This is a genomic window from Streptomyces sp. NPDC107581, from assembly GCF_055657175.1.
Map to the genome: position 1 here is coordinate 93,322 of NZ_JBVKBH010000019.1, position 55,794 is coordinate 149,115.

The window sequence follows — 55,794 nt, forward strand, 5'->3', positions numbered from 1 at the left end:
GGAGGGTTGAGTTTCCCCCCCCTCACCCCCACCACACTTTTCCCCTCTTTTTTTCCCCCCCCCCTCTTCCCTCTTGTCTCCCCCTTCTTTGTTTTTTTTTCTTCCCTTCTCCTCCCCCCCCCCCCCACGCCGGCACCGGAGCCGCGGTGCCACCCGCATGGGCTAACCCCCCGGCCGGATTGCCTTCGTTGGGCGGTATCCGGAGTGCGGTGCGCTCCGACCGGGAGTCAGATGGAGGGCGTGAGAAGCCAGATATCCCGCCGCTCGCGCTGGTCCGGCACCGGCGCCCTGACCGGCCTCCTGCTGCTCCTGTCGATCCCTCCGGCCATGCCCTCGACGGCCGACACCGCGCCCAAGCGCGGCAGCGCCTACATGGGCATGGGGGTACTCGCCCACGACGGCGCGGACGTCACCGAGAATCCCGCCGAGTCGGTCCCCCGTGTCACCCAGACCGAAGGCGTGGACGTCTCCAGCCACCAGCTCGACGTCACCTGGTCCAGTCTGTGGGGCAGCGGCGTCAAGTGGGCTTACACCAAGGCCACGGAGGGGACCTCCTACACGAACCCCTACTTCGCCCAGCAGTACAACGGCTCCTACGACATCGGCATGATCCGCGGCGCGTACCACTTCGCGACCCCGGACAGTTCGGGCGGCGTCGCCCAGGCCGACTACTTCGTCGACCACGGCGGCGGCTGGTCCAAGGACGGCAAGACGCTGCCCGGCGTGCTCGACATCGAATGGAACCCGTACGGCGACTCCTGCTACGGCAAGTCCAAGAGCGCGATGGTCACCTGGATCCGCGACTTCCTGAACCGCTACAAGACCCGCACCGGCCGTGACGCCGTCGTCTACACCGCCACCAGCTGGTGGACGGAGTGCACCGGCGACTACGCGGGCTTCGGCGCGACCAACCCCCTCTGGATCGCCCGGTACGCCTCGGCGGTGGGGACACTGCCGTCGGGCTGGCCCACGTACACGATGTGGCAGTACACCTCCTCCGGCCCGACCGTCGGGGACCATGACCGGTTCAACGGCGCCATGGACAGGCTGAAGGTGCTCGCCACCGGCTGACGTGCCGCCGGGATCGCTCACCCCCGCCCGGGTGCCGAGCACCTGGGCGGGCCGGTCACCGCGCTCCCGGGAGGGCGGTTGCGGATCGCCGTGCGGCCGATGCGCCGGTCACCGCGGACAACGGCCGTGCCGCCCCGGGGAGGCCGAGCGGAGAGGGCAGGATTCGAACCTGCGCAGGCCGTGAGGCCCGACCGTGAGGCGTGCTCAGTGGTCCCCGATAAACCACTCCGGGCACCTCTCCTCGCTCCCGGCCCGGTCTCCCGTGCCGTTCACGGGAACAACAGTGGCAGGGACCGCTGACGGCACGCTGACACGGCGGCCCGGCGGCTCGGCGGCTCGGCGGCCCGGCGGCCCGGTGGCCTGGTGGCCTGGTGGCCTGGTGGTCCGGCGGCCCGGTGGTCGGGCGGCCCGGTGGTCGGGCGGTCGCGCCTCAGCGCACGCCGCGGATGGGCCAGATGGCCAGTGCGCCGAGCAGCGACAGGGCGCCGCCGAACAGGAACAGCGGCGTGTAGCCGCCCAGCGCGGTGACCACGGCGGAGGCGACGAACGGGGCGACGATCTGCGGACCGGCGTTGGCGATGTTCAGCACGCCCATGTCGCGCGCGGCGTCCTCCGCGCGCGGCAGGACCAGCGTGACCACGGCGGTGTCCACGGCCATGAAGCAGCCGAACGCCAGCCCGTTGAGCGCGCTGAAGACGAGCATGCCCGGCCAGGTGGGCGCCACCACCGGCACCGCCATGACGAGGCCGGCGAGCGCGGCGGACACGAAGACGAACATCTTGCGCCGGTTCCAGCGGTCCGACAGCACTCCGCCGACCAGTGTGGAGACGGCCATCGCGGCCATCGAGACCGGAGTGAGGACGGCCATCGCCTCGGCCGGCCGCAGCCCCTCGGGCAGCGTGATGTGGTCGTCGAGGATGTAGAGCTGGTAGCCGACGACGGAGAAGTAGCCCAGCACCATCAGGGCCCGGCCGACGAAGGCCCAGCGGAAGTCTCTGTTGCCCAGCGCGGACAGGAAGAGTGCCGTGCGACGGCGCCAGGGCACCGAGGGCGCGGGCGCGGCGCTCGGCTCGCGCGGAACGTCCCGGCACAGCGCGGTCAGCAGCACGGCGGCCGCGGCGGCGACGAGCCCCAACGTGAGGTAGCCCGCCGGGAGATGGTCCGCGGTCTGCGAGGCGATCAGCACGCCGAGGGTGCCGCCCACGGGCAGGGCCAGCCCCACCAGCGCGGAGGCGGTGCCCCGGCGCTCGGGCGCAATGCGGTCGGGCACGATCGCCGTGACGGCGGCCTGGTAGACGTTCATGGTCGCCTGGACGAGGCACCAGGCGATCCCGACCAGCAGGGCCGTGCGCACGCTGCCCAGGAGGGCGAGGCCGGCGAGCGAGGCCAGGGCGCCGCCGAGCACCCACGGATTGCGCCGCCCGGAGCGGTCCGACAGAGCCCCGGCGATCGGGTTGCACGCGGTGGCGAACACCGCGCTGACCCCGCCGATCAGTCCGAGCAGTGCCACCTTGTGGTCCGGGTCGATCGCCTCGACCTGGGTGGGCAGCAGGACGGATCCGACGCCCATGTAGACGGCGTACATGGAGGCGTTGGCGACCAGGAGCAGCGGCATCAGCCCACGCCGCCGGGAACCGGGGGCATCGGCGGCACTGGCCGGCCGGATTTCGTCTGTCGCGGAGAACGGGGGCATGTCGACTCCTGGGGAGGAAGGATTCAGGAACGGGCCGAGCCGCGAGGCGGGTGGGGGCGGCTCTGCGAGGGGCATCCGCGGGTGTCGGACCGCTGATCGCACGCGTCGGTCACCCACATTGATTACACGAGTAACTGCGGCGATGGGTTCTTGTGTAGCACTCCGGATGCCTGGCTGAATAGAGGCTTGCATCGACGAGGCTTCGTCGTTGCTTACTCGTGTTGCAGAGCGCGCCTGTACCCTTGGGGCCCGCGGGACACCGGGTCCCGCGAGCGGAAGGGAAGCATGGCGAGGAAACCGGTCGCTGCCGTCACCAGCGCCGATGTGGCGCGGCTGGCGGGCGTCTCACGGGCCACCGTTTCCTTCGTGCTGAACAACACCCAGGCCCACCGCGTCAGCCAGGCGACCCGCGCGAAGGTCCTCGCCGCGGCGGACACCCTCGGGTACGTACCGCACGCGGCGGCCCGCTCGCTGCGGGCGGGCCGCAACAACCTGGTGCTGATCCCGACCGCCGTCTCCGCCATCGGACGCCTGGTGAGCGGCTGGATCGACGAGCTCCACACGGAACTCGAACAGTACGGCTGCACCACGGTCCTGCACGCGGGACGGTTCGCCGACCCCGTCGCCGCGGCCCGCTCCTGGGCCGAGCTGCGCCCCGGCGCGGTGCTGGCGCTGGACGGCTCCAGCCTCACCGCAGGCAGCGCCGACGTCCTGCGCCGAGCCGGGGTCCGGGCCCTGATGGCGTTCGCGCCGCAGCCCGTCGACGGCGTGCACACAGTCGCCTTCGACGACCAGCACGTGGGCGTGCTCGCCACCGAGCATCTGCTGGCGAACGGCCGCCGGCGCGTCGCGGTCCTCATGCCCCGGGAGCGCGGCCTGTCCGCGTTCGCCGCACCGCGGCTGGCCGGTGCGCGCAGTGTGGCCGCCCGGACGGTGGCGACCGTGACCCCGATGGAGATGGCCTACACGCGTGAGTCCGCCGTCGAACTGGCGCGCAGCCGGGCGTGGCGGGATCTGGACGGCGTCTTCGCCTACAACGACGAGTACGCCGCGCTGCTGCTGCGCGCCCTGCTGGACGAGGGCGTCGAGGTTCCCGGGGACGTCGCCGTGGTCGGCTGCGACGACCTGGTGACGGCGGCCCTGCAGCGGCCGTCCCTGACGACGATCCGGCTGGACCTGCCCTCGGCCGCGCAGGTCGCCGCGGCGGTGCACGAACTGATGGAGAACGGCACCGCCGCGCCCCTGCCCGGCGTCGAACCCGCCCTGGTACGCCGCCGGTCCGCCTGACCGCGCGCGGTGCCGCGCGCGCCGCCGGCGGAGCGGACGGCGCCGGATCGGACGGTCAGACGGCCAGGTGGCGCCGCAGGAAGTCGACGCTCTCCGCGACGACGGCGGCCACCTCCGCGGATCCGAGGAAGATGTGGTCGGCTCCCTCGACGGGACGCAGCGTCACGGCTCCGCCGGCACCGGTGAGCGCCCGCTCCAGCGCCTCGCTCTGGTCGAACGGCACAACCCGGTCCTCCCGGCCGTGAACCAGCAGGAACGGGGGCGGAGTCGTGGCTCCCGCGTACGTCACCGGACTCGCGGCGCGGGCCCGCTCCCGCCGGTTCTCCTCCGTGCCGCCGAGCAGTGACGTGATGGGGTCCGGATACGGCGGCAGGCCCGGAAGGGACGGCAAGGGGGACTGTCCGAGCAGCGGCTCGATCTCCGAGACGCCGTACCAGTCGACCACCGCCCGCACGCTGCTGTCCTCGTCCTGTACGCCCTCCCGGCCCTCGAGCGGCGCTCCGTCGGCGTCCGGGCGGACGAGTCCGGCGAGCGCGGCCAGGTGGCCCCCCGCCGATTCGCCCCAGGCGCCGATGCGTTCCGCGTCGATGCCGAGGTGGCCGGCGTGCCGCCGTACGTAACGGATGGCCGCCTTGACGTCGTGCAGCTGGGCGGGGAAGGGCGCTTCGAGACTGTGCCGGTAGTCGACGCAGACCAGTGCGAGGCCCGCGCCGAGCACCGCGCCGTGCAGCAGCTCGGCGGGCACGGTCGGCGGCGGATAGCGGCGGTCGCCCTCCAGCCAGCCGCCCCCGTGGATCCAGACGACCGCCGGTACGGCTTCCTGCCCGGCCGGTACGTGGACGTCCAGCAGGCAGGGGCGGTAGCCCGGCGTCCGGGCATAGCTCAGCCCGTGGAAGCGCCGCACGCCGTCGGAACCGACGAGGGGCGGAGCGGGGGCCAGGAAGCGAGGAGGGGGCCAGCCCGTGTCGAGCGGGGCGGGCGCGGTCGAGGTCATGTCCGGGGCCTTCCGTCATCAGCCTGAGCGACTGTCCGGGTCTCGTGCCGGGACGATGTTACACGTGTAACAAGGGCCTGACGAGAGGGCGCGCGCAGGCTGCGCAGCACGGGCGGTTCCCGGTCCGCCGGCGTCCTGTGGATTCCTGACCCGTGAGCGTCCCGCTGGATTCCGGTCCGTCAGCGTCCTCCGGCGCGGCGGAACCAGCCGCGCTTGGGCGGGGCAGGGGCAGGGGTGGCGGCAGGCGGCGCCGCAGGATGCTGCGGGGGCGGGACGGGGCCCGCGAACGGGGGCAGCTGCCGGAACCGCTCGTCGAGCGTGACGGTCGGCGTGATGCGCCGCAGCGCTGCCCGGACCAGGGTGAGCGGGTGGTCGGGGAACTGTGCGTCCCACTGCTCGTCGTCGGCCACGTGGCACGGCAACCCGCCGAACTGGCCGCCGTCGGAGTACGGGTGGGGCCGGAAGTAGGCGTCGAATCCCACCTGGTCGGCCACCATGGCCTCCCGCAGGCCGGTCATCGCGCCCTCCGCGGCCTGCACCTTCAGGACCGTGCTGCATCCGGCCTTGGGTATGGTCCACGAGCCGAGGAACGCCTGGCCGTGCGCCGCGCCGGGCAGGCGCACCTTGATCAGCTGACGGAGTGCCGGGACCCCGTGCACCTCGCCGGGCACCGCCTCGATGAGCCCGCCCCCCTGCTGGCCCACACCGGCCGCCCGCGCCGTCCGCAACCGCTCGAACTCGTCCAGCGGGGCGGGCAGATCGGGTACGAGGGGAAAGAAGTGGACCGACAGGACGAGCCCCGCCGCGTCCGTCCACACGCCGGGTTCGCGCTCGCTGAAGCCGGTCAGATCCATGCCGGTTATCGGAGTCATGGCGATCACCATGCCGGGAGCGGACGGTTCGGCGAAGCATGGGGTTCGCGCGCCCCCGGCCATCGCCGGCGACACCCCTCCGGGCGCTCCGTCCGGACCACCCCGGGCCCCTGCCGCGCCCCGCGCACGGTACGGTCGGCCCCATGGCTGAACCCCGGCTGACCACCTCCTCGTACCTGGTGCTCGGTGTCATCGACAAGCTCGGCGAGGCGAGCGCGTACGACGTGAAGGTGGAGGCCGGCCGCACCGTCGCGCCCTTCTGGTCGGTGCCGCACGCGCAGGTCTACGCACAGTGCGACCGGCTGCTCGCGGCCGGGCTGCTGACCGAGGTGCGCCAGGAGGGCCGCCGCAACCGCCGCGTACTGCAGCTGACCGACCCGGGTCGGCGAGCCCTTGGGCGGTGGCTCGCCGACTCCGAGTTCGTCCCGGTCGAGGCGCGGGAACGGGGGATTCTGAAACTGTGGTTCGGGGCCCGTCCGGAACTGCTCGCCCCCGTCCAACTCGGCGAACACGAACGCACCTTGGGCGAGTACGAGGAACTGGCGCGGGACGTCGGTGAGTTGCTCACCCCCGGTCAGCGGGAGGCGCTGGAGTTCGGCATCCGCTACGAGCGGATGATGGCCGAATTCTGGGACTGGGTCCGGCACCGGGACGAACGCGTCCGCGACCGCTGACCCGGCCCGGGCGCCCGTATCGACCGCTGCCCGGCCCGGACGCCCGTATCGCCCGCGATCGCTGCCCGGCCCGGGACGACCGTCTCGCCCGCGACCGTTGACCTCTGCGGCGAGCCCCTCTACCGTCGGTAACCCTTCGATAGTCCAGAAAAGACTATGGCGGGTCGGACCGGGGCCGCCCGAGAGCAGGAGTCTTCGTGCGTCCTTGGACGAGCAGCACCTGGCGCCGTGTCGCCATGGTGACCCTGACGGTCGTGTGCGTCGGGTACGCACCCATCGCGATGACCGAGCTGTGGCCGTACGCCCGCCCCGGCGCCCCCGCGTTCGGGCAGTGGCTCCTCGGGCACTCGGTCTCGCCCCGCTACGTCGCCGACGCCCTCGCCACCCGGGTCGCCCCGTACCGGCACAGCCTGCTCCCGATGATCGTGCACTCCGTCCTGGGCGGAGTGCTCATGCTGCTCGGCCCCGCGCAGCTGCTGACCGCCACCCGCCGACGGGCACGCCTGCACCGCGCGCTCGGAGTCCTGTTCGCGCTCACCGTGTACGCCTCGATGGCCGGCGCCGGCCTCTACCTCGCCCGCACCGCGCCCCGGGACGCGTTCAGCGGCGCGGCCTTCTGGATCGTCCTCGCCACCATCCTGGTCGGCACGGTCCTCAGCGTCACCTTCGGCATCCTCGCGGCCGTCGGCGGCTTCCCCGATCTGCACCAGCGCTGGATGCTCCTGTGCTACGGCTTCCTGCTCACCGCGCCCCTGCTGCGCCTGGAGTGGGGCGCCCTGCCGGCGGTGCTGCCCGGCCTGCCGATGACGGAGATCAACCGGGTGGCCATCATGCACCTCGGCTCCCTCGTGGTGTTCGGCGCGCTGCTCGCCGCGCGCGCCCGGGACCGCCGGGCGGGTGTCGACGGCCTCGGCCGGTCCTGGGCGCCGCTGCCCGTGACCGCCGCCGCGCACCTGGCGGGTGCCGCCGCGCTCGGCTGGATCGTGCACGCCCTCTGCGCCCACGGCGCCGGCGGACGCCGCCTGCTGGCCGGCTACCTGGTGCCGTACGCCGTGGCGTACGCGGTGATGGTTCTCGGGGCCCGGCGGGCCGCCCGCGGCGACCGGCCCTGGGCCCGGGAGGAGTGGCGGATCCAGCTGACCGGGCTGTGCCTTGCGCCCGTGGTCTCGGCCGGAGCGGTGGCACTCTTCCAGCACCCGCTGGGCCTGGACCGGTTCACCGCACTGACGGCCGGTGTCGCCATCGGCTGCGGGCTCACTGCCTTCGGCGCCACCCTGGTGGTGAGCCTGCGCCTGATCCACGCCCGTGAAGTCCGCCGACGCGCGGCCCCCGCCCCGCTGCCCGCCGCGCGCCCGACGGCTCCGGTGGCCTAGCCGGTACGCCGATTCCCGTACCCGGACCGCCCGTTCGACCCCTCGGAAACGGAACCCTCCCATGGCAGAGTCCTCCGGCCCGCCCCGCAGTGCCGCACCGGCACCCGAACCGGCGCCGGGCAGCGCGCTGTCGGCCGGCGTCGCCCTCCTGGCCACCACCGTCGCGGTGAACAACCTTCTGGTCGGCGGAACGCTCACGGCCGTCGCCCTGACCGGGCACGTCCTCGGCGCCTGGCCCTCGCCGGATCCGCTGAGCCCCGGCCTCATCGGTGCGGGCATGCTGGGCACCTCCCCGGCTCTGTTCAGCCTCGCCCGCGCCCGCACCTGGGAGCAGGCCCGCACCCTCGTCCTCCCGCTGGCCGTGGTCCTCGCCGGCCTGTTCGCGGTCACTCTGCTCAACGCCGACCGGCTCTACGTCGCCCACGGCGGCCCGATCGTCTCGGTCTTCTTCAGCCTGGGCTGGCTGTTCGTGCTGGGGCTGCTGTGTGTGGGAGCGGTGATCTGCCTCGCCGGGCAGGTCCTGCGCCGGTCCGGGGCTGCCCTTCCGCGCAGCGCTCCGCTGCCCGGCTGGTCGAAGCCGCCCCTGGCCGTGCTCGGCTCGTCCTGGCTCGGCATCGGCACCGGACTGCTGCTCCGCCCCGGCTTCTGGGCGGACTTCGTGCCCTGGCACACCAACCGGGCGGACGCCCAGGCCCTCGGCGTCTGGGCCCTCGCCCTCGGGGTGGGTGTGCTGGGCTCCCTCGCCGAGGACGACCTCGAACGCACCCGGCCCGCCCTGCTGTCCCTGCCCGGCACGGCCCTCGCCATGACGGTCGTCCTGGCCGCGCGCGCCCCGCACGTCGACTGGCTCTCCGGGCCCGGACTCGGCCTGGTCGGCATGGTCGCCGGTCTGCTGCTGGCCGGAGCGAGCGGCCGCCTTCTCCTCCGGTCCGGTGCCGCCACCGGGGAGGCGGTGCACGGCGCCGGGGATGGCCTGCGAACGTGCCGGTAGCGGCTGTCGCCGAGAGGGCGGCGGGACGAGGCCCGTGGGACGTCCTTCTGCCGGCCGAAGGGTGATCCGGCGCTCGGTCATGGACCCTGGGCGCAGGTCCGATGGAGTGACTGCGGTGCTCAGTCACAGCCACGCGTTGCGGATGGCCACCAGCACGCTCGTTTCATGATCCACCCTTATGTCGGACCCTGGGCCGGGCGGCACGGTCGGTGCGACGACGGCGGCGCCGCCTCCCTGGGACGGGGGGACGGCGCCGCGCTTCTGCACGCGTCCGGGGACGTCAGACCAGCCAGCCGATGAAGTGGATGATCCCGGCGAGGACGTCGGTGAGAAGGTTCATGATCGTGGTGCTCCTTGCGGTGTTGCTCCGAGCGGGACTGTGCGTCGACCACGGTCTGCAGCCCGTCGCTTGCACACGGAAAGTATCGTCCCGACTCGCCCGTCACACCGCTCTCACGAGCGACGATCACCTGTTCCAGCGAACAACTGATCCCATGTTCGGATCAGGCGAGAACCATGCCGACTCGCGGGGCCGGCAAGGGATATGACTACGGCGGCGCCGTTCGCAGGGCGCGCAGTACCGCCCACACCACCGAGATGAACGGGACGGCCACCACGGCTCCGATCACCCCCGCCACGATGCTCCCCGCGATGACGGAGACGGCGACGACGAGCGGATGCAGCCGGACCGCCCAGCTCATCACCAGCGGATGCAGCACATGCCCCTCGAGCTGGCCGATGACGACGATGAGCACCAGCACGGCCGCGGCCGTGAGCGGCCCGCGCCCGGCCAGGGCGATCACCGTGGCCACCCCGAGCGCCACCGGCGAGCCCACCAGGGGCACGAACGTGGCGAAGAACTCCAGCAGCGTCAGCGGCAGTGCGAGCGGTACCTGCAGCACGAGCAGGGCGACACCGACGAGGACGGCGTTGGTCGCCGCCACGATGATGATGCCGCGCGTGTACCCGGCGAACGTGCGCCAGGCAGCACGTCCCGCCTGGTCCCATCGCACCCGGGCACCGCTCGGCAGCAGCTGGTCACGCGCCCAGGCCCACATGCGCTCGCCGGAATGGATGAAGAAGACGGAGGCGAAGAGCGCGAGCGCCCCTCCCGTGATCACCTCGACCACCCGGCCCAGCCCCGAGACGGCGCTGCTGAGCAGGCTGGCCTGGTGCCCGGCGATGTAGTCCGTCACCTGGCGCTGCAGATCGGAGAGCTTGCCCGGGCTGAGCCGGAACGGCGGACCCTGCAGCCACACCTCGATCCGGTGGACTCCGCCCCGGAACTCACCCGCCAGCTTGTCCGACTCGTTCGCCACCGCGTTGCCCACGAGCGCGAACAGACCGAGCAGGAGCAGCAGGCTGCCGACGAGGGCCACGGCGACGCTCAGGGGCCGGGGGAGGACTCGGTTCAGGAGATCGGCGAGCGGCCGCAGCACCGAGGTGACGACCAGGGCGAGGAACAGCGCGACCGCGATGAGCTGGAACCGGCCCAGGACGCTGAAGACGCCGTAGACCACGATGCCGACGAGGATGAGCCGCCAGGCGTAGGCGGCGGCGACCCGCAGCCACGGCACCGTGCGGGCGGCCACCGGGCCGTCCGGCTCGGCGCGGGCGCCCGCCGGGAGCCGCACGGAGTGCGAGGGCCTGCTGCGCAGCACTGCCGCGCCCGCCCGGCGTCCCCGGCCCGACCGCCCGCCCGCACCGCCCACCAGGCCTCCCGCCTCCGCTCCGCTGCCGTTTCCTGACTGTCCGTCACGTCTAGAGAACGGTAAGGGCAAGCCGTGGGCGGGGCCGGACAACGCGCCCGAGCGATGCCTTCCCGACGGCGCTGACCTGCTGCTACTGAGCCAGGAAGACGGGTGACGGACGGCTGCCGGACCCGCCGCCGGAGCGGGTCCGGGCGGGCCGGCGCTGCGCCGGAGGGGGCGCGGCGAGGGCGGGGGTCCGCGTGATGCGGTCCGCGCCGGGGGCACAGCGAAGGCCAAGGTCCCCGTGATGCGCCCCGCGCCGGGGCGCGAGGGCGGCCCGGTCGGTCCCGGAGCGCGGTCGGTCCCGGAGCGCGGCCGGGCGGGGGCGCTGACGGCGGGCAGTTCCGACCGCGTCTGCGTCAGTCCGCCTCAGCCTGTCCTTCAGTCGTACCCGAGGGCGCGTTCCACGGGCAGCAGCTCCCGGATGTCCGCGGGCAGCGCGCCGGCCATCCGTTCGGTCAGCTCGGGCGCGAGAGCCGCGTCGAGCACCTCCAGTACGGCCGCGGCATCGCGCAGGGCCGTGTCCTCGTCCGTGCCGGCCCGGTCGGCGATCCGTCCGGCGAAGACGGGCAGCCCGAACCGCTCGCCCGAGGTGCCCGCGTCGGCGCCGTGGGCCCCGTCGTCCGCCTGTCGCACGACCGTCGCCAGGTCCGGCGGCAGCTGGGCGGCGACATGGCGGGCGAGCCCGGACGGCAGCCGCTCCGACAGGGTGCTCAGCACGGCGTTCGTCGCCCGCTCGGCCGATCCGCGGTCGGGCAGCTGGGCGAGCGCCTGCACTTTTCCGATCATCTCGTCGTGCTTCATGGGTCCGGCTCCTTCCCCGCGGGGGCAATGGCCGAGTACTTGTATTCTCCGACCTCCGCGACCGGTGTGCCGCCCCCGACAGGAGCCACGGCCCGGCGGGAGGCGATCCGGATGCGATCCAGATGTGCTTCGTATGTGCTCCGGATGTGATCCGGACCCGGGGCGGACATGCGGCCCGGGTGCGCGGTCGGATGCGATCCCGACGGGGTGCGGACCTGCGATCCCGACGGTACGGACAGGCGATCCGGTCGCGCGGGCATGCGACCCGGATGGAGGAAGAGACCCGGCCGAGGCGGGCGAAACGCCGCAGGGGTTCTTCCCGGCACGCCGGGCAGCGACGAACATCCGGTGTCATGGACATTTTGCTCGTCGCCAGCGCGTTCAACAGCCTCTCCCAGCGGGTCTACGCCGAACTGTCGGACCAGGGACACCGGGTGGACGTCGTGCTCGCCGGCCACGGCGCCGACCCCGTCCGCGCCGCCGTACGCGAGATGCGCCCGGACCTGGTCGTCGCGCCGATGCTGAAGACGGCGCTGCCCGAGGACGTCTGGCAGGAGCACACCTGCCTGATCGTGCATCCGGGACCGCCCGGCGACCGCGGCCCCTCCTCGCTGGACTGGGCCATCGCCGAAGGGGCTCCCCGCTGGGGTGTGACCGTGCTCCAGGCCGAGGCGGCCATGGACGCGGGCGACATCTGGGCGGCCGAGTCCTTCCCCGTACCGGCCGTGGGCAAGAGCGACCTGTACCGCAACGAGGCCTCCGACGCCGCCGTCACCGCCGTCCTGCTGGCCGTGCACCGTTACGCCGACGCCTCGTACAAACCCCGCCCGCAGACCGACGACTCCGTCCAGGTCGTGTGGCGCGACGTCCACCGGCAGGAACAGCGCCGGATCGACTGGGAGAACGACAGCACCGAGAGCGTGCTGCGCGCACTCCGCGGCGCCGACTCGCAGCCGGGCGTCCTGGACGAACTCCTCGGCCGGGAGGTGTTCCTGCACGGCGGCCACCCCGAGGACCTGCTGCGCGGGAGCCCCGGTGAACTCCTGGCGACCCGGGCGGGCGCGGTCTGCCGGGCCACCCGCGACGGCGCCGTGTGGATCCCGGAACTGCGCCCGCGCAAGAACTCCGGCGATCCGGCACCCTTCCGGCGCCCCGCGGCCTCCGTGCTCGCCACGATCTCCGGCCGGGACAGGCCCGACCTTCCGGAAGCCGCCGTCCCGTTCGAACTGCCCCCGCAGCGTCGTACCTGGACCGACGTCCGCTACCGGCAGCGCGGCGACGCCGGCTTCCTGACCTTCTCCTTCCCCGGCGGGGCGATGAGCACCGACCAGTGCCGCAGACTGCTCGCCGCCTACCGGTACGCGCTCACCCGCCCCACTCCGGTCCTGGTGCTCGGCCCGGACCGTGACTTCTTCTCCAACGGCATCCACCTGAACGTCATCGAGGCGGCCGCCGACCCGGCCATGGAGTCCTGGACCAACCTCAACGCCATGGACGACCTGGTCGAGACGGTGCTGCGCACCACCGACCGGCTGGTGGTGGCCGCACTCCCCGGCAACGCCGCCGCCGGCGGCGTCATGCTCGCCCTCGCCGCCGACCAGGTGTGGTGCCGTGCGGGCGCCGTCCTCAATCCGCACTACCGGCGGATGGGCCTGTACGGGTCCGAGTTCTGGACGTACACGCTGCCGCGCCGCGCCGGCGCCGACACCGCATGCCGGCTGACCGAGCAGGCGCTGCCGCTCAGCGCCGCGTCGGCCCGGCGGATCGGTCTGGTGGACCGCCTGGTGCCCGCCGCCCCGGGGGAGTTCGCCGCCGAGGTCGAGCGGCTGGCCGCCGACCTCGCCGCCGCCCCCGATCTGCGTAAACGGATCGCCGCCAAGGCCGCGGCCCGCCGCCTGGACGAGGAGGTGCGACCGCTCGCCGACCACCGGCGCGACGAACTCGCCAGGATGTACGCCATCTTCTTCGACCCCGAAGCCCCCTACCACGCGCTGCGGTCGGCCTTCGTCCGCAAGAAGCCCGCCGGCTCCGTGCGCCCCCTGGCACCGGCCACGGGAAGCGGCCGGTGAGCCCCGCACCCGGCCGGCTGCTCGTGGCGGGCGTCGGCAACATCTTCCTCGGGGACGACGCGTTCGGCCCCGAGGTGATCCGCGCCCTCGACCGGCGCCCGCTGCCGCCGCAGGTGCGCGTGCAGGACTTCGGCATCCGCGGCATGGACCTCGCCTACACCCTGCTCGACGGCTACGCCACCGCCGTCCTGGTCGACGCGGCCCCGCGCGGACTGCGCCCCGGAACCCTCACCCTGATCGAGGCGGAACCACCCGACGGCACGGCCGTACCCGAGGCCCATGGCATGGACCCGGAGAAGGTGCTGGCCCTGGCCGCGCACCTGGGCGACGAGCCGCTGCCCCGGGTGCTCGTCCTGGCCTGCGAGCCCGAGACCCTGCCGCGCGGTGACGAGGACATCCTGCCGGGCCCCGGCCCGGTGGTGCGGGCGGCCGTCGAGCGGGCCGTGGACGCACTGCACACGCTGATCCCCGTCCTGCTGGCGGATCCGGCCGCGCCGGCACCCCCATTGGGCCGCCCGATGGAATCCGGCCCCCCGCACGCGGCTGCGCTGCCCGGCCTCGGGGCCGGCGCGGCTGAAGATCGGTGAGACCCCGGACCGCACGGGACGCGGCCGGGGCTCCGCGTCACGACTCCGAGGAGCTGCGCCCATGTGCCGGTCCGACGTCAAACAGGCTGTCCTGGCGAAGAACGACGACCTTGCCGCGCTCCTGCGCGAGGACCTGACACGGCAGGGCGTGGCGGTGGTCAACCTGCTGTCCAGCCCCGGCAGCGGCAAGACGGAACTCCTCGGCCGGGTTCTGGCCCGAGCCGTGGAGCGGAGCGTCCCCGTCGCCGCGCTCACCGCCGACCTCGCCACCGAGAACGACGCCGTCCGGCTCGCCCGCTCGGGCGCGCCCGTCCAGCAACTGCTCACCGACGGACTGTGCCATCTGGAGGCCCGGCAGGTACGCGAGCGGCTGGAGGGCTGGCTGCCGGCGGACACCGCCGTGCTCTTCGTCGAGAACGTCGGCAACCTGGTCTGCCCGGCGTCCTACGACCTCGGCGAGACGGTGCGGATCGTCCTGATGGCGGTGACCGAGGGTGAGGACAAGCCGCTGAAGTACCCCACCGCGTTCGGCTCCGCCCATCTGGTCGTCATCACCAAGACCGACCTGGCCGAGGCGGCCGGCTTCGACGAGGCCGCTTTCCGGGCGAACGTGCAGCGGGTCAACCCGGGGGTGGAGATCGTACGGTCCTGCGCCCGCACCGGCGACGGCGTCGACACCTTCCTGGCGCACGCGCTCGCCGCCCGGCACGGCGCCCCGCCGCACCGGCCCCCGCTCGCCCCGCACCCCCACGGCCACCACCACCCCGCCTCCGCCCCCGTCGCGTGACCACACCCGTCACCGGCCCGGTACGACGCCGGCTCACGGTGCGCGGCACGGTCCAGGGGGTCGGCTTCAGGCCGTATGTGCACCGTCTGGCCGCCGACCTCGCGCTGGCCGGGTTCGTGAGCAACACCGCGAACGGCGTGCTCATCGAGGTCGAGGGTCCGGCGGAGGGCGTCGGACGCTTCTGCGACCTGCTGGCCGAGCAGCCGCCGCCGCTCGCCGCGGTCACCGGCGTCGGCTCCGAGGACCTCCCGGCCACCGGCGCCACCGACCCCTTCACCATCCGCCCCACCGAGCACTCCGCCGGCCGGACCCAGCTCCCGCCCGACACCGCGACCTGTGCCGACTGCCTGCGCGAGCTGGCCGATCCGGCCGACCGCCGCCACCGCCACCCGTTCATCACCTGCACCCACTGTGGCCCCCGCTTCAGCATCGCCACCGCGATGCCGTACGACCGCGCGGCCACGACCATGGCCGGATTCCCCATGTGCCCCGCCTGCGCCCGCGAATACGGCGCCCCGGCCGACCGGCGCTTCCACGCGCAGCCCGTCGCCTGCCCCGACTGCGGCCCGCGGCTGAGCCTGGTCCCGGCCGACGCCACCGGCGTCCGCCCGGCCCGGGACGCGGACGCCCTGGCGACGGCACGGGCGCTGCTGGCCGCGGGGCGGATCGTCGCCGTCAAGGGCGTCGGCGGCTACCACCTGGCCTGCGACGCCACCGATGCACGGGCTGTCGGCACGCTGCGCAGCCGCAAGGAACGGGGCGGCAAGGCCTTCGCCGTGATGTGCGCCGACCTCGACGCGGCGGAGGGCATCGCCGTGGTCTCCGACGCCGAGCGGACCGTGCTGACCGGTGCCCGGCGCCCCATCGTGCTGCTGCGCAGGCGCGCGCGGGCGGACGGCCTGCGCCTGGCCGACGAGGTCTGTCCGGGCAGCCCGCACGTGGGCGTGATGCTGCCCTACACCCCCGTCCACTCCCTGCTGTTCGGGCTGCCGGGAGATCCCCCCGGCCCCCGGGTGCTGGTCATGACCAGCGGCAACCGTTCCGGTGAGCCCATCGTCACCGACGACGCCGACGCGTTGACCCGGCTGGCCGGGCTGGCCGACGCCTGGCTCGCCCACGACCGGCCCATCGCCTCCCCCTGCGACGACTCCCTGCTGCGGGTGCGCCCCGACGGCACCGAACAGGTGCTCCGCCGCTCCCGCGGGTACGTCCCCCGCCCGCTGCGGCTCCCGGTGCCGGTCCGTCCCGCGCTCGCGGTCGGCGGCGATCTGAAGAACGCCCTCTGCCTGGGCGAGGGCGACCACGCCTGGTTCGGCCCGCACATCGGCGACATGGGCGACCTGGCCACCCTCGAAGCCGCCGGACGGGCCGAACGGCACCTCGCCCGCCTCACCGGAGTCACCCCTCGGCTGGTCGCCGCCGACCGGCACCCCGGCTACCACTCGACGGGCTGGGCGCGCCGACGGGCCTCCCGACTCGCCCTGGAACCACCGACGCTGGTCCAGCACCACCACGCACACATCGCCTCGGCGATGGCCGAGCACGGCCTCGACGGCATCGCGCCCGTGATCGGCGTCGCCTTCGACGGCACCGGGTACGGCGACGACGGCACCGTATGGGGCGGCGAGGTCCTGCTCGCCGACTACACCGGCTACCGGCGCTTCGCCCGCCTGACCCCCGCCCCGCTGCCCGGCGGCGACGCCGGGGTGGCCAACCCCTGCCGCACGGCGCTGGCCCGGCTGTGGGCGGCGGGACTGCCGTGGGAGCCGGATCTGCCGAGCGTCAGTGCCTGCTCGGAGTCGGAACTCGCCGTGCTGAAGCAGCAGTTGGAGCGGCAGCTGGCCTGTGTGGCGACTTCCAGCATGGGGCGCCTCTTCGACGCCGTGTCTTCTTTGACCGGCGTGTGCCACCGCGCGGGACACGAGGCGCAGGCCGCGTCGGAACTGGAGGCGGCGGCGACCGGGGCGTGGCCCGCGGACACCCGGGCGTACCCCTTCGGGTTCCGGGCCGCCCGGCTGAGCCGGCAGGGCGGCTGGGAGATCGTCCCGCCGCTGCGGGACCTCCTCGCCGACCGGCGCCGCGGCACCCCCGCGCCGGTGCTCGCGGCCCGCTTCCACCGGGGCGTGGCACGTGCCGTCACGGAGATCTGCCGCCGGGCCCGCGGGACGGCCGGACTGACCACAGTCGCCCTCACCGGGGGCGTTTTCGCCAACTGCCTGCTGGAGGAGGAGTGCGCCGCCCTGCTGGCCATGGACGGGTTCACCGTCCTCCGGCACGGCGAAGTGCCCCCGAACGACGGCGGGCTGGCGCTCGGCCAGCTCATGGTCGCGGCGACGGCAATCAACGACGAGACGGAGTGACCCATGTGTCTGGCAGTGCCCGGCAAGGTCGTGGCCATCGACGACGGCGCCGACCCGCTCACCGGCCTGATCGACTTCGGCGGAGTGCGCAAACAGGCGTGTCTGGAATACCTGCCCGATGTGCGGGTGGGGGAGTACGTCATCGTCCACGTCGGCTTCGCCCTGCAGCGCCTGGACGAGGAGTCGGCCCGGGCCTCCCTGGAGCTGTTCGAGCAACTCGGGCTGCTGGAAGAGGAGTTCGGCGACGCCTGGCAGCAGGCGGCCCGGCAGGAGAGCGGGAGTGAGGTCCAGTGAAGTACATCGACGAGTTCAACGACCCGGACCTCGCGCGCCGGCTGCTGGACGAGATCCGCGCCACGGTCACCCGGCCGTGGGCGCTGATGGAGGTCTGCGGCGGCCAGACCCACTCCATCATCCGCCACGGCATCGACCAACTCCTGCCGGAACAGGTGGAGTTGATCCATGGTCCCGGCTGCCCGGTGTGCGTCACACCCCTGGACGTCATCGACAAGGCGCTGGAGATCGCCGCCCGCCCGGACGTGATCTTCTGTTCCTTCGGCGACATGCTGCGGGTGCCCGGCACCGACCGGGACCTGTTCCGGGTCAAGGGCGAGGGCGGTGACGTACGCGTGGTGTACTCACCGCTCGACGCCCTCGACCTCGCCCGCAGGAACCCGGACCGCCAGGTCGTCTTCTTCGCCATCGGCTTCGAGACGACCGCCCCCGCCAACGCCATGTCCGTGCACCAGGCGCGCCGCCTCGGCCTGGACAACTTCAGCCTGCTGGTGTCGCACGTGCGGGTCCCCCCGGCGATCGAGGCCATCATGACGGCCCCCGCCTGCCGGGTGCAGGGCTTCCTCGCCGCCGGGCACGTGTGCAGCGTGATGGGCACCGATGAGTACCCGGACCTGGCCGAGAAGCACCGGGTGCCGCTCGTCGTCACCGGCTTCGAACCGCTCGACATCCTGGAGGGCATCCGCCGCGCCGTCCACCAGCTGGAGCGCGGGGAGCACCGGGTGGAGAACGCCTACCCGCGGGCCGTGCGCCACGAGGGCAACCCGGCGGCCCGGCGCATGATCGAGGAGGTGTTCGAGATCACCGACCGCAACTGGCGCGGCATCGGCGGCATCCCCGCGAGCGGCTGGCGCCTGAGCGAGGCCTACCGCGCCTACGACGCCGAGCACCGCTTCGACGTCACCGGCATCCGCACCGAGGAACCCGCCGAGTGCCGCGCCGGCGAGGTGCTGCAGGGACTGATCAAGCCCACCGAGTGCGCGGCGTTCGGCACCACCTGCACCCCGCGCAGCCCGCTCGGCGCCACCATGGTCTCCAGCGAGGGCGCCTGCGCGGCCTACTACCTGTACCGCCGGATGACCGGCCCGGCACCGCAAGGATCCCGCATCCCGCGCGAGGAGATGAACCCCGTTGGCTGACCTCGCCACCGAAACGGCCGTCGACCCGGCGAGCTGGACCTGTCCCGCCCCTCTGCGCGACCAGCCGGTCGTCGTGATGGGCCACGGCGGGGGCGGCGCCCTGTCCGCCGAACTGATCGAGCAGGTCTTCGCCCCCGCGTACGGCAACCCCGTCCTGGCCGCCATGGCCGACTCGGCCGTCCTCGAGCTCGGCGGCGCGCGGCTGGCGTTCTCCACCGACTCCTACGTCGTACGGCCGCTGTTCTTCCCCGGTGGCAGCCTGGGCGACCTCGCGGTCAACGGCACCGTCAACGACCTGGCGATGAGCGGCGCCCGGCCCGCCTACCTCTCCACGGCGTTCGTCCTGGAGGAGGGCGTGGAACTCGCCGTCGTCGAGCGGATCGCCCGCGCCATCGGGACGGCCGCCCGGGCGGCGGACGTCGTCGTCGCCACGGGCGACACCAAGGTGGTCGAGTCCGGCCACGGCGACGGCGTCTACGTCACCACCGCCGGCGTCGGCCTCGTCCCCGACGGGGTCGACATCCGCCCGCAGCGCGCCCGGCCGGGCGACGCCGTCATCGTCAGCGGCCCGATCGGCCTGCACGGAGTGGCGATCATGAGCGTGCGGGAGGGCCTGGAGTTCGGCATCGAGATCGCCTCCGACACCGCGCCGCTGGCCGGCCTGGTGGCGGACATGCTGGCGGTCACCCGGGACGTCCACGTGCTGCGCGACCCCACCCGCGGCGGCCTCGGCGCCTCCCTGAACGAGATCGCCCGCGCCTCGGGCACCGGCGTGCGGCTGCACGAGCGGGCCGTTCCGGTCCCGGACGAGGTCGCGAACGCCTGCGGCTTCCTCGGACTGGACCCGCTGTACGTCGCCAACGAGGGCCGGCTGGTGGCCTTCGTGCCCCGGCCGGAGGCCGAGGGGGTGCTCGCGGCGATGCGGGCCCACCCGCACGGCGCCGGCGCGGTCCTCATCGGGGAGTGCGTAGAGGAACATCCGGGGATGGTGGTCGTGGCCACCGCGCTCGGCGGCACCCGGGTGGTGGACCTGCCGCTGGGGGAGCAGTTGCCGCGGATCTGCTGACGGGATGCGGACAGCGTGCGGCCCCGCCGGAGCCCGAGGCACCGGCGGGGCCGCACCCGGTCGGGAGACGCCGGCGGGGCCGTACCCGGTCAGGGCACCGCTTCGACGCCCGTGATCTCCAGTTCCCGTCCGCTGCGCAGATCCTGCGAGGGCCGGTCGCAGCGCGGGCACCAGAAGAACGGCGGCATGCCGAGCGCGAACTCCTCCGCGCACCCGCCGCACCAGGCCCGTGCGGTCACCTGCTCGACGACGAGCCGGGCCGCCGCGAGGGCCGTGCCGTCGCGCGCCACCTCGAAGGCGAAGTGCAGCGCGTCCGGTACCACCCCCGCGAGCTCACCGACCCGGACGGTCACCGACGAGACCTTTTCGGTGCCGTCCGCCCGGGCGATCTCCTCGGCCTGCTCCACGATCGCGGTCGCGATCGACAGCTCGTGCACGGCCGGCTCAGGGGTACCGACGGTTCGCGCGGAGACCACCGGTCATCCGGATGATCCGCAACTCACGTACCACGCTGGGCAGTTCCTTCATCAGCAGGGCCAGTGCCAGGCTGCCCACCAGCACGGCCTGGGCGATCAGCACCTGACGTCCGGACACCGCCGATCTCGCTGTCCTCGCCTTTCCGCAGCGGTTCATCACGCTCACTCCCTGCTCTCTCTCATCCCGGCGAGATGTTCGGCATTTCCTCGATCAGGGAGTCATGCCGTTTCCAGTGGATCCCCGTGGAGCGGCGCGCGTCGGACGTGCCGTCGACGTGGTGTCCGCTCTGATGCTCGTACGGGCCCTTGTTGCCCTGGTGCAGGCCGCGCACATGGCTGGGCGTGTCGGGCTTCGCCTGGGGGCGGCCCACTCTGATGCTGCCCATGCTCGTCTCCTTTCTGGGCTTCACGATCGCTCGGTGAGCTCCGCGAAGAACCGCTCGACGGCCGGCCAGACCCGGCCGCCACCGGACAGGCCCCGCCACTCGCGGCGGACGAGGGCGACCATCCGGAAACAGTCGTCGATGGGCACGATCCAGTGCTCGTCGAAGCCCCGTACGGTGTTCACCAGCAGCGCCTCCACCTCGGGTGCCACGGAGGCGAGCTGCGCGGACCCCGCTGCCAGGCGCTGCCAGGCCGCCGCGTCCACCTCCCAGCGCATGGCCCCGGCCGGGCTCGGCCCCTGTGCGGTGACCGTGCCGTCGGAGCGCGGCACGAAGAACACCAGGCCCACCGGTACGCCCAGTTCCGCCGTGTCGACCGGCGGCAGCCTGAGCCGGCGCCGGGGTACGAGCCGGTGCCGTCCCTCGCCCGCCCCGTCCTCGGCGAACAGGACCGAGCAGGGGTGGCACACGCACCGCACCTGCGCTTCCCCGGTGTCGTACAGGTGGGGGTGCTCCTCGGCCACCGGGGCGGCGCACAGGTCGCACACCTCGGGCTCGTCGGCCGCGGTCCGGCCGGCCGCCGAGCGGATGACACGGGCGAGCGCCCCGTCCACGGTCACCGCGCTCCCTGCGGCTGCGGCGCGGTCCGGCGCTTCAGCGTGGCCAGGGGGACGAAGGCCGGGGCCGCCCGCCGCTCCTCGGCGACCGGTTCCACGGCCGTCAGCTCCGGGGCGGCGGCCAGCACCGCCGCGCGGACGGCCGCCACGATGTCGGCCGACCCGCCGCCGCACCCGGAACCGCACCCGCCGCCGGAGCTGACCCGCACTCGGGCCACCTGCCCTTCGACACCGGCCCACTCCAGGTCACCGCCGCGTTCGCGCACCGCGGGACGCAGCTTCTCGACCGCGCGGGCGGCCCGGCGCTCGACGGGCTCGGGATGCAGGGTGTGCAGCACCAGCAGGTGCCCCAGCAGCTCGTCGTCGGCCAGGTGCTCGCGCAGTGTCTCGTCGGCATGGTCCAGGACCCGGGCGAGCGCCTCGCCGTAGATCTCGGTCAGCAGGCTCACCGACTCCAGCGCCTCGCGCGCGGCCGGTCCGGGCACTGCTTCCAGCCCCGCCAGCACCTCGTCGAGCCGGGCGAGCCGCGCCTCGACGGCCGGATCCGGGAGCCGTACGGCCGGGTCAGCCATGGTTGGCTCCGTAGGTGGGGGAGTGCACGGTCGACAGCGTCTTGCCCTTGCCCATATACATGTGCACCCCGCACGGCAGACAGGGGTCGAAGCTGCGGACCGTGCGCATGATGTCGACGCCCTTGAAGTCGTCGGGCCCGTTCTCCTCGAAGATCGGCTGGCCGTGCACGGCGTCCTCGTAGGGTCCCGGGGTGCCGTAGATGTCGCGCGGGCTCGCGTTCCACGGGGTGGGCGGGTACGGGTGGTAGTTGGCGATCTTCTTGTCGCGGATCACCAGGTGGTGCGAGAGGACTCCGCGCACCGCCTCGTGGAAGCCGCAGCCGATCGCCTCGTCGGGCACCTCGAAGTTCTCGTACACCTTGGTGTCGCCGTCGCGGAGCATGCCCATCGCCTCCTCGAGGAACTGCAGGGCCATGGCGGCGGCGTAGGCGACGAAGTACGGCCGGGCACGGTCCCTCTCAATGGTGTTGCTCCACTTCGGGATGTGCCACTCCAGCGTGGTCTCCGGCAGCGACTCTCCCTTGGGCAGCGAGATGCGCACGCTGCTGCCGGTGGCCTTGACGTACGGCGTGTCGACCAGGCCGCTCAGCGCGGTCGTCCACAGCCGGGCGAGGGGCCCGCCGCCGGTGTCCAGGGCGAGGTGCTCGCCGGTCTGCGGGTGGTGCCAGCGCGGGCTCATCACCCAGCTGTAGTTGCCGTCGAAGTCACGCTTCTGCGGCACCGGCACCGTGGTCTGGTTCCACGGGTGGCGCATGTCGACGGGGTTGCCGAGCGGGTCGTGGGTGACGAAGGGCTCCTCGTTGACCCAGTCCTCGTAGTACGAGCTGCCGAGCATGATCCGCAGGCCGAGGTTGATGTCGACCAGGTTGTTGGTGACCAGCTTGCCGTCCACGACGATGCCGGGGGTGACGTACATCGCCTTGCCCCACTCGTTCATGGTCGCGTAGCGGTAGTCGACGACGTCGGGGTTCTGCCAGGCACCCCAGCAGCCCAGCAGGATGCGGCGCTTGCCGACCTCCTCGTAGCCGGGCAGGGCCTCGTAGAAGAAGTCGAAGACGTCGTCGTTCATCGCCACCGCCTTCTTCACGAAGTCGATGACGTGCATGAGCCGGCTGAGGTAGTCGGTGAAGGTGTTCGGCTGCGGCATCGTGCCGACCCCGCCCGGATACAGCGTGGAGGGGTGGACGTGCCGCCCTTCCATCAGGCAGAACATCTCCCGGGTGACCCGGCTGACCTTCAGCGCCTCCTTGTAGACCTCGCCCTCGAAGGGGTTGAAGGCCTTCATGATGTCGGCGATGGTCCGGAAGCCGTGGATGTTCCCTCGCGGCGCGTCGGTGCGTTCGGCGCGGGCCAGGAGACCGGGGTTGGTGGCCTTGACCATCGCCTCGCAGAAGTCCACGAAGACCAGGTTGTCCTGGAAGAGGGTGTGGTCGAACATGTACTCGGCCGCTTCGCCGAGGTTGGTGATGTGCTCGGCCATCTTCGGCGGCTTGACGCCGTACGCCATCTGCTGGGCGTAGTTGGAGCACGTGGTGTGGTTGTCGCCGCAGATGCCGCAGATGCGCGAGGTGATGAACCCGGCGTCGCGCGGGTCCTTGCCCTTCATGAACACCGAGTAGCCGCGGAACAGCGACGAGGTGCTGTGGCACTCCACGACTTCCCGGTTCGCGAAGTCGATCTTCGTGTAGATGCCCAGGTTGCCGATGATCCGGGTGATCGGATCCCAGGACATGTCCACGATCTGTGCGGGCTTGCGCCCTTTGGTGCGGGACTCCGTGGTCGTCATCTGCGGTACTGCCCCTCGCTGTTCGGGTTCGGCGGATCGATGGCGGGATACGGGTCGGACGGCGTCATGCACGCCAGTGCGGGTCGTAACCGCTGGTCAGCTTGCGCTTGTTGTGGCGCCACTTGGGCTCGTGGTTGACCACGTCGTTGGTCAGACCGCGCAGCCGGCGGATGACGGCCCCGTACGGCTTGACGGCGAGGGTCGACAGCGTGGCCCCGGGCGGTTCGTCCATGAACGGCATGAACGCGTCCGGGAAGCCGGGCATCGTGCAGCCGATGCAGATGCCTCCGACGTTCGGACAGCCGCCGATGCCGGCCATCCAGCCGCGCTTGGGCACGTTGCAGTTGACGACGGGACCCCAGCACCCGGTCTTCACCAGGCACTTGGGCGAGTTGTAGTCCTTGCCGAAGTCGGCCTGCTCGTAGTAAGCGGCCCGGTCGCAGCCCTCGTGCACGGTCTTCCCGAACAGCCACTGCGGACGCAGCATGTGGTCCAGCGGGGGCGGCGGAGCGCTGCCGGCCGCATGCTGGAGCACCCAGATCAGGGTCTCCATGAAGTTCTCCGGCTGGATCGGACAGCCGGGCACGTTGACCACCGGGAGACCGGCCTGTGACCTGAACTCCCAGCCCAGGTAGTCCGCGAGCCCCATGCAGCCGGTGGGGTTGCCGGCCATGGCGTGGATGCCGCCGAACGTGGCGCAGGTGCCCGCCGCCACCACCGCCCAGGCCCGCGGGGCGAGTTGGTCGATCCACCAGTTCAGGGTCTGCGGCTCACCGGTCTCCGGGTCGTTGCCGAACGACGTCCAGTAGCCCTCGCCCTCGATGATGTTCTGGTTCGGGATCGAACCCTCGATGACGAGGATGAACGGGCCCAGGTCACCCCGCGCCGCCGCCCGGTACGGCGCGAGGAAGTCCTCGCCGCCCAGGCTCGGCGAGAGCACCTTGTTGACCAGGTTGACCTTCGGCAGGCCCGGGATGAGACCGAGCACCACGTCCTCGATGGACGGCTGGTCGGCGGCCGTCAGGGAGACGGTGTCGCCGTCGCAGCTCATCCCCTCGGAGATCCAGAGAATGTGGATCTCGTCGATTCCCTTCGGCTCTCCGGCCCGGCCGGGCTCGCCGCGGACTTCGGTGGTACCGCTCTGGGTCGTCATGTCGTCCGCCTTTGCAGCAGTCGGTCGCGGAGTCGGTCGTCGGCGTGCGCCGGCAGGTCAGGGGCGTCCATCGATCCGTCCCTCCTCCGGCCGGTCGGCCGGACGCTGGGGCCGCGGGGACTGCGGCCGGGGTGGGTGGCCGGGGCCCGCCGGACCGGGTGCGTCCGCCGGTGCGAGCGGTTCGAGCTCGTCGGGCCTGAAGTAGTGGAAACGGCCGTACCAGCCGTGCAGTTCGGCGGCGGGGTCGTCGTCGACGGTCACCGCGAGGTGCACGCTGCCGTCCACGTCGTGGAAGACCGCCGCCACCCGCGCGCTCCGGCCGGCCAGGAACATGTCCTGGGCGTCCGCGCCCCGTCCGCGCGGCCGCAGCCGCACCCGGCTGCCGCCGCCGACGGGGACGCCGTCCACGAGCACCGTGTCGGTCGTCGGGGACAGTCCGTCGTCCCCGCCCTCCTGCCACCAGGAGGTCCGGTCGGCGGGAGTCCCGGGCCCGGCGGGCATGACCGGGGTCAGGGAGCGGATCGCTCCGTGGAGCCGGGCGAACACCTCCGGGGGCATGCTGTCGACCCGGTCGAGGATCTGCGCGGCACGCGGGTCGGTGGCCCGGGCCTCGGCCTTCTCCTCGTCGGTCAGAAGCATCGTGCGCAGCGTCAGGATCTCGTCGATCTCCGCCGCGTCGTGCAGGTCGCCCGGGCTCTCCGGCGCCACCTGCGGACGGTCCGGGAGGATGATCGGGGAGGAGAGCACGACCGGTCCGGCCGAACCCGTGTCCTGCGGTGCGCCGCCGAGCACCGGAAAGGTGAACTCATTGCGGCAGCCGCGCACCTGGTCCTGGAGGCCGGCCGGCGGATCGATCAGCGAGACGAACTCCACGCCCGTACCTCCCACCAGCGTGTGCGCCGCGAGCAGCGCGGACCGCAGCGCCTCACCACGCGCGGCCCGGGCATCCGGCGCGCATCCGGTGTTCTCGGTGCGCACGCGCAGCCGGTACACGTCCTCGGCGACCCGCTCGGCCACCACCGCCGTACGCGCCCGGACCTCCTCGCGCCGCCGCACCGCCCGACCTGCCCCCGCGGGGAGCGGCTCCGTCGCCGAGCCCGCGGGCGCCCCGGCCCCGGCGGAGCACTCGCCCCGCAGCAGGTCCGCCAGCGGCCACTGCAGAGCGATCTCGTGCGGGACCGCCTCGTCGAAGGTGAGGTGGGCCGTTCCGTCGTCCGTGCGCAGCGATTCGACCGGACGGTACCGGCCGTCCGGGCCGAGCGCCTCCACCTGCTTGTGCTGCATCTGCAGATAGCGCACCCGTACGCGTACGACCGCCTCGCGCTGACCGCGTACCAGGCACTCGGTCTGCTGGTACCAGGAGTCCGCGGAACCGGAGATGCCCGGCGTGACGGGCCCGTCCGCCTCCGCCCAGTCCCGGGGCAGCAGCACCCCGAACTGCCAGCGGACCCGGTTCTTGGCCGAGGACCGGCGGTACGGATAGAGGAGGTAGCCCTCGTAGAGGACGGCATCGGCGACGGCACTCACCTGCGCGAAGGCATCGCCGGGCACGTCGTACGACGTGCCGTCGGCCGTACCGTCCATGGCGGCGCACGCCACGCCGCTCCCGCCGCCCATTGCCGCCATTCCGCCTCCTTGTCGCAGGTGTACCGGCCGATTCCTTCCACCAAGGTCACACCTCTCACCGGTCCTCGCCCCTCCGGCGGACCGGTATTGCTCCGGTCAGGGGAGAGACCGCGCGATCTCGAGGCAGCAGCGGACGAAGTCCTGCACCACCGGATTGCGGTCGTCGGCGGCGGCCCAGGCCACGCCCACCTGTGTCGGGCTCACCCCGGTGACCGGCCGGAAGACCACGCCGGGACGGGCGTAGAAGCGTGCGGCGGACCGGGGCGCGAGGGCGATGCCGTCTCCGTTGGCGATGGCGTTCAGCCACTCGTCGGGCTGTTCGGTGACCGCGCCGATGCGGACGGGGTGGCCCTCGCGCTCGCCGGCGGCCAGCCAGTGGTCACGCCACGGCCCGGTCTCCTCGGGGGCGGCGACGAACGGCTCGTCCCACAACTCCCGGAAGGCGATGGTGTCGCGGCCGGCCAGCGGGTGCGTGCCGGCCAGGGCGATCCAGCGCGGTTCGCTGAAGAGCGCTTCGACCCGCAGGGCGTCCTGGCCCGGGAAGGGCAGCCGCAGCAGCGCGGCGTCCACGTCCCCGGCGGCCAGGCCCGCGCTCGGGTTCGTCCAGGCCGCCTGGCGCAGTTCGGTCCGCCAGCCGGGCCGGCGCAGGGCGAAGGCGGCGACGATCTCCTGGGTCGCCTCGTTGGCTCCGCTCGCGATGAACCCGACCCGCAGCACCTGCGCGGCCTGCCGCTGCGCGGTGCGGGTGGCGCGCAGGGCCTCGTCCCACGCCGCGAGCACCTCCGGGGCGAGGCGCGCGAGTTCCCGCCCGGGCCCGGTCAGCGCCATCCCGGTCCGCGAGCGGTCGAACAGGCGCACGCCGAGCTGGGTCTCCAGCTGGCGTACCTGCTTGGTGAGGGCGGGCTGGGACACGAACACGCGCTCGGCGGCGCGGGTGAGGCTGCCCTCCTCGGCGACGGCGAGGAAGGAGCGCAGAAGACGGGTGTCGACATCCATTCCACCAGGTTATGGATGCAGGTATTGGACGTCGTGGCGACCGCCGAGGAGGGTGGATGCCATGGAACTCGCCTATGTCGTCGTCACCTGTGCGGCCGTCCTCGCCAACGCCGGAATCGCGGCGGCCGACTTCGCGAAAGCGCCGTTCGTGCTCGCCAACTCCGGCGCGGTCGGCGTGCCGGCCGCCTGGATCCCGCCCCTGGCCCTGCTGAAGACGGCCGGGGCGGCGGGCCTCCTGCTCGGACTGCTGGGCCTGCGCCCCCTGGGCGTTGCGGCCGGCGTCGGCCTGGTGCTCTTCTACCTCGGCGCCCTGGCCGTCCATGTACGGGCACGCGCGCTCGACACCATCGTGTTCCCCGGCATGTTCCTGGCCCTCGCGGCAGCAGCCCTGGCCCTGGTGGCGACGCGGTAGACCTCTCGGCGCACGGGCCCGCAGGTTCCTTGTGCCGGGCCTGGACCTGCACCTGCACCTGCACCTGGACCTGGACCTGGACCTGCACATGCACCTGGGCCTGGACCTGCACCTGGGGACGGGCGCGGGCCGGCTGCGCGTGCGGTCACCTCCGGGCGTCGGCGCCCTCGCACGGCAGACGTTCCAGCGCCACCAGGGCCGCGTCGTCGTCCAGGTCGCCGCCGACGTGGTGCAGCAGGGCGCGGCGCAGGGCCGAGACCATCGCCGGCAGCGGGCGGCCGGCGTGGGCGCGGGTGTGGGCGGTCAGGTCGTAGAACCGGCCCCGGCGGTCGCGGGCCTCGATGAATCCGTCCGTGTAGAGCACGAGCCGGTCGCCCGGGCCGAACGGCACCGTCTGCGCCACCGGATCAGCGCCCAGCAGATCGCCGAGCCCCAGAGGAGCCCCGGGCTGCTCCGGCTGATGGGCATGGACCCGGCCGGCACGGACCACCAGCGGCTCGGGATGACCGCAGTGGACGATGCGGGCCACGGCCTCGCCGGGCGGGAACTCCACCAGCAGTGCCGTCGCGAACCGCTCCGTGAACAGCGCCCCGCTGCCCTGGCCGCCCGGCTCGCTGTCGTCCGGCCCGCCGTCCAGCGCCGCTATGTGCCGCTGGGCGCGCCCGTCCAGCTGCTGCGCCACGGTGGTCAGGGACGGTTCCCGGTCGGCCAGCTCCCGGAACGCGCCGAGCAGCGTCGCGGAGGCCCCGACGGCGGGCAGGCCCTTGCCCCGCACATCGCCGATCAGGATCCGGGTGCCGTACGGGGTCTGCACCGCCTCGTAGAAGTCGCCGCCGATCCGCGCCTCCGACTCGGCCGGCAGATACACGCCGGACAGGGCCAGGGAGCGCATACGGCGGGGGAGCGGGTGCATCAGCGCCCGCTGTGCGGTCTCCGCGACGGAACGGGCCTGGCGCAGCTGCCGTTCCCGCCGCTCCCGCAGCGCACAGGTGCCCAGCGAGGCGAGTCCGACCACGACCAGGGCGCACAGGACGACGTTCGAGTCGGAGGAGCCGTTCTGCCCTGCGTTCGCCTGGAGCAGCACGGTCAGCACGAACGCCGCGCAGCCGAGCGCCGCCGTCGCCCACAGGGGAAGCAGGGCTGCGGCCAGGACGGGTACGGCGGCCATCACCGGGGCGACGTGCAGCCACTCGGGAGTGAGCAGATCCGTGAGCGCGACGGCGGCCATGAGCAGGACGGGAGCGAGCGCGAGCAGCTCACGGGAGCGGGGCAGACGGTGCCACGCGACCGGGTCCCGCCCCTCGCCGTCGGGGAGCGGGTGGTCCTGGGCAGGTCCGCCCGTGGTGTGCCGGGGATCGGTGCGGTGAGGTGTCATCGCTGCGGTGAGGGCCGCTGGGGGCCGGACGTGCGGTGGCGCCGGGCGGGCGGCCGGGACGGGGTGGGCACGGATGTCGTCAGGCAGGTGAGGGCCGTGTCCAGGTGGTGGAGAAGGTTCCGGTCCTCGGTGCGGGCGACCGGCGGACCGCAGCCGGGCCCGCCGAGTCTGGCGACCGCGTGGCGTGCGGCGGGCAGGGCCGGGTGGGGGCGGCCGCCCCGGCAGTCGTACACGCACAGGGCCGTGGTGCGCAGCAGGCGCGCGTACGGCTGCGCGAAGCCTTCGGCGCGCGCGGTGCCCTCGGTCCCGCTGCCGGCCCGGCTCGCCAGGGGGCGCTCGTCCAGGAGCCGCCCGGTCGCGCAGACCTGCTCCTCCACGTCGGTCAGCGCCCGCAGCACACGGCGGTCCAGATGCCACCTGCGGCGCCGCGCCGTCGGCCGCACGTTCCACCGCACGCTCTCGTGCGCCTCCTCCACGGCGGTACGCGCCTCCGCCACGGCGGTGTCGAGTTCATGGCGCCAGGCGGGGCCGAGCACCTCGCGCGGCCGGCCGCGCCCGGCGGCGGAGTCGGCCATACCGTCCAGGTGCCGGGCGAGCAGCGTGCGCAGCCTCTCCAGCGCCCGCTCCGCGGACCGCACGCGCACGGCGGGGAACAGCAGCGCGCTGCACGCCAGGCCGAAGCCGAGGCCCAGCACGATCTCGGCGAGATGGGAGGCCAGCTCGGCCGGATGACGGCCGCGGACCAGGGCGAACGTGATGAGTGCCGTCGTCGGCAGATGCAGTCCGTGGTGGCCGAGGAACTCGTGCCGGGCCAGCAGCACGGAGGCGAACACCACGAGGGCGAGACCGGCCGTGCCCGGCTCGACGTACAGGGCCGTGGGTACGGCGACGACGACGCCGAGCAGGCATCCGGCGGCGTACCGGGCTGCCGCGGCGACCGTGCGCACCACCGTCGCCTCGACGATGAGCAGCGCCGCGACGGCACCCACGTAGGGGTGCGGGGCATGCAGCAGGGCCACGCACGCCTGCCAGGTCAGCCCCGCCGACACGGTGGCACGCGCGGCATCCGCGCACCGTGTTCGGCCGAACGGGAGCGGTGGGGCCGTCATCCGTGCGCTGCGCATGCCTTCCCCGTCTCCTTCCCTGCGCCCGGTTTCCCGGGCCCGCCCCGGCCGGCCCGGAGCAACAGCCGCCCAGGATAATCGGACAAATCGGGCGATTGGCAAATAACGAGCGTTTTATGTCAGTTCCTCCCATTGGGCCCCCTGTCGAGCCCGTTCCTCCCGCCGAACGGAACTACCGCTTCCGGCGCCGCGTCCGGCGGGCCTCCGTCAGCAGGGGCAGCAGGGAGAGTGCGACGATCGCGGCGACCAGCGGCAGCAGGTAGGTGTCGACGTGCGCGACCGATGAACCCAGGAGGTATCCGGCCAGGACGAGGCTCTGGGACCAGAGCAGGCCGCCGACGCACTGCCAGAAGGTGAACGTCCGCACGGGCACGCCGAGCGCACCGGCCGCCGGATGCAGCACGGTCCGCAGCATCGGGACGAAGCGGCCGATCAGCAGCGCCTTGCCGTAGCCGTAGCGCGCCAGCAGCCGCTCCGCACGCGCCGCGGCCTCCCTGATGCGCCGGCTGGAGGTGCGGACCAGCAGCGGGCGCCCGCCGTGCCGCCCGAGCAGATAGCCCACCTGTGCCCCGATGAGGGCACCGGCGGCCGCGCACACCAGCACCTGCCACAGCTCCAGCCGGGGTGCATGATCACCGCTTGCCGCGCACAGCACACCGGCCGGGAACAGCAGCGCGTCCCCCGGCAGGAAGAACCCCACGACGAGCAGGCCCGACTCGGCGAAGATCACCACGAGGACGCCGAGAGCTCCGAAGGCGGCGAGCAGCGAGGCGCTGTCGGTCGGGTCGACGGCGATCACCGCACTCGCCTCCCGGCTCTGCTCGTCGGTCGCATCCCTCAAGTGTCCCGTGGCCTCGGCACGGGTGCCCGGAAGGGATCGCCGACGGGGCCCGGCGCCCGCCCCGGGGACGCTCCCGGGGCAGGGGCAGGGGCAGGGGCAGGGCCCGAATGCGCATCCGGCCGGCGACGACCGGGCACGACCGTGGGCTCCAGGGTCATGGGCTCTGGGGGATTGCCCCCTCACGACGGTGAGCCGCGGGCCGTGAGCCGTGAGCCGCGGGCCGCGGGCCGTGAGCCGTGAGCCATGAGCCATGAGCCGAGGGCCGTGAGTCGCGGAGGAGATCACCTGCTCATGACCGGGGGCTCTGAGCGTTGGCCATGGGGGAGATCACCCCTGTACAGCGCGGCAACGGTCCCCACGGAGATCGATCACGGCTCGCCGCAGACGTCCGAGGAGTCACGCTCAGGATGAGCGGTTCCGATGTGCCCAGTGCCCAGTGCCCAGTGCATGGTGTTCAGCGCACGGTGCCCGGTGATCGAAGCGGCGCGCGCGACCTCGTGGTCAGATCTCGGCGCGGGCCCGGTCGACCCACCCCAAGACGCCCTTGGCACCGCACTGTTCGGCGACGGCTTGCGCCTCGTCGAAGTATCCGAGGGCCGCCGCGCGGTCGCCGGTCTCGGCGGACGGGTAGCCGAGCGCCACCAGGCCCGCCGCCTCGCCGGGCATGAACCCGATCTCCCGACGCAGCGTCACCGACTCGGTGAGCCGCTCGCGGGCCTGATCGAATCGCCCGGCCTCCCGCTCGGCGAAGCCGATGTGGCGTGCCGCGTACGACATCGTCATACGGTCTCCGACGGACTGTGCCAGCGTGTACGACTTCTCGAAGTACGGCCTGCCGGTGGCGCTGTCGTCGCGCACGACCTGGTGCCAGCAGCCGATCCAGAACCGCGCCTCGGCCTCGCCTGCCACATCGTTCAGGCGGTGATACAGCTCGGCCGCGCGCTCGAACAGTGCCACCTCCTGCGCGTTCTCCTGGCGGTCGTCGAGGAAACGTGTGTGCAGCACCTTCCCGCGTTCCAGCGCGAGCGGGGCCTCGACCGCGTCCAGCGCCTGATCGGCCTCGATCAGCGCGGACGCATCCCCGCCGAACATCGCCGACTCGTAGAGCTCCCGTGCCCGTTGGATCCGGTCCTGTTCCCGCATGGCCCGCCCCTCCTGCCGTTGGATCCATCCACGGGAGCGTAACGACCCGACTGCCGCGCGGCACCCGGGATTTCACCGGGGCCGTCCCCGGCCGGCGCCGGGTGCATCCCAGCGGATGCCTCCTGTCCGCGGGCGCGGCCGACGGCCGTCCGCCGTGTCCGGCGCATCCCCGGCGACAAGGCATGGGCGGGGGCCCGCGGCCGGCCTGGAGGTCCTCGGCGCGGACCGGTGACCGCTGTGCCGGAAACTCTCTGTCGGCTGCGCTCCACCGCCCCTTACACTGCCGATCCGCAGTGTTTACGGGGGCAGTTGACGGGGGGAGCCCACCATGTCCGCAGATCAGTACGGCCCGAATCCGGGATTCGCCGTTCCACCGATGCCGGCGGCGCCGCCGCCCGCGCCGCCGGACGCGCTGCGGGCAGCCGCCGTCGCGTTGCTCAACCTGAGCGGTCTCGGGCTGGGCTACGCGCTCGTGCGAAGACGGGTCCTGATGGCGGTCTGCTGGGTGGCGACCGCCGTTCTGCTGTTCGTCGCCCTGCCCGCAGACGCCGACGGAGTACCGGGCGCCGCACTCGGCCTCTACGGCGTGTTCCTGCTGCTCGCCGCCGTGCACGGCGCGATCGTCGGCCTGCGCTCCCGGCTCACCTGGCCGGGCAGGGCACCCCTCGCCCTCGTGCTCGGCGTGCTGCTGCTCGCCGTACCGGCGGCGGGCGCCGTGTGGTACGACGACGCGCACGAGGAGGCCGTGCAGCAGGCGCTCCTCGGCCGCCTCGAAAAGGCCGACGAGCTGGTGACGGCGGCCGGCCGGGACCGCTTCGAGACCGCCCAGCCGGACTACCGTGAGGCCCTGGACGTCTACCGCGACCTCGTGGTCAACCACTCCGGCTCCCGCGCCGCCGAGCGGGTGCCCGACCGTATGCGGACCTACTACACCACCGTCGGCGCGGCCTACGGCCACAAGGAGTACTGCGACGCCGTCAAGCCGCTCAAGTACCTGCGCACGGTGCCCCGCACGATGCCGAAGAAGCAGCTCGGTTCGCTGACCCAGTGGCCCGACGACCGGCTCGCGACCTCGCTGTACGAGTGCGGCGCGGCCGGTCTGGCGGGCGGCCAGGACGACTGGGTCACGCACTTCGGCGACCTGCTGAGCACCTTTCCGCAGTCGGGGTCCGCGGCCAAGGTCGCACCCGCTGTGGACGCGGCGGTGAAGAGTGCCGAGAAGGACGTGAACGGCAGCCGGCCCTGCACCGCGGTAGAGCAGCTGCGTGGTCTGAACACCCGGATCACCGACCTGTCGGGGACGGCCGCGAGTGCGTCCGACGCCCTGGTGAAGTCCGCCGACCGTGCCGGCCGGAGCGGCGACGCGGGGGAGTACGCCTGCGGGGTCCAGCAGTACAAGGACGGCGACTTCGACGCGGCCCAGAAGACCATGGAGCAGTACGGCACGGACAACAAGAACGGCAGGAACCGGGAGCGCGCCAAGAAGATCGCCATCGGTGCCGAGGTGGCCCAGACCCTGCCGGCCGCCGGGAAGAAGCTGCCCACCACCGCCTCCGGCGGCAGCATCTCCGTCACGGTCAAGAACGACAGCCCCGACGACGTCACCGTCCTCTACACCGGCCCGGTCACCGGCAGCTTCACCCTCAAGGGGTGCGGCAGTTGCAAGTCGTACACTTTCGCCGACACGCTCAGGATCGGGTTCAAGCCCTGCAGCAGCGGCAAGAACTACCCGCAGCGCACGCTCAGCCTCCCCGTCGGCACCACGTACTTCGTGCACCAGCCGCACGGCGGCAGCACCGCGACGCCCGCCTCGGACACGGCCAAGCTCCGGTCCGGGTACGTCTACACGGAGTGCGCGTACACGACACAGACGCTGGGATCCACTTCCTGACGGTGCGTGGCGAGCGGCGGTCCGGTGAAGGACACCGGGTCGCAGCCGGGGAGCGGGCCCATCAGGGCGATCAGGACGACTGCGCGGAGCGCAGGAACGCGGACCAGCCGCCCTCCGGCCTCTCGCCGACCTGCAGGCTGCGCAGCTTCCTGAGCACCGCGGGGTCCTGGGCGTCGAGCCAGTCGACGAACTGCCGGAAGGAGACCAGGCGTACGTCCTTCCAGTAGGTGATCCGCCTGAGGGCTTCCTCCGCGGCGTCCATGTAGATGCCGCCGTTCCACTCCTCGAAGTGGTTGCCGATGAAGAGCGGTGCGCGGTTCGTCTCGTACGCCCGGTGGAACCCGGCCATGTACGACTCCGTCGCCTGGACGCGCCAGTCGGGGTGGTTGTACGAGGGTGCCCGGGTCGAGTTCCCCGACTGGTTCGCCAGCATGTTGTAGTCCATGGACAGCACCTCGAAGCGGTGCCCCGGGAAGGGGATGCCCTGCAGCGGCAGATCCCAGATGCCACCTCTCCTGCGCGGCCAGCGCTGCACTCCGCCCGGTGAGGACGCGTCGTAGCGCCAGCCCAGATTGCGGGCGACGGGCAGCAGGTTCCGCTGCCCGAGCAGGCACGGTGTGCGCCCGCCCACGAGTTCCCGGTCGTAGTCGAAGGGCAGGGAAGGATGGTCGTGCCAGCCCGTGTGGGTGCGCCACGACGTGACGAACGACCGGGCCTGCTCGATCTCCGCATGCCACTGCGCCGGACTCCAGTGGGCCACCGATCCCGGGCCGGCGCAGAAGTGCCCGTTGAAGTGGGTTCCGATCTCATGTCCGTCGAGCCATGCCTGGTGGACGTACTTCAGCGTCTCCTTGATGTGAGCGTCGGTGAGGTAGCCGATGTCGGAGGCGCCCACCGGGTTCTGCGGCGGCCGGTACAGCCGCTTCTTGTCCTCCGGCAGCAGGTAGAGACCGGAGAGGAAGAACGTCATGTGCGCGTCGTGCGCGCGTGCCAGTTCCAGGAACCGCGGGAACAGGCCCTTGCCCAGCTCGCCGGCGCCGTCCCAGGAGAAGACCACGAACTGAGGCGGGTCCTGGCCCGGATCCAGGGGCTCGGGGGAGGGCGGCTGATGCGGCTGCTCCCCGGTGTACGAGGTCGAACCGTCACCGATGATCTTCGGCTGGTCTCTGCCCGCGAGCGGGCCGCCCAGCCCGTCGAGCGCTCCGCACCCGGTCAGCGAAGCGCCCGCGACGCCGAGACAGGCGCGGAGGCCGAGTCGTGCCGCGTCCCTGCGGCTGATTCCACTCATCGGCATCCCAACCCGCGCCGTCACCGGACGCGCCGTGCGCCCCCGTGCGGTCGTCACCACCCCTGGCACCGTAGAGCCGATAAGCCTACGAATAGGTAATTTGGGGCGGCGTGGCGCGAAAGAGGCGGCGGTGCCGGTCCCGCCGCCGTCCGGACCGTGTGCCGCAGCCCGGTGCGCGTCGCCCGGACCGCGCCGGGAGTGCCGGACCGGATGGACCGGACGGACCGGACGGACTGGATGGGCCGGACGGTCTGGATGGGCAGGATGGGCCGAACGGATCCGCCGGCCCGGGCCCCGGCTCCTCAGGCCCGCACCACACGAAGCGCCGGCGTCGGCGCCGGTCGCCCGGTCTCCCTGCGCTCCAGCCACTCCTGATACGCCGGCGCCTGGCGGGCCACCTCCCAGTAGGCCTCCTCCAGTTCGCAGGACCCGTTGCCCAGTTCCGCCGCGGTGCGGGCCGCCAGCAGCAGCCGCACCCCTATCGGGTCGCCCTGCAGGGGGCGGATCGCGAGGTCGGGGCGTGGGCGCGCGGTCGGCTGGCTGACCGTGACCACCTCGCCGATGGCGGCCAGGGAGTAGGCGGTGAGGTAGTCGCCGTGCAGCAGGTCGGGTTCGATCCCGGCCTTGCGCAGCACGCGGGACAGACCGTCCCACTCGCCGTCGACCGTGGAGTCGACCATCCACCGGTCGTCGGCGAGGTCGGTCAGACGCACCTCGGGCCGCGCGGCCGCGGGGTGGTCGGCGGCCAGGGTGACGAACTGCGGTTCGCGCTCCACGAGGACCCGCAGGCACAGACCGGCCGGGATGCGCAGCGGACTGCCCTCGACCTCGTGCACGAAGGCCAGGTCGAGACGGCCCTCGGCGACCATGCGCAGCAGGGCGTTCGCGGACGCGTCCATCTGGAGGGTGGGCTCGGCCGGCGGTACCCGGGAGCGCAGCCGGCGCAGCCAGCCCGGCAGTGCCCGGCTGGCCGTGGCGCCGATGCGGAGCTGGGGACCGCCCGCGGCACGGGCGGCCGCCGCCCTCGTCTCGGCGACGATCGCGGCGAGCTCGGCGACGAGCGGCCTGGCACGGCTCACCACGATGTGACCCAGCGGAGTGGGACGGCTGCCGGTGCGGCTCCGGGTGAAGAGCCGGCCGCCCAACGCCTGCTCGATCCGGCGCAGTTGGGTGCTCAACGAGGGCTGGGCCATGCCGAGTTCGCGTGCGGCACGGTGCAGACTGCCGGCATCGGCGATGGCGCAGAGAATGCGCAAGTGCCTGACCTCGAGCTCCATGCGGGGAGCGTAAGGGCGTGGCTGAAGTGGCGCCAGATGTTCAAACACCAACAGAACCAGCCGGGTTGCCGGTGATAGCCCCGCGCCATCCCCAGTTGCCATCATCCGCCCGGCCGTTGGACTGGCCGAGACTCATGGGCAACCGATCGTTCACCACCCCACACGAACGAGTAGGAGCCCCCCACATGACGTCCAACCGTACGTCCTCCATGCCCGCGAAGGCCTCCGGGAGACTGCTGGCGCTCGGCCTGGGCCTGGCATTCGCGGCCCTGGGAACCGCGATCCCGGCGAGCGCGCAGGCCGGCGACTCCCCCGCCGCGCCCCGCGCCCGGTACGCGGGCTCGGCCGAAGGGACCGCGAACAACAAGGCGTTCTTCGAGGCCGTTCTCACCTCGGTCGCCAAGAAGCAGGCGGCCCACCCCGGCCTGCGGTCGGTGACCGTCTACTACGACGCCTCCCAGGCGCCGAGCTTCCGCTCGCAGATATCGAGCGCCGCGTCGATCTGGAACAGCTCCGTCTCGAACGTCAAGCTGCAGGCGTCCTCGGGCGGCGCCGACTTCGCCTACTACGAGGGCAGCGACCCCCAGGGGTCCTACGCCTCCACGGACGGCCACGGCAACGGCTACATCTTCCTCGACTACGCGCAGAACCAGCAGTACGACTCGGTCCGCGTCGCCGCCCACGAGACCGGCCATGTGCTGGGGCTGCCGGACCACTACAGCGGTCCGTGCAGCGAGCTGATGTCGGGCGGCGGCCCCGGCCCGTCCTGCACCAACCGCTACCCGAACGCGGCCGAACGCGCCCGCGTCAACCAGCTGTGGGCCAACGGCCTGGCCAAGGCCCTCGGCAAGCTCACCAAGGTGCACTGACCGATGTGCACCGATCGAGATGCACTGACAACTGATCGAGGTGCACTGACCGACGTCGGCTGACCAAGGGGCCGTCGGCCGTCCGGCCGGCGGCTGGCCGGCCGACCGGGAACCGCCCGTCTTTCCCTCGGGGCGGGCCGTGCCACCGGCGCACGGCTCGCCCCTTGCATGTTCTATGCCATACAGCATAGATTACTCACCGGTAATCACCGGTACGCCGCCTTCCCCGACGCGGGCGGGAGACGTACGAGCCCCACAGGTAGGTGCCGGGAGGTGCAGGGATGAGCCCGCGCAGGAGCGACAGCCGGGAGCGGATGATCAGCAGCGCCGCCGCGCTGCTGGCGGAGCAGGGAGCCGGCGCGACGAGCATCGACCGCGTGCTGGCCCACAGCGGTGCCCCGCGCGGCTCGGTCTACCACCACTTCCCCGACGGACGGGCCCAGCTGATCGACGAGGCGGTGGCCTTCGCCGGTGACTTCATGGCGGCCCGGATCGCCGCCGTGGCGCGCGCCGGAGATCCGGTGGCGGCGATCGACGCCTTCTTCGCCCTGTGGCGGGACCGCCTGGCCGCCAGCGGGTTCCGGGCGGGGTGCCCCGTCGTGGCCGCCGCGGTGGCGGCCGACGCGGAGGGGCCCCGGTGGGCGGACTCCGCCGCCGCGGCCTTCGCGCGCTGGCAGGAGACCTTCTGCGACCTGCTCGTGGCCGGCGGTCTGCCGCAACCGCGAGGCCGACGGCTCGCGGCCTTCATCATCGGCGCGATCGAGGGCGCGGTGGTGATGTGCCGGGCCGAACGAAGCCTCGCCCCCCTGGACGCGGCCGCTGCCGAGATCCACGGCGTGCTGGTCCACGCCCTGCCCGACCGGCGGGAGCCGGCGCCGGCGCCGGAGACCGGCCGCGGCGAGACCCGTGGCCCTGAGGCCCCAGGTGCCGAGGTCCCAGGTCCCGAGATCCCGGGCTCTGCGGCCCTCGGTCCCGAGGTCCCAGGTCCTGAGACCCCCAGGCCCTGAGGTCCCAGGCCCTGAGACCCCCCGGCCCTGAGTTCCGCCTTCCGCGCCCACCGCCCCGAGCGTTCTCCCGCTCCGCTCACCCGAAGGAGTCGTCATGCCCGTACTCGACCGTCAGGACAGTGTCTTCGTACTGGACCTCGGGTCCGGGGAGAACCGTTTCCATCCCGACTGGATCGCCTTCGTCGACGAGGCCCTGGACCAGGTGGAGAAGGCGGCGGGGCCCCGGGCGCTGGTCACGGCGGCGACCGGGAAGTTCTACTCCAACGGCCTGGACCTCGACTGGCTCCTCGCCCACGCCGAGCGGCACCACGACTACGTCGTCTCGGTGCACGCGCTGTTCGCCCGGCTGCTGTCCCTGCCGGTGCCCACCGTGGCCGCGTTGCAGGGGCACACGTTCGCGGCGGGCGCGATGCTGTCCCTGGCGCACGATGTCCGGGTGATGCGGGCCGACCGGGGCTTCTGGTCCCTGCCGGAGGTCGACATCAGCATTCCGTTCTCGCCGGCCATGTCCGCGCTGATCCAGAGCCGGCTCACCCCGCCGGTCGCCCATGAGGCCATGACCACCGCCCGTCGTTACGGCGGCCACGACGCGCTCGCCGCCGCCATCGTGGACCGCGCGGTCGACGAGGACGCCGTTCGGGCCACGGCCGTCGAACTCGCCGCAGCCCAGGCATCCAGGGCCGGCGAGACCCTGGGCACCATCAAGTCGCGTATGTACGCGCCCGTCCTGACCCTCCTGCGGGGCGCGGCCAACCCCCTCGGCTGACCGTCCGTTCCGCCCGGCGTCCCACGGCGCCCGGCCCACCTCACCGGCACGACAGCAAGGAACAGACATGACCACCACCGACTCCGCGGCGCTCTCCGGGCTCGAACTCATGCGCTGGATCCAGCGGGAACGCCCCGCCGAGATCCCCTCCATCGGCCGGCTGCTCGGCATGCGCTTCGACGAGGTCGACCACGGCCGTGTCGTCGTCTCCCTCGACACCCGCCCGGACTTCTCCAACCCCCTCGGCACCGTGCACGGCGGCATCGCCGCCACTCTGCTCGACTCCGCCATGGGCTGCGCGGTGCACACCACGCTCCCTGCCGGAGTCGGCTACACCACCCTGGAACTCAAGGTGAACTACATCCGCGCGGCCCGCACCGAGGGGCAGACCCTGATCGCCGAAGGCAGCGTCGTCCACGCGGGCCGTCGTACCGCCACCGCCGAGGGCAAGGTCCTGGACGAACGGGGCAGGCTCATCGCCCACGCCACCACGACGTGCCTGATCCTCGGCCCTGACGCCTGACGCCTGACGCCTGACGCCTGACGCCTGACGCCTGACGCCCGAGGACGCCCGAGGACGCCACCGGGGACGCGTCCGACGCCGGCGGCCCTGCCGCCGCGGTCGTCGAAGGCATCGAAGACCGCGTCCGGAGCCGTGTCGATCTCGATCGTGGACGTCGCTTGACGCCACCGCACGGGCGAACGCCCGCCAAGGCAAGATGACTTGGCGGGCGTTCGGTGACCGGGGCCGGCGGCGTCGGCCGCTCGGCGGTCACTTGAGCTGTGCGGTGAGCAGATGCGCGTCGAGCAGGGCGACGTCGGAGGTGCGGGCGGCCCGCGAGTAGCCCGCGAACATGCGCTTGGTGAGGGTGATGGCTTCGGGCGAGCGCCGGACGAGCGGTCTGATCCAGGCGTCGACGGCCGCGTCCAGCTCGCCGAGGGGCACGACCTTGTGCAGGAGACCGAGGCGGTGGGCGGTGTCCGCGTCGAAGGTCTCACAGGTGAGCATGAGTTCACGGATCCTGGCGGCCCCGCCCTCGACGATCAGGCGGCCCATTCCGCCGCCCCATGCGGGTGCAAGGCCGACCCCGACCTCGGGCATGCGGAACCGGCAGGTGTCGGCCCCCGCGCGCAGGTCGCAGAAGGAGGCGAGGGCGAGGCCGGCGCCGATGACCTTTCCGTGGAGCCTGGCGATGGTGACCGCGTGGGTGTTCTCCAGCGCGTCGCAGACGCGGTACGCCTTGTCCACGATGCGGCGCAGGGCGGCCCCGCCGGGGTCCTCGGCCAGCGCCGCCTGGTACTCGCCCCGGTCGGCGCCGAGGCAGAAGTCGTCGCCGTTGGCCGACAGCACCAGGATCCGGATGCCGGGGCGGTCATGGAGGCTGTGCAGCAGGTCGGCGAGATCGTCGAGGGCGGCGACGGTGAGCGTGCTGTCCTGCGCCGCCGGGTTGAGCCGGACCCGCAGGACCGGTCCGTCCTGCACGGCGGACAGCGCTTTGCAGGGGAGGTGGGGGGAGGTGTCGATCAGGTGCGTCATGAGAGGGCGACGTCCAGGTTCAGCAGGCGTCGGAAGGCCACACGCGGTGCCCACGACGGCCGGCGGACGAGGGTGAGGCGGGGGAAACGTCTCACCAGCTGATGAAGGAGGGTCTGGGCCTCCAGACGGGCCAGGGGTGCGCCGAGGCAGTAGTGGATGCCTCCGCTGAAGGCGAGGTGCGCCGGCTTGCGGTGCAGGTTGAACAACTCGGGTTCCTCGTGCCGGGCCGGGTCGCGATGGGCCGCCCCCACCATGAGGTGGACCATTTCGTCCTTGGCGACCTCGACCCCGCCCAGGACGCAGTCCCGGGCGGAGACACGGCTGATCACATGCGTGGGCGGGTCGTAGCGCAACGATTCTTCTATGGCGGCCGGCACCAGCTCGGGGTGGACGGTGAGCCACTCCCACTGCCGGGGGTGTTCCAGCAGCAGCAGGGTCATCGTCGACAGCAGTGTGGACGTGGTCTCCAGCGCCGCCAGCAGGACGAACAGCGCCAGGAAGTAGACCGCTTCGTCGGCCTTGTCACGGTCGCCCTCCATGGCGTCCCAGACGGTGATCCACCGCGACACGGGATCATCGCCGGGACGGGCGCGCCGCTCGCGCACCAGGCCCATGAAGTAGCTCCGCAGTTCCGCCGTGGCCGCGTCGGACTGCGCCAGCTGGCTGGCCGAGGGGAGCAGTTCCTGGGTGAAGACCTGGTCGTGGGTCAGCTCCCGCAGGCGGGCGAAGTCGGCGGCCGGCAGGCCGAGCCAGTGCCCGATGGCGGCGACCGGCAGCTCCTCGCCGACCAGGGCGTTGAAGTCCGCCTCGCCCTCGTGGAGCTGCTCGGCCAGCGAGTCGAGCAGCCTGCCGGTGATCTGCTCCACCGTCCCGCGGAGCTGCCCCAGCGAGGTGCGGTCGAACATGCCGGCCGAGCGGCGCACCAGGGTGTGGTCCGGGGCGTTGAGCGAGGGCAGCGTTCTGCTCATCTCGCGCGAGGAGGCGGCCGTCCAGCGGGTGCCGTCTCCCTGCTCCTCGCGCCAGCGCGCGTCGGGTTCCAGCCAGTCGCGACTGCGAAGGACCTGATCACACAGGCCGAAACCGGTGACCAGTTGGCCTCCCCAGGGAGCTGCGGCGACTCCGCCCCGCGACCGAAGCTCCGTGTAGATGGGGAAGGGGTTGGCCTGGCCCTTCGCCGTCCGAAGACGGGAGAAGAGCGAGACCGCAAAGCGTCTGTCGGTGGGCGGAGTTATCGCTGTCACCACGATGGCTCCTCTTGATCTATGCATCAGCCGCCATGCATACCCCCCGGTTGATTGACACATACAAGATGACTGTTCCCGTGGAGAGTTGCCTAGGTCACTCTCCTCTGGTCCATGCCAGGAACCGGCTGAAGAGTCCCGGCTTGGGCTTGGACGCGCCCGTCGGCGACGGCTGCGGGACGGGGCCCGGGACCCGGTGCGGGACGGGCGCGGCGGCCTGTGGCGCCGGTGCCGGAGCGGGCGTCGGCGCCACGGTGCGGGGCGTGAACCGGACCGGCAGGGTCACCAGGGAACGGCTCCAGGGAGCGGGCACCCAGCTCAGGTCCTTGAACGGCACCCGGACTTCGATGTCCGGCAGCCGGTTCAGGAGGGTCTCCACGGCCGTGACGGCGATCACGAACGCCGGGTCCTTGGCGGGACAGGCGTGCGGCCCGGCCCCGAAGGACAGATGGGCCTTGGCGCTGAGCTGCTCGCGGTGCTCCGCCAGCCGGGGATCGGTGTTGGCGCCCGCGAAGGAGATGACCACCGGGTTGTTCGCCCCGAGGATCCGGCCCCCCAGCTCCACGTCGTGAGTGGGGTAGTGGGCCGCGTAGTTGGCGATCGGCGCGTAGTTCCACAGAACCTGAGTGACCGCGTCCTCGACTGGCAGGCCGGCCTGCCAGTCCTCGCCGAGCATCAGGGCGCTGCCGGTGCCGATCGTCGCCGACAGGGGAGCGGTGCCCCCGGACAGCAGCGTGACGAGCTGGTGCAGCATCTCCTCGTCGGTCAGACCCGCGGAGTGCTCCATCAGGCGGGTCGTCAAGTCGTGGGCGGGGCGGCGCCGTTTGAGCGCGATCAGTTCGGCGAGGGCCTCGCCCAGCACCTGGTCGGCGCCGGCCGTGCCGTCGAAGATGCCGCTGATTCCCACGATGACCCGGTCACCGATCTCGGGCGGGCACCCGAACAGGTCGCTGAAGACCAGCAGCGGCAGCGGCAACGCGTACTCGGCCATCAGCTCGGCCTGGCCGAGGCGGTCGGAACTGAACCGGCTGATCAGGTAGTCGGCGGACTGCTGGGTCTGACGCACCAGCTGAAGCTCGTTCACGGTGGCCAGACTGTCGGTGACGGCCTGGCGCAGCCTGGCGTGCGCAGCTCCGTCGCTGAACAGTGCGTTGGGCCGGTACCCCATCATGGGCAGGGCAGGGCTGTCCTCGGGGACGCGTCCCTCGTTCAGCGCCTTCCAGCGCCGCGAGTCCCTGACGAACGAGGCGGGGTTCTGCAGGATGTACAGGGCGGCGTCGTAGCTGGTGACCAGCTCGACCTCCACCCCGGGGGCGATGTCGACCGGCGCACTCGGACCGAGGCTGCGCAGGTGTTCGTAGTGGCCGTCGGGATCGGAGCCGAACTGGGGGCCGTAGAGCGGGATGTTGCCGTGCGCGGGGCAGCCGGGGGGTGGCCCTTGTATGCCGGGACGCTGCTGCATGTGGGGGTGGCTCCTAGTCGAGTAGGGACAGTAGGTGGTGGACGAGGGTGATGAGGGCCTGCGCCGACGACTGCTGGTCCCGTACGTCGCAGGAGATGACGGGCGTGCGGTCGGACAGGTTCAGCGCCTCGCGGATCTCCGCGAGCGGGTAGTCGATCGTGCCGTCGAAGTGGTTGACGCCGATGGCGTAGGTCAGGCCGAACCGCTCGACCAGGTCCAGGACCGGGAAGGACTCGGACAGCCGCTCCGGGTCGACGAGGACCAGCGCGCCCAGCGCCCCCCGGGACAGCTCCTCCCACATCTCCTTGAAGCGCTCCTGACCGGGTGTGCCGAACAGGTAGAGCACGACCTCGTCGCTGATGGTCAGCCGGCCGAAGTCCATGGCGACCGTCGTGGTGGTCTTGTCCGGGGTTCCCGACAGGTCGTCAAATCCCACGCTGGCTTCGGTGATCTCCTCTTCGGTCCGCAGGGGCTCGATCTCGGAGATGCTGCCGATACACGTGGTCTTCCCGACCCCGAAGTGCCCGACCACGAGGATCTTGACCGCGGTCAGGACACCTGAATCCAGGTACACGAATCACGCTCCGAATCGGGCTTTGAGGCCGTCGAGCACGGCGTTGAGCACTTCTCGATCTACACGTTCGGCGCGGGGAACGGGCTTCCTCGCGATGATGAGACCGCCTTCCTCCATCTGCGCCAGGAGAATCCGGACGATGCCCAACGGCAGATGGGTGTGGGCGGCCACTTCGGCGACGGACAGAAAGCCGTCGGTGACCAGCTCCAGAACCTGACGCGCCTCCGGGGAAAGCGTGCGGGCCGAGGAGGCGGCGCCCTCCTGCGCGGACACCAGGGTCGTGCGCTCGTAGGCATTGTCCGGGGGCAGGGAACGCCCGTTCGTGATCACGAAGAGCGGGACTAATGCGGAGGTCAGCTCCAGTTCTTGATCCGGCCCGTCATTCACGTGCGGCTCGCCTCCCCGCGTGGTGCGGTATATGCGCTCAGCCTCGGTACCACCTGATGCAGACGGGTGGTGAACTCCTCGATATCGGCATCGTGTTCGGCGGCCGCGGCAAGGAACGCACCGCGTCCCGCGGAGATCAGGAAGATCCATCCGTGCTGGAACTCGATCACCGTCTGCTGCCAGCGGGCGTCCTGGTGCACGCCGGCGAACTGCGAGGTGGCCCGGCTGTAGGCGTGAATCCCCGTCATGGCCGCCGAGATGGTGTCCGCCAGATCCTGGCTCATGCCCGTGGTGGCGCCGCGGGGCAGGCCGTCGGAGCCCAACAGGACGGCGTGGCGGGCGCCTTGCACCTCACCGACCACCTTGTCGAGGTCGGCGATCGGGATGCCCGTGCCGTCCGCCGCCCCGCTCTGCGTCCGCGCCTCGCCCGGCCGCCCGTCCGCACCCTCCCCGGCCACTCTCGGCGGCGAGGTGAGGTTGTTGCCGAGCCGGGCGACGAGCCGGTGCATGCGGAAGGAGATCTGCTGCATGTCGACGTCGGGCGCCGCGGCGGCGGCCAGATACGCGCCCTGACCGGCCCCGATCAGGAAGATCCAGCCGTGCGAGAACTCGATGATCGTCTGGTTCCACTGCCTGTCCCCACCCGGCCCGGCGAAGTGGGAGGTCGCCCGGCTGAGCGACTGCATCCCCGCCATGGCGGCGGAGATGGTCCGCACGTCCTGCTGGGCCATGCCGTCGGTCGCACCGCGGGGAAGGCCGTCCGCGGACAGCAGGACGGCATGGCGCGCCCTCGGCACGTTCTGCACGATGTCCTCGAGCATCCACGACAGGTCTGTGGTCATGCCTCATCGGACCCTTCGGACGGCGCCGACGCGAGGTTGCGGCCCGAGAGCGTGCCGCGCTGGAACGCTCCGAGGCTGCGGCCCGCGGCGCGGCCGGGATCCTCCGAGGCTGCGGCGGGCGGCGCCGTGGTGGCCTGGTCGGGAACGCTGGCGATGGGCACCTGACGGGCTCCCCGGCGCGGCAGGCCGTGCGCGGTACGGGCCACCGGCTCCGATCGGCCGACGCTGCCCCGAATGCCGCTGACCTGGGTGTTCTCGGCCGGTGCCGTCTCCTCTTCGGTCCACAGCTCGGCCGGCAGCAGAACGACCGCCCGTACGCCGCCGTAACGGGACACGCCGGTCACGTCCACCCGGAATCCGTACTGCTGCGCGAGCAGGCCGATGACGGGGAAACCGAACTTGGGCTGGTTTCCGAGGTGGGAAAGCCGGGGGTGGTAGTCACCGGACAGCAGGGCGGACGCCTTCTGCCGTTCCTCGTCGTTCATACCGACACCGGCGTCGTCGATGACGATGCACAGGTTCTTCTGCACCCGCTGGAAAGTGACCTCGATGGGTGAACCCTGCTGAGAGAAACTGGCCGCATTGTCGAGAAGCTCGGCGACCGCCAGGGCGACCGGAGAAACGGCCGAGGCCTTCAATGCAAAACCGGTCTGCTGCATGATTTCGACACGCCGGAAGTTACGAATCTGGCTCTGTGCGCTCCGCACCACGTCATAAACGCTCGCCGGCCTGTTGCGTCGGCCCAGCGGTGCACCGCACATAACCGCAATTCCCTGCGCCTTGCGGGCCATCTGAGCATTGGCGTGACTGACTTCCAGCAAATCACTCAGAACGGAATGACCACCGTATTTGCGCTGAATTTCTTCAAGCAGTGCCAACTGCTCCGCGGCGAGGCTCTGCAGAAAGCGTGCGGAGCCCTTGAGAACGGCCTTGGTACTGTCTTCCGCCGCCTCTTCGGCTTCTTGGATGGTCTTGGCGTGCTCGGCCTGGTGCCGCTGCAACTCCGCTCTTAAGGCGGCAAGTTGACTGTCGGCCTCGCTCGCCCTCTGTGTCAGGGCGGCCTCGGCCTGCTGCTTCTTCGCCGCGATGGCCTGGTTGCGGCGACGGAGCACCAGGGCCGCGGCCACGGCGATCGCCGTCACCGCAACCAGGCACCAAACGAGTGCGTCTCGAATCATGGAAACCTTTCCTATGTGTAGTCTGCAGCCGTCGGCGGACGAACCTCGTGGGAATCCGTGGCGCAACCGCCCGGAACGCCTCGGCCGCCGTCGCGCTGAGAACCAGGTCGTTCTCAAAAACGACCGAGCCGAGTGGACCAAGGTCGCAGACGCGGGGATGCTATCACTCACATAGGGGAACCATCGCAACGCGGAGCGTCCTATGCGGGGCCGGTATACACCGTCTGTTCACGTGCAAGTTATTGAATGAGAGACCGCCGTGGCCGGTGCGGCGGAGCTATTTATTCGGCATGTGCCGGACTCATTGCTCTTTGTCGGACTTACGTCATGGCGATGCGCTGCACGGCCCGGCTCAGCACCAGCACACCCACCACGATCAGCGTGGCACCGCACGCCTCGGGCAGCAGCCACCAGCCCGTGCGGATGCGCTCGTCGAACAGGGTCATGCCCAGGGCCAGGCTGACCATCGCGTCGCCGATGGTGAGCGCGGGCTGCGCGGCGGCCAGCGGACCGGCCTGCAGCGCGTTCTCCAGCAGAAGCACGGAGGCGGCACCGGCCAGCGCGAAGCCGTATGTCTGCCAGGAGCGCAGGAAGGCCGGCAAGCCCTGGTCGGCGAAGGTCCCCGAGGCCGACTTCAGCATCGCCGCGGTCATGGCGTTGCCCGTCGCGGAGGCCGCCGCCAGCAGCGCGGCCCGGCGCGCCCCCCGGTGCCCCCGGCAGGCCAGCAGCACGGCTGCGGTCATCCCGCCGAGGCACAGCCCGAGCGCCGGGATCCACCGGTACAGCGGCGCCTGGCTGGTGGCTCCGTGCGGGGCGGCGGAGGCGAGCAGGACGGCCAGGCCCGCCACCACGCCGCCCACACCCCACCAGCCCGAGCGGGGCAGCCGACGGTGCATCAGCGGGCCGGCGACCAGCAGCGCGAACGGAAGCTCCAGGATGAACAGCGGCTGGACCAGCGCGAGCGGCCCGTTGACCAGGGCCAGGCTCTGGAACACCGCGGCACCGATCACCCCGGCCATGCCGATCACCCAGGCGGGGCGGCGGATCAGCTCTCCGAGGAGCCGTACCCCGGTCCGCCGGCTCGTGGACGCCGCCTTGCGCTGGAAGGCGGTCCCCACGGCGTTGCTCGCCGCTCCCGTGACGGCGAACAGCGCGGCCAGTTCGATCACGACCCTCTCCTGCCTGCGGGCACACCTCCCGAGCGGGCCTCGGCACCCTCAGCCTACGAAAGCCCTGGCCGTGACGCCGGTGGACAAGCCGGTGCGGCTCACACCCGGCTCGACGTCGCCGTGTCCGCCGCCAGGCGCTGGGCCACGTAGAGGGGGACGACCGACAGCAGGACGAGGACGGCGGCCACGACGTTCACCACGGGCCCTTGCTGGGGCCGGGTCATGTTGCCGAGAAGGTGAACACGGAGCCGGCGGCCGGCGACGGCAACATCATGGGCAGCACCTCCGAGCGGAGGGTGCGCCCGGCCTTCGCGCCGAGATCGGCGGAGGCGTCGAGCAGCGTGGCCGGGAGCTGTTCGAGGGCTGTGTGGATCGGCAGGATCACGTACGGCAGCCACAGGTATGTCAGGGTGAGGACGACGGCGGGCAGACCGAAGCCCGGGCCGCCCGGGCCGAGGGGCGCGAGCAGCCAGTCGGCGAGGCCGCCCCGGGAGAGGATGAGCCGCCAGGCGTACACCTTCACGAGACAGCCGGCCCACAGCGGGGTGAGGATCGCCACCACGAGCAGCGGCCGCCACCTCGGGCGGGCCACCCGCGCGGTGTAGAAGGCGACAGGGAAGGCGATCACGGCGCACAGCACGGTCACAGCGAATGCCACCGTGACGCTGCGCAGAATCAGCTGGCGGAAGACGGGGGTTGTGAACAGGTCGTGAAAGTTGTCGCTCGACCAGACCTGCACCACCTGGGAGGTGAAGGAGTTCGTCGTCCAGAACGCTGATCCCGCCCGGCGCGATACCGGCAGTCGGCGCACGGCCTCGCCGGTGGGCCGCTCAGTCGCGGGGCCAGTCGCGGTACGGTGTGCGCGCCGCCTCCCGCACCTCACCGATCGTGCTCCACTCGTTCCCGCCCAGCCTGGCCAGCGGGCGCAGCAGTCCGATGTCCGGCCGGCCGTCCACCAGCACCTCCGCGCTCACGGCCGCGTGGACGACATGGCCGAAAACCACCGTCGAGTTGCCGAGCCGCAGTGTCGAGTGGAGCGTGCACTCCAGCGCGACCGGAGAGGCGGCCACGCGCGGCGGCCGGACCCGCAGTGACGCCTCGCGCCCGACACCCACCGCGTCGAACTCGCCCTCGTCACGGGGAAAGTCGGTCGCGGTCGCGTTGACCTGGGCGAAGAGCGGCTCGGGAGCGAAGTTGACGACGAATTCACCCGTGTCCTCGACGTTGCGCAGCGAGTCCTTGCGGCCGACGGAGGTGAACTGGACGATGGGCGGAGCGGTGCAGGAGACGGTGAAGAACGAGTGCGGCGCGAGGTTGGCCGTCTCGCCGTCCGCGGCGAGGGTCGAGACCCAGGCGATCGGCCGGGGCACGACCACGGCGGTGAGCAGCTGGTAGAACGACCTCGGATCCACGGATGCCGGTGAGTAGTCGACGCGCATGGCAGCACGCTATGCGGGACGGCCGGTGATCGTCCAAGCACTTCCCGAAGAGCCGGCGCGGCGGCACGGTGGCCGCGGTGCGGTGTGCCGGCGGTGGGCGGTGCGGTGCCCCGGGCGGGCCGTCAGCCGGCGGTCCAGCCGGGGACGGTGGGCAGGACCTGCTCGGCCACCCGGAACAGTGCCGTGTCGTCGGGAGGTATGTCGTCCTGGCGCCAGACGGCGACCTCGAACGAGCGGCCGCCGTCCTTCGGATCGGCGGCGACCAGCAGATGCCGGGCGATGCCCCCGGTGCCCGTGCCGACCTTGCCGCCGCCGAGGCTGAAGTCGAGGGCGATGGTGTGGTCCGAGTAGAGCACGGCGGGGTGACCGAGGACCGTCCTCGGCTCCGCCGACCCGCCGAGGAACCCGGACATCTCACCGATCCGCACACCGTCGTCCGACGCCCACAGCTTCACGGAGTACGTCTTCAACGAGACCTCCGCCTGGGGCGAGGGGGTCTTGACGCCGTAGGCGTCCTCGAACGAACTCTCGGACGCGTCGGCGGTCTCGGCCCGTTCCCGCGGTGTCCCGAGAAGCGCGGGCAGGTCCGGTCGGTTCAGTGCCGTGCACAGCCGTGCCGCGGACACAGGTCCGCCGGCAGCCCTGTGACGGTCGCCGGAACAGGTGGCCGCTCCACGCTCCGAGGACCCCTGCAGTTCCTTCTGCGCCCACAGGACGCCCACCACCCCCGCGAACACCATCACCGCCGCGACCGCCTGTACCCCCGGTCTCGCGGCCTTCTCCGACGCGGAATCGTCGACCATGCCCCCACCTCTGCTGCTCCCCCGGCAAATGCCCCGGGAGCCTATCCGGTGATCGTCCGGCTCGGCATCCGGGAACGCACGGTCAGTCGACCGGCCATGTGTGCACCGGCGCGTTGAGGTGCATGTAGTCGATGTACAGCTGCGTCATCCGCCGCAGGGACTCGTGCCGGCCGACCCGGGCGGTGGTCTCCAGACGGTGGACCATCTCCTTCTGCCACACGGCCCCGTTGCGCGCGGTGACACAACGCTGCTCGATGATGCCGAGCAGCGGCTCCCGCCAGGCCGCGTCCATCCCGGAGTGCTCGAGGCCGCGGTGCGCCAGCGGCAGCAGCCGCCGCAGGACGAGCTCGGGCACCGGCACCTCGCCCATGCCCGGCCAGTACAGCCCCGCCTCGATGCCGTGCCGTGCCGCGGTGTGCAGGTTCTCCTCGGCCGCGGCGAACGACATCCGCGACCACACCGGCCGGTCCTCCTCGACCAGGGCGCGGGTGAGCCCGTAGTAGAAGGCGCCGTTGGCGAGGGTGTCGGCGACGGTCGGTCCGGCGGGCAGCACCCGGTTCTCCACCCGGACGTGTGGCCGGTCCTGGGCGACGGCGTACACCGGCCGGTTCCAGCGGTAGATCGTGCCGTTGTGCAGAGTGAGTTCGGAGAGCTCGGGGATGTCGCCGCGGTCCAGCGTCTCCGCGGGGTCCTGCGCGTCGCACAGGGGCAGCAGCGCCGGGAAGTAGCGCAGGTTCTCCTCGAAGAGGTCGAAGACGCTGTTGATCCACCGCTCGCCGAACCACACCCGGGGCCGTACCCCCTGGATCTTGATCTCTTCCGGGCGGGTGTCGGTCGCCTGCTCGAACAGCGGGACGCGAGTCTCGTGCCACAGCTCCTTGCCGAACAGGAACGGCGAGTTGGCCGACAGCGCGACCTGGATCCCGGCGATGGCCTGTGCCGCGTTCCAGTAAGGGGCGAAGTTCTCCGGGGAGACCTGAAGGTGGAACTGGGTGCTGGTGCAGGCGGCCTCCGGAGTGATCGTGTCCGCGTAGGTCCGCAGCCGGTCGACCCCGTCCACCTCGATCCGCAGGTCCTCGCCCCGGGCCGCGAAGACCTGGTCGTTGAGCAGCCGGTAGCGCGGATTCTCCGACAGCGTCTCCTCGCCGATGTCCTCCTGCTGCAGGGTGGGCAGAATGCCGATCATGACCAGCCGCGCGCCCACCGACCCGGCCCGCTCGTCGGCGTGGTTCAGCGCCGAGCGGATCTCGGACTCCCAGGCGTCGGGGCCGCCCGCCGTCAGCCGCCGGGGCGGGACGTTGATCTCGAGGTTGAACCGGCCCAGTTCCGTCGACCACGCGGGATCCGCGATGGCCTCCAGCACATCGCTGTTGCGCATCGCCGGCTCGGCCTCGTCGTCGACCAGGTTCAGCTCGATCTCCAGCCCGACCTGCGGCCGTTCGGCCTCGAACTGCGACTCGCGCAGCATCTGCGCGAACGCGTCGAGGCACTCCTGCATCTTGATCCGGTACCGGCGGCGGTCCTCGCGGGTGAAGACGAGCGCCGGGACGTCTCGCCCCATCGGCCCTCCTGGGTTCCGCTCCTCGGACACCTCTCCACCCAGCGTCGCACCGACCGGCGGACCCCACCAAGCGGATGGCGGAGAGCCGACGGCCTACAGGGCCCGGGCGACGAGCAGGGCCACGTCGTCGTGGTCGTCGGGATGGCGCAGACCGTTCAGCAGCAGGTCGCAGGTCTCCTCCAGTGGCCGGCGGGGCTCGTCGAGGAACCCGAGGAGGACGTTCAGACGGTCGTCGATGGGGTGCTGCCGGGTCTCCACGAGGCCGTCGGTGTAGAAGACCAGCAGGTCGCCGGAGCGCAGATCGGTCGTCGTGGTCTCGAACGGGACGCCGCCGACGCCGAGCGGCGCCGCGGCGGGCAGGTCCAGGAACGACGGTGACCGGCCGGGCCGCGAGAGGGCGGGCGGCATGTGTCCCGCGTTGGCGATGGTGCATTGTCGCGTGCGGGGGTCGTAGACCGCGTACAGGCAGGTGACGATGTAGTGCTCCAGATCGCAGGTGATCTTGTCGAGGTGCTGGAGCACCGCACCGGGGGCGAGGTTCAGGTCCGCGTAGGCACAGGTGGCGGTGCGCAGCCGGCCCATGGTGGCGGCCGCGTCGATGCCGTTGCCCATGACGTCGCCCACCACCAGGGCGGTCTTGTCGTCGGCGAGCGGGATGACGTCGTACCAGTCGCCCCCGACCTCACTGGTGGCCTGGGCGGGCTGGTAGCGGGAGGCGAGTTCCAGACCCGTGTGATGCGGCGAGTGGTCGGGCAGCAGGCTGCGCTGGAGCGTGAGCGCGGTGTTGCGCACGCTCTGGAACCAGCGGGCGTTGTCGATGGCCACTGCGGCGCGGCCGGCCAGCTCGCCGGCCAGGACCACGTCGTCGTCGTCGAACGGCTGCGGATTGCGGGTGCGTTTGAGGTCGAGGGCGCCGAGCACCTCGCCGTGGGCGATCAGCGGCACGGCGAGATAGGAGTGCACGCCGGCCCGGGCCAGGAGCGCGCCGGCCTCGGCGTTGCGTGCGATGCGTGACAGGTCCCGGTCGCCGACGTGCCGGACGAGGACCGGCCGGCCGGTGTGGACGCACAGGGTGACCAGGCGGTCCCCGTCGTAGGCCGCGAGGTCACCTGGCGGGTCGGCGGCGCGCAGCGCCACGGTCGGGTGGGCCGCCTTGAGGGCGAGAGCGCGGAACAGCTCCGGCCCGTTGTCCGGGCGCCGCACCCGGCGGCAGGCCAGCGCGGAGTCGAGCACGTCGACCGCGACCACGTCCGCGAGCACGGGCGTGCAGATGTCGGCCAGTTCGTGCGCGGTCTGCTCCACCTCCAGCGTGGTGCCGACGCGGGCGGAGGCCTCGGCGATGAGGGCCAGGCGGCGCCGGGCCCGGTCGGCCTCGGCGGCCGCGTGGTGCCGCTCGGTGACGTCTACGACGGAGGCGGCCGCGCCCAGCACCCGCCCGCCCGGGTCCTCCAGCCGGTAGAAGGACAGCGACCAGGCGTGGTCGTGGTCGGGGTCGGCCGGCGGACGGCCCACGTGGTACTGGTCGAGGAGGGGCATGCCGGTGGTGAGCACCTGACGCAGCGCGGACTCCACGGTGTCCACGTCGGGGAAGGGCAGCGTCTCCCGCAGATGACGGCCGATGTGGTCCTCGGCGGGAGTGCCGTCGATCCGCTCCAGCGCCGGATTGACCAGGAGGTAGCGCAGGTCGGGGTCCAAGAGGGCCAGGCCGATGGGCGACTGGTTGATCAGCCGCTCGCACAGGGCCAGATCGGTCTCGACACGCTGGAGCAGCGTGTGGTCGGCCGCGATGCCGAGCGCATACACGTCGCCCCGGTCGTCCAGCAGCCGCATCGTACGGAATTCCGTCAGACGGCTGCTGCCGTCCTTGTGCCGGACCGGGAAGGCGCCGGCCCAGCCGCGGCCGGTCTCCAGCACCTCGGTGAACAGACTCACCACGGCCTGCAGATGCTCGGGGTGGATGAGCAGCCGGACCGCGTGCTTGCCGAGCACGTCCTCTGCGGTGTAGCCGAACAACTCCTCGGCCTGCGGGCTCCAGAAGACGATGCACCCGCGGGTGTCCAGCGCCACCGCGGCCACGCTGAGCACATCCAGCAGTCCGGTCGGCCGGGGCCGCCCGGCGCTGGGCTCGCCGCCCTCGATGCGGAAGGAACCCACTGCCATCCGAGATCCACCTCCACCGGCCGGTCGGCCGGCCTTGCGGGCACGACCGCGCCCGAGCGCCGATGACCGGTACGTCCTTCGTGCTGCCGCCGATGACCGGTACCTCCTCCATGCTGCCCCCGGCGTTCCGTCCGGCCCAACCCGAGGAGGGCCTCGGCCAGGGCACGTCCCGTCGCCCGGCCTCTGTGCATCGGGCGGACCCGGCCCCTGTGCATCGGGTGGACCCGGCCCGTGCGCATCGGGCGGACAAGCAGGACCATGGTGGAGACAGAGGATGGAACGGATGGAATCAGGGCGAAACGGCGCCGAGGCCACCGCGTCCGTCGGGCCGGGTGATCTCTTCGACGCGTCCACGGACGCGACGGCGGTGGTCTCGGCGGACGGTGTCGTGGTCGGCTGGACCCGGGCCGCCGAGGTGCTGCTCGGCCACCGCGCACGAGAGGTCGTCGGCCGCTCCGCCGCGCGTCTGCTCGCCGTGCCCGGGGACCCGGCACGCGCCGCCGGCATCGCGCAGCGGTGCCGCGCGGGGATGGGCTGGAGCGGACTCGTCCCCGTCCGGCACCGGGACGGCCGCCGCGTCGACATCGATCTCCGGGTCTCGGCCTCCTTCCGGATCGGCGAGACGGAGTGCTTTCTGCTCTCGGTCCGGGAGCGGCGGCGGCAGTGGACGGTGGGCCAGTCCGTCCTGGACGGGTTCCTGACCCGTTCGCCGGTCGGTATGGCCGTGATGGATCTGGAGCTGCGCTACGTATGGCTGAACGACACGCTGGAACGGTTCGGCGGTGTGCCCCGGGACCAGCGGCTGGGACACCGGCTGAGCGAGGTGCTGCCCGGCCTGGAGGCGGAGACCATCGAGGGGCTGATGCGCAAGGTACTGGCGACGGGGGAGCCGGTGACCGACTACGAGTATCTGGGGTGGAGCTGGGCCGATCCGCACCGCCGGCACGCCTACTCCACCTCCTTCTTCCCGCTGGTGGACGGCGCCGACACCCTCACCGGGGTCTGCTACATGGTCCAGGACGTCACCGAGCGGTGGTCGGCCCGCCAGCTCCTGTCACTGGTCAACGAGGCGGGCACCAGCGTCGGCACGACCCTCGACGTGATGCGCACGGCCCAGGAACTGGCCGACTTCGCGGTCCCCCGCTTCGCGGACTTCGTCGTTGTCGACCTCCTGGAGCACGTGCTCAGCACCGAAGGCCACGGAACCTGGCTGACCGACGCGGGCCCGGCGCCCGCGCGGCCGGCGATGCGCCGCGCGGGTCTGCAGTCGGTGCGCGAGGGCTGCCCGGAGGCGGTGGCGCGGGTCGGCGAGCAAGTGGACTTCCTGCCCCCGCCCGGCGACCCGAACATGCTGATCAGCGGAGATCCGGTCCTGATCCCGGTCCTCGACCCGGCCGACGAGCTCTGGGTGACCGAACAGCCCGCGCGGGCGGCCCGCATGCGTGAATTCGGTGTCCACTCCCTCATCTCCGTGCCGATGCGGGCGCGGAACACGGCACTGGGCCTCACCACGTTCGCGCGCTCGCTCAATCCGGTCTCGTTCGGCCCCGACGACGTCCTGCTGGCCCACGAACTGGTGGCGCGGGCGGCGGTGTGCGTGGACAATGCCCGCCGGTACACCCGGGAGCACACCGCGGCTGTCACCCTGCAGCGCAGCCTGCTGCCGCAAGCCCTGACCGGTGGAACGGCGTTGGAGGTGGCCTCCTCCTACCTCCCGGCGGACGCGAGCGGCGGGGTCGGCGGCGACTGGTTCGATGTGATCCCCCTGTCCGGCGCCCGCGTGGGCCTCGTCGTCGGGGACGTGGTGGGCCACGGCATCTCCGCCGCGGCGAGCATGGGCCGGCTGCGTACGGCGGTGCAGACCCTCGCCGCCATGGAGATGCCCCCCGACGACCTGCTCGCCCACCTCGACGACCTCGTGCTGCGGCTGAGCGACGAGGAGACCGGCCGCGACGCGGCCACCGCCAGTACGGCGACCTTCATCGGCGCGACCTGCCTCTACGCCGTCTACGACCCGGTCACCCGGC

Annotated in this window: 52 protein-coding genes and 2 pseudogenes (1 of these 54 only partly in view); 19 read left to right on the top strand and 35 right to left on the bottom strand. The window is 72.3% G+C overall.

The window, feature by feature from the left end:
• The first annotated feature begins 231 nt into the window (after positions 1-231).
• Positions 232-1,071: a lysozyme gene (locus tag ACZ7P3_RS36315; protein WP_472088310.1), complete on the top strand. Its 840-nt coding sequence runs from the start codon at positions 232-234 to the stop codon at positions 1,069-1,071.
• A gap of 148 nt (positions 1,072-1,219) precedes the next feature.
• On the opposite strand, the pseudogene ACZ7P3_RS36320 reads toward ACZ7P3_RS36315, so the two are convergent.
• Both ACZ7P3_RS36320 and ACZ7P3_RS36325 read right to left on the bottom strand, forming a co-directional pair.
• Positions 1,220-1,312: pseudogene (locus tag ACZ7P3_RS36320) on the bottom strand.
• A 189-nt stretch (positions 1,313-1,501) separates the two neighbouring features.
• Positions 1,502-2,764 carry an MFS transporter gene (locus ACZ7P3_RS36325; RefSeq protein WP_472088311.1) on the bottom strand — a complete coding sequence of 421 codons (1,263 nt, stop codon included), beginning with the start codon at positions 2,762-2,764 and terminating at the stop codon, positions 1,502-1,504.
• A 285-nt stretch (positions 2,765-3,049) separates the two neighbouring features.
• On the opposite strand from ACZ7P3_RS36325, the gene ACZ7P3_RS36330 reads away from it, so the two are divergent.
• On the top strand, positions 3,050-4,051 hold the full coding sequence (locus ACZ7P3_RS36330; RefSeq protein WP_472088313.1) for a LacI family DNA-binding transcriptional regulator: 1,002 nt from the start codon (positions 3,050-3,052) through the stop codon (positions 4,049-4,051).
• A 55-nt stretch (positions 4,052-4,106) separates the two neighbouring features.
• Here ACZ7P3_RS36330 and ACZ7P3_RS36335 read toward each other — a convergent pair whose 3' ends face one another.
• On the bottom strand, positions 4,107-5,045 hold the full coding sequence (locus tag ACZ7P3_RS36335; RefSeq protein ID WP_472088314.1) for an alpha/beta hydrolase fold domain-containing protein: 939 nt from the start codon (positions 5,043-5,045) through the stop codon (positions 4,107-4,109).
• A gap of 179 nt (positions 5,046-5,224) precedes the next feature.
• Positions 5,225-5,917, bottom strand: coding sequence for a hypothetical protein (locus ACZ7P3_RS36340; protein WP_472088315.1), 693 nt, complete (start codon positions 5,915-5,917; stop codon positions 5,225-5,227).
• Positions 5,918-6,060: 143 nt separating this feature from the next.
• On the opposite strand from ACZ7P3_RS36340, the gene ACZ7P3_RS36345 reads away from it, so the two are divergent.
• The 3 genes from ACZ7P3_RS36345 to ACZ7P3_RS36355 all read left to right on the top strand — a co-directional run bounded on the left by ACZ7P3_RS36345 (position 6,061) and on the right by ACZ7P3_RS36355 (position 8,955).
• A complete protein-coding gene (locus tag ACZ7P3_RS36345; protein ID WP_472088317.1) occupies positions 6,061-6,591 on the top strand; it encodes a PadR family transcriptional regulator in 531 nt (176 codons plus the stop codon).
• A 197-nt stretch (positions 6,592-6,788) separates the two neighbouring features.
• The gene (locus ACZ7P3_RS36350; RefSeq protein ID WP_472088318.1) at positions 6,789-7,964 is read left to right on the top strand and encodes a DUF2306 domain-containing protein; all 1,176 of its coding nucleotides are present in this window, start codon (positions 6,789-6,791) and stop codon (positions 7,962-7,964) included.
• A gap of 61 nt (positions 7,965-8,025) precedes the next feature.
• Positions 8,026-8,955: a hypothetical protein gene (locus ACZ7P3_RS36355; protein WP_472088320.1), complete on the top strand. Its 930-nt coding sequence runs from the start codon at positions 8,026-8,028 to the stop codon at positions 8,953-8,955.
• Between the two features lie 280 nt (positions 8,956-9,235).
• Here ACZ7P3_RS36355 and ACZ7P3_RS36360 read toward each other — a convergent pair whose 3' ends face one another.
• From ACZ7P3_RS36360 to ACZ7P3_RS36370, 3 genes are all read right to left on the bottom strand, one after another.
• Positions 9,236-9,370, bottom strand: coding sequence for a hypothetical protein (locus ACZ7P3_RS36360; protein ID WP_472088321.1), 135 nt, complete (start codon positions 9,368-9,370; stop codon positions 9,236-9,238).
• Between the two features lie 133 nt (positions 9,371-9,503).
• Positions 9,504-10,667, bottom strand: a complete 1,164-nt coding sequence (locus ACZ7P3_RS36365) for an AI-2E family transporter (protein WP_472088323.1) — start codon at positions 10,665-10,667, stop codon at positions 9,504-9,506.
• A gap of 420 nt (positions 10,668-11,087) precedes the next feature.
• On the bottom strand, positions 11,088-11,510 hold the full coding sequence (locus ACZ7P3_RS36370; RefSeq protein ID WP_472088324.1) for a DUF2267 domain-containing protein: 423 nt from the start codon (positions 11,508-11,510) through the stop codon (positions 11,088-11,090).
• A gap of 353 nt (positions 11,511-11,863) precedes the next feature.
• Between ACZ7P3_RS36370 and ACZ7P3_RS36375 the strand changes: the two genes are divergently transcribed.
• The 7 genes from ACZ7P3_RS36375 to hypE all read left to right on the top strand — a co-directional run bounded on the left by ACZ7P3_RS36375 (position 11,864) and on the right by hypE (position 19,812).
• Positions 11,864-13,579, top strand: a complete 1,716-nt coding sequence (locus ACZ7P3_RS36375; protein WP_472088326.1) for a hydrogenase maturation protein — start codon at positions 11,864-11,866, stop codon at positions 13,577-13,579.
• Positions 13,576-14,166, top strand: a complete 591-nt coding sequence (locus ACZ7P3_RS36380) for a hydrogenase maturation protease (RefSeq protein WP_472088327.1) — start codon at positions 13,576-13,578, stop codon at positions 14,164-14,166. The genes ACZ7P3_RS36375 and ACZ7P3_RS36380 overlap by 4 nt, the downstream gene beginning before the upstream one ends.
• 61 nt (positions 14,167-14,227) lie before the next feature.
• Positions 14,228-14,953: a hydrogenase nickel incorporation protein HypB gene (gene hypB, locus ACZ7P3_RS36385; protein WP_472088328.1), complete on the top strand. Its 726-nt coding sequence runs from the start codon at positions 14,228-14,230 to the stop codon at positions 14,951-14,953.
• Positions 14,950-17,313: a carbamoyltransferase HypF gene (gene hypF / locus ACZ7P3_RS36390; RefSeq protein ID WP_472088330.1), complete on the top strand. Its 2,364-nt coding sequence runs from the start codon at positions 14,950-14,952 to the stop codon at positions 17,311-17,313. Before hypB ends, hypF begins: the two co-directional genes overlap by 4 nt.
• A gap of 3 nt (positions 17,314-17,316) precedes the next feature.
• Positions 17,317-17,607, top strand: a complete 291-nt coding sequence (locus tag ACZ7P3_RS36395; protein WP_472088332.1) for a HypC/HybG/HupF family hydrogenase formation chaperone — start codon at positions 17,317-17,319, stop codon at positions 17,605-17,607.
• Positions 17,604-18,746, top strand: a complete 1,143-nt coding sequence (gene hypD, locus ACZ7P3_RS36400) for a hydrogenase formation protein HypD (protein WP_472088334.1) — start codon at positions 17,604-17,606, stop codon at positions 18,744-18,746. Before ACZ7P3_RS36395 ends, hypD begins: the two co-directional genes overlap by 4 nt.
• Positions 18,739-19,812: a hydrogenase expression/formation protein HypE gene (gene hypE, locus ACZ7P3_RS36405; RefSeq protein WP_472088336.1), complete on the top strand. Its 1,074-nt coding sequence runs from the start codon at positions 18,739-18,741 to the stop codon at positions 19,810-19,812. The genes hypD and hypE overlap by 8 nt, the downstream gene beginning before the upstream one ends.
• Before the next feature lie 89 nt (positions 19,813-19,901).
• Here hypE and hypA read toward each other — a convergent pair whose 3' ends face one another.
• The 9 genes from hypA to ACZ7P3_RS36450 all read right to left on the bottom strand — a co-directional run bounded on the left by hypA (position 19,902) and on the right by ACZ7P3_RS36450 (position 27,421).
• Positions 19,902-20,249, bottom strand: coding sequence for a hydrogenase maturation nickel metallochaperone HypA (gene hypA, locus ACZ7P3_RS36410; RefSeq protein ID WP_472088337.1), 348 nt, complete (start codon positions 20,247-20,249; stop codon positions 19,902-19,904).
• A gap of 7 nt (positions 20,250-20,256) precedes the next feature.
• On the bottom strand, positions 20,257-20,406 hold the full coding sequence (locus ACZ7P3_RS36415; RefSeq protein ID WP_472088339.1) for a hypothetical protein: 150 nt from the start codon (positions 20,404-20,406) through the stop codon (positions 20,257-20,259).
• A 61-nt stretch (positions 20,407-20,467) separates the two neighbouring features.
• Positions 20,468-20,674, bottom strand: coding sequence for a hypothetical protein (locus ACZ7P3_RS36420; protein ID WP_472088341.1), 207 nt, complete (start codon positions 20,672-20,674; stop codon positions 20,468-20,470).
• 20 nt (positions 20,675-20,694) lie between these two features.
• The gene (locus ACZ7P3_RS36425) at positions 20,695-21,291 is read right to left on the bottom strand and encodes a DUF5947 family protein (protein WP_472088342.1); all 597 of its coding nucleotides are present in this window, start codon (positions 21,289-21,291) and stop codon (positions 20,695-20,697) included.
• Positions 21,288-21,860 (bottom strand): NifU family protein, encoded by a 573-nt coding sequence (locus ACZ7P3_RS36430; RefSeq protein ID WP_472088344.1) that lies wholly within the window; start codon positions 21,858-21,860, stop codon positions 21,288-21,290. Before ACZ7P3_RS36430 ends, ACZ7P3_RS36425 begins: the two co-directional genes overlap by 4 nt.
• Positions 21,853-23,646, bottom strand: a complete 1,794-nt coding sequence (locus ACZ7P3_RS36435) for a nickel-dependent hydrogenase large subunit (RefSeq protein ID WP_472088346.1) — start codon at positions 23,644-23,646, stop codon at positions 21,853-21,855. Before ACZ7P3_RS36435 ends, ACZ7P3_RS36430 begins: the two co-directional genes overlap by 8 nt.
• A gap of 64 nt (positions 23,647-23,710) precedes the next feature.
• Positions 23,711-24,799 carry an NADH-quinone oxidoreductase subunit B family protein gene (locus ACZ7P3_RS36440; protein WP_472088347.1) on the bottom strand — a complete coding sequence of 363 codons (1,089 nt, stop codon included), beginning with the start codon at positions 24,797-24,799 and terminating at the stop codon, positions 23,711-23,713.
• Positions 24,800-24,856: 57 nt separating this feature from the next.
• Positions 24,857-26,425 (bottom strand): hypothetical protein, encoded by a 1,569-nt coding sequence (locus tag ACZ7P3_RS36445; protein ID WP_472088348.1) that lies wholly within the window; start codon positions 26,423-26,425, stop codon positions 24,857-24,859.
• A 96-nt stretch (positions 26,426-26,521) separates the two neighbouring features.
• Complete coding sequence (locus ACZ7P3_RS36450) at positions 26,522-27,421, bottom strand: LysR family transcriptional regulator (protein ID WP_472088350.1); 900 nt, start codon at positions 27,419-27,421, stop codon at positions 26,522-26,524.
• A gap of 61 nt (positions 27,422-27,482) precedes the next feature.
• Between ACZ7P3_RS36450 and ACZ7P3_RS36455 the strand changes: the two genes are divergently transcribed.
• Positions 27,483-27,833, top strand: coding sequence for a DoxX family protein (locus ACZ7P3_RS36455; protein ID WP_472088351.1), 351 nt, complete (start codon positions 27,483-27,485; stop codon positions 27,831-27,833).
• Between the two features lie 145 nt (positions 27,834-27,978).
• On the opposite strand, the gene ACZ7P3_RS36460 is transcribed toward ACZ7P3_RS36455, so the two are convergent.
• From ACZ7P3_RS36460 to ACZ7P3_RS36475, 4 genes are all read right to left on the bottom strand, one after another.
• Complete coding sequence (locus tag ACZ7P3_RS36460) at positions 27,979-29,208, bottom strand: PP2C family protein-serine/threonine phosphatase (protein WP_472088352.1); 1,230 nt, start codon at positions 29,206-29,208, stop codon at positions 27,979-27,981.
• Positions 29,205-30,332 (bottom strand): FUSC family protein, encoded by a 1,128-nt coding sequence (locus ACZ7P3_RS36465; protein WP_472088354.1) that lies wholly within the window; start codon positions 30,330-30,332, stop codon positions 29,205-29,207. Before ACZ7P3_RS36465 ends, ACZ7P3_RS36460 begins: the two co-directional genes overlap by 4 nt.
• A gap of 172 nt (positions 30,333-30,504) precedes the next feature.
• Positions 30,505-31,131 (bottom strand): DedA family protein, encoded by a 627-nt coding sequence (locus ACZ7P3_RS36470; protein WP_472088476.1) that lies wholly within the window; start codon positions 31,129-31,131, stop codon positions 30,505-30,507.
• A gap of 543 nt (positions 31,132-31,674) precedes the next feature.
• Positions 31,675-32,316, bottom strand: coding sequence for a tetratricopeptide repeat protein (locus ACZ7P3_RS36475; RefSeq protein WP_472088355.1), 642 nt, complete (start codon positions 32,314-32,316; stop codon positions 31,675-31,677).
• A gap of 328 nt (positions 32,317-32,644) precedes the next feature.
• On the opposite strand from ACZ7P3_RS36475, the gene ACZ7P3_RS36480 reads away from it, so the two are divergent.
• A complete protein-coding gene (locus tag ACZ7P3_RS36480) occupies positions 32,645-34,207 on the top strand; it encodes a hypothetical protein (protein ID WP_472088357.1) in 1,563 nt (520 codons plus the stop codon).
• 70 nt (positions 34,208-34,277) lie between these two features.
• On the opposite strand, the gene ACZ7P3_RS36485 is transcribed toward ACZ7P3_RS36480, so the two are convergent.
• Positions 34,278-35,495, bottom strand: coding sequence for a polysaccharide deacetylase family protein (locus ACZ7P3_RS36485; RefSeq protein ID WP_472088358.1), 1,218 nt, complete (start codon positions 35,493-35,495; stop codon positions 34,278-34,280).
• Positions 35,496-35,797: 302 nt separating this feature from the next.
• Entirely contained in the window at positions 35,798-36,772 is a 975-nt protein-coding gene (locus ACZ7P3_RS36490; protein ID WP_472088360.1) for a LysR family transcriptional regulator, read from the bottom strand.
• Between the two features lie 185 nt (positions 36,773-36,957).
• On the opposite strand from ACZ7P3_RS36490, the gene snpA reads away from it, so the two are divergent.
• From snpA to ACZ7P3_RS36510, 4 genes are all read left to right on the top strand, one after another.
• Positions 36,958-37,641 carry a snapalysin gene (gene snpA, locus ACZ7P3_RS36495; RefSeq protein ID WP_472088361.1) on the top strand — a complete coding sequence of 228 codons (684 nt, stop codon included), beginning with the start codon at positions 36,958-36,960 and terminating at the stop codon, positions 37,639-37,641.
• Positions 37,642-37,922: 281 nt separating this feature from the next.
• Entirely contained in the window at positions 37,923-38,648 is a 726-nt protein-coding gene (locus ACZ7P3_RS36500) for a TetR/AcrR family transcriptional regulator (protein ID WP_472088363.1), read from the top strand.
• A 94-nt stretch (positions 38,649-38,742) separates the two neighbouring features.
• Positions 38,743-39,414, top strand: coding sequence for an enoyl-CoA hydratase-related protein (locus tag ACZ7P3_RS36505; protein ID WP_472088364.1), 672 nt, complete (start codon positions 38,743-38,745; stop codon positions 39,412-39,414).
• 67 nt (positions 39,415-39,481) lie between these two features.
• Positions 39,482-39,937, top strand: a complete 456-nt coding sequence (locus ACZ7P3_RS36510; RefSeq protein ID WP_472088366.1) for a PaaI family thioesterase — start codon at positions 39,482-39,484, stop codon at positions 39,935-39,937.
• 249 nt (positions 39,938-40,186) lie between these two features.
• On the opposite strand, the gene ACZ7P3_RS36515 is transcribed toward ACZ7P3_RS36510, so the two are convergent.
• The 13 genes and pseudogenes from ACZ7P3_RS36515 to ACZ7P3_RS36575 form a co-directional block, all read right to left on the bottom strand.
• Complete coding sequence (locus tag ACZ7P3_RS36515) at positions 40,187-40,951, bottom strand: enoyl-CoA hydratase/isomerase family protein (protein ID WP_472088367.1); 765 nt, start codon at positions 40,949-40,951, stop codon at positions 40,187-40,189.
• Positions 40,948-42,219, bottom strand: coding sequence for a cytochrome P450 (locus tag ACZ7P3_RS36520; protein WP_472088369.1), 1,272 nt, complete (start codon positions 42,217-42,219; stop codon positions 40,948-40,950). Before ACZ7P3_RS36520 ends, ACZ7P3_RS36515 begins: the two co-directional genes overlap by 4 nt.
• A 70-nt stretch (positions 42,220-42,289) precedes the next feature.
• On the bottom strand, positions 42,290-43,654 hold the full coding sequence (locus tag ACZ7P3_RS36525; RefSeq protein WP_472088370.1) for a cytochrome P450 family protein: 1,365 nt from the start codon (positions 43,652-43,654) through the stop codon (positions 42,290-42,292).
• 13 nt (positions 43,655-43,667) lie between these two features.
• Positions 43,668-44,228 (bottom strand): GTP-binding protein, encoded by a 561-nt coding sequence (locus ACZ7P3_RS36530; protein ID WP_472088372.1) that lies wholly within the window; start codon positions 44,226-44,228, stop codon positions 43,668-43,670.
• A gap of 3 nt (positions 44,229-44,231) precedes the next feature.
• On the bottom strand, positions 44,232-44,615 hold the full coding sequence (locus tag ACZ7P3_RS36535) for a DUF742 domain-containing protein (protein WP_472088374.1): 384 nt from the start codon (positions 44,613-44,615) through the stop codon (positions 44,232-44,234).
• Positions 44,612-45,457: a roadblock/LC7 domain-containing protein gene (locus ACZ7P3_RS36540; RefSeq protein ID WP_472088376.1), complete on the bottom strand. Its 846-nt coding sequence runs from the start codon at positions 45,455-45,457 to the stop codon at positions 44,612-44,614. Before ACZ7P3_RS36540 ends, ACZ7P3_RS36535 begins: the two co-directional genes overlap by 4 nt.
• Positions 45,454-46,635 carry an ATP-binding protein gene (locus ACZ7P3_RS36545; protein WP_472088377.1) on the bottom strand — a complete coding sequence of 394 codons (1,182 nt, stop codon included), beginning with the start codon at positions 46,633-46,635 and terminating at the stop codon, positions 45,454-45,456. The genes ACZ7P3_RS36540 and ACZ7P3_RS36545 overlap by 4 nt, the downstream gene beginning before the upstream one ends.
• Before the next feature lie 320 nt (positions 46,636-46,955).
• Positions 46,956-47,804 (bottom strand): DMT family transporter, encoded by an 849-nt coding sequence (locus ACZ7P3_RS36550; protein WP_472088378.1) that lies wholly within the window; start codon positions 47,802-47,804, stop codon positions 46,956-46,958.
• 98 nt (positions 47,805-47,902) lie between these two features.
• Positions 47,903-48,582 (bottom strand): annotated as a pseudogene (locus tag ACZ7P3_RS36555) (ABC transporter permease); the annotation flags it as partial.
• Positions 48,583-48,634: 52 nt separating this feature from the next.
• A complete protein-coding gene (locus ACZ7P3_RS36560) occupies positions 48,635-49,243 on the bottom strand; it encodes a flavin reductase family protein (protein WP_472088379.1) in 609 nt (202 codons plus the stop codon).
• Between the two features lie 122 nt (positions 49,244-49,365).
• Positions 49,366-50,046 carry a DUF6215 domain-containing protein gene (locus tag ACZ7P3_RS36565; protein WP_472088380.1) on the bottom strand — a complete coding sequence of 227 codons (681 nt, stop codon included), beginning with the start codon at positions 50,044-50,046 and terminating at the stop codon, positions 49,366-49,368.
• An 82-nt stretch (positions 50,047-50,128) separates the two neighbouring features.
• A complete protein-coding gene (locus ACZ7P3_RS36570) occupies positions 50,129-51,607 on the bottom strand; it encodes a glutamate-cysteine ligase family protein (protein WP_472088382.1) in 1,479 nt (492 codons plus the stop codon).
• A gap of 93 nt (positions 51,608-51,700) precedes the next feature.
• The gene (locus tag ACZ7P3_RS36575; protein ID WP_472088383.1) at positions 51,701-53,767 is read right to left on the bottom strand and encodes a SpoIIE family protein phosphatase; all 2,067 of its coding nucleotides are present in this window, start codon (positions 53,765-53,767) and stop codon (positions 51,701-51,703) included.
• A 283-nt stretch (positions 53,768-54,050) separates the two neighbouring features.
• Here ACZ7P3_RS36575 and ACZ7P3_RS36580 point away from each other — a divergent pair, with 283 nt between their 5' ends.
• Positions 54,051-55,794, top strand: partial view of a SpoIIE family protein phosphatase gene (locus ACZ7P3_RS36580; RefSeq protein WP_472088385.1) — the 5' portion only. It continues 719 nt past the right edge of the window; the window shows 1,744 of its 2,463 coding nt (coding positions 1-1,744); its start codon is at positions 54,051-54,053; its stop codon lies beyond the right edge, outside the window.

Coding starts and splice junctions, on each gene's coding strand:
- ACZ7P3_RS36570 (WP_472088382.1), bottom strand. CDS start 51,607: ATGGGGCGAGACGTCCCGGCGCTCGTCTTCACCCGCGAGGACCGCCGC.
- ACZ7P3_RS36345 (WP_472088317.1), top strand. CDS start 6,061: ATGGCTGAACCCCGGCTGACCACCTCCTCGTACCTGGTGCTCGGTGTC.
- ACZ7P3_RS36575 (WP_472088383.1), bottom strand. CDS start 53,767: ATGGCAGTGGGTTCCTTCCGCATCGAGGGCGGCGAGCCCAGCGCCGGG.
- ACZ7P3_RS36330 (WP_472088313.1), top strand. CDS start 3,050: ATGGCGAGGAAACCGGTCGCTGCCGTCACCAGCGCCGATGTGGCGCGG.
- ACZ7P3_RS36325 (WP_472088311.1), bottom strand. CDS start 2,764: ATGCCCCCGTTCTCCGCGACAGACGAAATCCGGCCGGCCAGTGCCGCC.
- ACZ7P3_RS36500 (WP_472088363.1), top strand. CDS start 37,923: ATGAGCCCGCGCAGGAGCGACAGCCGGGAGCGGATGATCAGCAGCGCC.
- ACZ7P3_RS36455 (WP_472088351.1), top strand. CDS start 27,483: ATGGAACTCGCCTATGTCGTCGTCACCTGTGCGGCCGTCCTCGCCAAC.
- ACZ7P3_RS36485 (WP_472088358.1), bottom strand. CDS start 35,495: ATGAGTGGAATCAGCCGCAGGGACGCGGCACGACTCGGCCTCCGCGCC.
- ACZ7P3_RS36430 (WP_472088344.1), bottom strand. CDS start 21,860: ATGGCTGACCCGGCCGTACGGCTCCCGGATCCGGCCGTCGAGGCGCGG.
- ACZ7P3_RS36510 (WP_472088366.1), top strand. CDS start 39,482: ATGACCACCACCGACTCCGCGGCGCTCTCCGGGCTCGAACTCATGCGC.
- ACZ7P3_RS36565 (WP_472088380.1), bottom strand. CDS start 50,046: ATGGTCGACGATTCCGCGTCGGAGAAGGCCGCGAGACCGGGGGTACAG.
- ACZ7P3_RS36335 (WP_472088314.1), bottom strand. CDS start 5,045: ATGACCTCGACCGCGCCCGCCCCGCTCGACACGGGCTGGCCCCCTCCT.
- ACZ7P3_RS36395 (WP_472088332.1), top strand. CDS start 17,317: ATGTGTCTGGCAGTGCCCGGCAAGGTCGTGGCCATCGACGACGGCGCC.
- ACZ7P3_RS36355 (WP_472088320.1), top strand. CDS start 8,026: ATGGCAGAGTCCTCCGGCCCGCCCCGCAGTGCCGCACCGGCACCCGAA.
- ACZ7P3_RS36445 (WP_472088348.1), bottom strand. CDS start 26,425: ATGGCGGCAATGGGCGGCGGGAGCGGCGTGGCGTGCGCCGCCATGGAC.
- ACZ7P3_RS36450 (WP_472088350.1), bottom strand. CDS start 27,421: ATGGATGTCGACACCCGTCTTCTGCGCTCCTTCCTCGCCGTCGCCGAG.
- ACZ7P3_RS36525 (WP_472088370.1), bottom strand. CDS start 43,654: ATGCAGCAGCGTCCCGGCATACAAGGGCCACCCCCCGGCTGCCCCGCG.
- ACZ7P3_RS36375 (WP_472088326.1), top strand. CDS start 11,864: ATGGACATTTTGCTCGTCGCCAGCGCGTTCAACAGCCTCTCCCAGCGG.
- hypB (WP_472088328.1), top strand. CDS start 14,228: ATGTGCCGGTCCGACGTCAAACAGGCTGTCCTGGCGAAGAACGACGAC.
- ACZ7P3_RS36540 (WP_472088376.1), bottom strand. CDS start 45,457: ATGACCACAGACCTGTCGTGGATGCTCGAGGACATCGTGCAGAACGTG.
- ACZ7P3_RS36315 (WP_472088310.1), top strand. CDS start 232: ATGGAGGGCGTGAGAAGCCAGATATCCCGCCGCTCGCGCTGGTCCGGC.
- ACZ7P3_RS36420 (WP_472088341.1), bottom strand. CDS start 20,674: ATGGGCAGCATCAGAGTGGGCCGCCCCCAGGCGAAGCCCGACACGCCC.
- ACZ7P3_RS36505 (WP_472088364.1), top strand. CDS start 38,743: ATGCCCGTACTCGACCGTCAGGACAGTGTCTTCGTACTGGACCTCGGG.
- ACZ7P3_RS36545 (WP_472088377.1), bottom strand. CDS start 46,635: ATGATTCGAGACGCACTCGTTTGGTGCCTGGTTGCGGTGACGGCGATC.
- ACZ7P3_RS36515 (WP_472088367.1), bottom strand. CDS start 40,951: ATGACGCACCTGATCGACACCTCCCCCCACCTCCCCTGCAAAGCGCTG.
- ACZ7P3_RS36340 (WP_472088315.1), bottom strand. CDS start 5,917: ATGACTCCGATAACCGGCATGGATCTGACCGGCTTCAGCGAGCGCGAA.
- ACZ7P3_RS36520 (WP_472088369.1), bottom strand. CDS start 42,219: ATGCATAGATCAAGAGGAGCCATCGTGGTGACAGCGATAACTCCGCCC.
- ACZ7P3_RS36490 (WP_472088360.1), bottom strand. CDS start 36,772: ATGGAGCTCGAGGTCAGGCACTTGCGCATTCTCTGCGCCATCGCCGAT.
- ACZ7P3_RS36465 (WP_472088354.1), bottom strand. CDS start 30,332: ATGCGCAGCGCACGGATGACGGCCCCACCGCTCCCGTTCGGCCGAACA.
- ACZ7P3_RS36480 (WP_472088357.1), top strand. CDS start 32,645: ATGTCCGCAGATCAGTACGGCCCGAATCCGGGATTCGCCGTTCCACCG.
- ACZ7P3_RS36435 (WP_472088346.1), bottom strand. CDS start 23,646: ATGACGACCACGGAGTCCCGCACCAAAGGGCGCAAGCCCGCACAGATC.
- snpA (WP_472088361.1), top strand. CDS start 36,958: ATGACGTCCAACCGTACGTCCTCCATGCCCGCGAAGGCCTCCGGGAGA.
- ACZ7P3_RS36460 (WP_472088352.1), bottom strand. CDS start 29,208: ATGACACCTCACCGCACCGATCCCCGGCACACCACGGGCGGACCTGCC.
- ACZ7P3_RS36475 (WP_472088355.1), bottom strand. CDS start 32,316: ATGCGGGAACAGGACCGGATCCAACGGGCACGGGAGCTCTACGAGTCG.
- ACZ7P3_RS36560 (WP_472088379.1), bottom strand. CDS start 49,243: ATGCGCGTCGACTACTCACCGGCATCCGTGGATCCGAGGTCGTTCTAC.
- ACZ7P3_RS36370 (WP_472088324.1), bottom strand. CDS start 11,510: ATGAAGCACGACGAGATGATCGGAAAAGTGCAGGCGCTCGCCCAGCTG.
- ACZ7P3_RS36440 (WP_472088347.1), bottom strand. CDS start 24,799: ATGACGACCCAGAGCGGTACCACCGAAGTCCGCGGCGAGCCCGGCCGG.